This window comes from Nibrella saemangeumensis (genome assembly GCF_039541915.1).
Taxonomy (GTDB): domain Bacteria; phylum Bacteroidota; class Bacteroidia; order Cytophagales; family Spirosomataceae; genus Nibrella; species Nibrella saemangeumensis.
This window is the reverse complement of record NZ_BAABHD010000081.1, coordinates 171745-229415: the sequence shown is the minus strand read 5'-3', so window position 1 is coordinate 229415 and position 57671 is coordinate 171745. Positions and strand designations below refer to the sequence as shown.

General features: G+C 54.2%; 45 protein-coding genes (2 of these 45 only partly in view). 24 read left to right on the top strand and 21 right to left on the bottom strand.

Annotated features, from left to right (window positions below):
• Positions 1 to 1189: the 3' portion of an RtcB family protein gene (locus ABD949_RS25040; RefSeq protein ID WP_345248186.1), read on the top strand. 218 nt of this gene lie to the left of the window's left edge; the window shows 1189 of its 1407 coding nt (coding positions 219-1407); its start codon lies beyond the left edge, outside the window; the stop codon is at positions 1187 to 1189.
• Positions 1190 to 1208: 19 nt separating this feature from the next.
• Here the strand turns inward: ABD949_RS25040 and ABD949_RS25035 are convergent, their stop codons facing one another.
• Together ABD949_RS25035 and ABD949_RS25030 are read right to left on the bottom strand one after the other, a co-directional pair.
• Positions 1209 to 1409, bottom strand: coding sequence for a hypothetical protein (locus ABD949_RS25035; RefSeq protein ID WP_345248184.1), 201 nt, complete (start codon positions 1407 to 1409; stop codon positions 1209 to 1211).
• 78 nt (positions 1410 to 1487) lie between these two features.
• Complete coding sequence (locus tag ABD949_RS25030; RefSeq protein WP_345248182.1) at positions 1488 to 1760, bottom strand: hypothetical protein; 273 nt, start codon at positions 1758 to 1760, stop codon at positions 1488 to 1490.
• A 142-nt stretch (positions 1761 to 1902) separates the two neighbouring features.
• On the opposite strand from ABD949_RS25030, the gene ABD949_RS25025 reads away from it, so the two are divergent.
• The gene (locus tag ABD949_RS25025; RefSeq protein WP_345248180.1) at positions 1903 to 2745 is read left to right on the top strand and encodes a DUF2911 domain-containing protein; all 843 of its coding nucleotides are present in this window, start codon (positions 1903 to 1905) and stop codon (positions 2743 to 2745) included.
• 109 nt (positions 2746 to 2854) lie between these two features.
• Here ABD949_RS25025 and ABD949_RS25020 read toward each other — a convergent pair whose 3' ends face one another.
• Entirely contained in the window at positions 2855 to 3754 is a 900-nt protein-coding gene (locus ABD949_RS25020) for a diacylglycerol/lipid kinase family protein (RefSeq protein ID WP_345248178.1), read from the bottom strand.
• 68 nt (positions 3755 to 3822) lie between these two features.
• Between ABD949_RS25020 and ABD949_RS25015 the strand changes: the two genes are divergently transcribed.
• Both ABD949_RS25015 and gnd read left to right on the top strand, forming a co-directional pair.
• Complete coding sequence (locus ABD949_RS25015) at positions 3823 to 4950, top strand: App1 family protein phosphatidate phosphatase (protein WP_345248176.1); 1128 nt, start codon at positions 3823 to 3825, stop codon at positions 4948 to 4950.
• A 57-nt stretch (positions 4951 to 5007) separates the two neighbouring features.
• Positions 5008 to 5910 carry a phosphogluconate dehydrogenase (NAD(+)-dependent, decarboxylating) gene (gene gnd / locus ABD949_RS25010; protein ID WP_345248174.1) on the top strand — a complete coding sequence of 301 codons (903 nt, stop codon included), beginning with the start codon at positions 5008 to 5010 and terminating at the stop codon, positions 5908 to 5910.
• A 33-nt stretch (positions 5911 to 5943) separates the two neighbouring features.
• On the opposite strand, the gene ABD949_RS25005 is transcribed toward gnd, so the two are convergent.
• Complete coding sequence (locus tag ABD949_RS25005; RefSeq protein WP_345248172.1) at positions 5944 to 6963, bottom strand: nucleoside hydrolase; 1020 nt, start codon at positions 6961 to 6963, stop codon at positions 5944 to 5946.
• Positions 6964 to 7071: 108 nt separating this feature from the next.
• On the opposite strand from ABD949_RS25005, the gene ABD949_RS25000 reads away from it, so the two are divergent.
• Both ABD949_RS25000 and ABD949_RS24995 read left to right on the top strand, forming a co-directional pair.
• Positions 7072 to 7935 carry a glycoside hydrolase family 16 protein gene (locus ABD949_RS25000; RefSeq protein ID WP_345248170.1) on the top strand — a complete coding sequence of 288 codons (864 nt, stop codon included), beginning with the start codon at positions 7072 to 7074 and terminating at the stop codon, positions 7933 to 7935.
• 148 nt (positions 7936 to 8083) lie between these two features.
• The gene (locus tag ABD949_RS24995; protein WP_345248168.1) at positions 8084 to 8710 is read left to right on the top strand and encodes a DedA family protein; all 627 of its coding nucleotides are present in this window, start codon (positions 8084 to 8086) and stop codon (positions 8708 to 8710) included.
• Between the two features lie 24 nt (positions 8711 to 8734).
• On the opposite strand, the gene ABD949_RS24990 is transcribed toward ABD949_RS24995, so the two are convergent.
• The 3 genes from ABD949_RS24990 to ABD949_RS24980 form a co-directional block, all read right to left on the bottom strand.
• Complete coding sequence (locus ABD949_RS24990) at positions 8735 to 10486, bottom strand: MGH1-like glycoside hydrolase domain-containing protein (RefSeq protein WP_345248166.1); 1752 nt, start codon at positions 10484 to 10486, stop codon at positions 8735 to 8737.
• Between the two features lie 516 nt (positions 10487 to 11002).
• On the bottom strand, positions 11003 to 12634 hold the full coding sequence (locus ABD949_RS24985; RefSeq protein ID WP_345248164.1) for an ABC-F family ATP-binding cassette domain-containing protein: 1632 nt from the start codon (positions 12632 to 12634) through the stop codon (positions 11003 to 11005).
• A gap of 243 nt (positions 12635 to 12877) precedes the next feature.
• Positions 12878 to 13720 (bottom strand): C40 family peptidase, encoded by an 843-nt coding sequence (locus tag ABD949_RS24980; RefSeq protein WP_345248162.1) that lies wholly within the window; start codon positions 13718 to 13720, stop codon positions 12878 to 12880.
• A 442-nt stretch (positions 13721 to 14162) separates the two neighbouring features.
• On the opposite strand from ABD949_RS24980, the gene ABD949_RS24975 reads away from it, so the two are divergent.
• On the top strand, positions 14163 to 16700 hold the full coding sequence (locus ABD949_RS24975; protein ID WP_345248160.1) for a glycoside hydrolase family 95 protein: 2538 nt from the start codon (positions 14163 to 14165) through the stop codon (positions 16698 to 16700).
• Positions 16701 to 16925: 225 nt separating this feature from the next.
• Positions 16926 to 17456 (top strand): Rad52/Rad22 family DNA repair protein, encoded by a 531-nt coding sequence (locus tag ABD949_RS24970; RefSeq protein WP_345248158.1) that lies wholly within the window; start codon positions 16926 to 16928, stop codon positions 17454 to 17456.
• 78 nt (positions 17457 to 17534) lie between these two features.
• Here ABD949_RS24970 and ABD949_RS24965 read toward each other — a convergent pair whose 3' ends face one another.
• On the bottom strand, positions 17535 to 18548 hold the full coding sequence (locus tag ABD949_RS24965; protein WP_345248156.1) for a fatty acid desaturase: 1014 nt from the start codon (positions 18546 to 18548) through the stop codon (positions 17535 to 17537).
• A 262-nt stretch (positions 18549 to 18810) separates the two neighbouring features.
• Here ABD949_RS24965 and ABD949_RS24960 point away from each other — a divergent pair, with 262 nt between their 5' ends.
• On the top strand, positions 18811 to 19398 hold the full coding sequence (locus tag ABD949_RS24960) for a phosphatase PAP2-related protein (protein WP_345248154.1): 588 nt from the start codon (positions 18811 to 18813) through the stop codon (positions 19396 to 19398).
• A 3-nt stretch (positions 19399 to 19401) separates the two neighbouring features.
• Here the strand turns inward: ABD949_RS24960 and ABD949_RS24955 are convergent, their stop codons facing one another.
• Positions 19402 to 20448 carry a BamA/TamA family outer membrane protein gene (locus ABD949_RS24955; RefSeq protein ID WP_345248152.1) on the bottom strand — a complete coding sequence of 349 codons (1047 nt, stop codon included), beginning with the start codon at positions 20446 to 20448 and terminating at the stop codon, positions 19402 to 19404.
• Positions 20449 to 20801: 353 nt separating this feature from the next.
• On the opposite strand from ABD949_RS24955, the gene ABD949_RS24950 reads away from it, so the two are divergent.
• Positions 20802 to 21617 (top strand): phytanoyl-CoA dioxygenase family protein, encoded by an 816-nt coding sequence (locus tag ABD949_RS24950; protein WP_345248150.1) that lies wholly within the window; start codon positions 20802 to 20804, stop codon positions 21615 to 21617.
• A gap of 91 nt (positions 21618 to 21708) precedes the next feature.
• The gene (locus ABD949_RS24945) at positions 21709 to 22482 is read left to right on the top strand and encodes an SDR family NAD(P)-dependent oxidoreductase (protein WP_345248147.1); all 774 of its coding nucleotides are present in this window, start codon (positions 21709 to 21711) and stop codon (positions 22480 to 22482) included.
• Positions 22483 to 22494: 12 nt separating this feature from the next.
• Here the strand turns inward: ABD949_RS24945 and ABD949_RS24940 are convergent, their stop codons facing one another.
• Positions 22495 to 24354, bottom strand: coding sequence for a PAS domain-containing sensor histidine kinase (locus ABD949_RS24940; RefSeq protein ID WP_345248145.1), 1860 nt, complete (start codon positions 24352 to 24354; stop codon positions 22495 to 22497).
• Positions 24355 to 24651: 297 nt separating this feature from the next.
• Here ABD949_RS24940 and ABD949_RS24935 point away from each other — a divergent pair, with 297 nt between their 5' ends.
• The 6 genes from ABD949_RS24935 (at position 24652) to rhaM (ending at position 32475) form a co-directional block, all read left to right on the top strand.
• Positions 24652 to 24873, top strand: a complete 222-nt coding sequence (locus ABD949_RS24935; RefSeq protein ID WP_345248143.1) for a hypothetical protein — start codon at positions 24652 to 24654, stop codon at positions 24871 to 24873.
• Positions 24874 to 25128: 255 nt separating this feature from the next.
• Entirely contained in the window at positions 25129 to 25848 is a 720-nt protein-coding gene (locus ABD949_RS24930; protein ID WP_345248141.1) for a hypothetical protein, read from the top strand.
• A 2-nt stretch (positions 25849 to 25850) separates the two neighbouring features.
• On the top strand, positions 25851 to 28613 hold the full coding sequence (locus ABD949_RS24925) for a TonB-dependent receptor (protein WP_345248139.1): 2763 nt from the start codon (positions 25851 to 25853) through the stop codon (positions 28611 to 28613).
• A gap of 10 nt (positions 28614 to 28623) precedes the next feature.
• A complete protein-coding gene (locus ABD949_RS24920) occupies positions 28624 to 29745 on the top strand; it encodes a DUF4249 domain-containing protein (RefSeq protein ID WP_345248137.1) in 1122 nt (373 codons plus the stop codon).
• Positions 29742 to 32150: a hypothetical protein gene (locus ABD949_RS24915; RefSeq protein ID WP_345248135.1), complete on the top strand. Its 2409-nt coding sequence runs from the start codon at positions 29742 to 29744 to the stop codon at positions 32148 to 32150. Before ABD949_RS24920 ends, ABD949_RS24915 begins: the two co-directional genes overlap by 4 nt.
• Before the next feature lie 10 nt (positions 32151 to 32160).
• A complete protein-coding gene (gene rhaM, locus ABD949_RS24910) occupies positions 32161 to 32475 on the top strand; it encodes an L-rhamnose mutarotase (RefSeq protein WP_345248133.1) in 315 nt (104 codons plus the stop codon).
• Between the two features lie 71 nt (positions 32476 to 32546).
• Here the strand turns inward: rhaM and ABD949_RS24905 are convergent, their stop codons facing one another.
• The 7 genes from ABD949_RS24905 to ABD949_RS24875 all read right to left on the bottom strand — a co-directional run bounded on the left by ABD949_RS24905 (position 32547) and on the right by ABD949_RS24875 (position 41733).
• Positions 32547 to 33668, bottom strand: a complete 1122-nt coding sequence (locus ABD949_RS24905) for a hypothetical protein (RefSeq protein WP_345248131.1) — start codon at positions 33666 to 33668, stop codon at positions 32547 to 32549.
• Between the two features lie 153 nt (positions 33669 to 33821).
• Positions 33822 to 36242 (bottom strand): putative Ig domain-containing protein, encoded by a 2421-nt coding sequence (locus ABD949_RS24900; protein WP_345248129.1) that lies wholly within the window; start codon positions 36240 to 36242, stop codon positions 33822 to 33824.
• Positions 36243 to 36278: 36 nt separating this feature from the next.
• A complete protein-coding gene (locus ABD949_RS24895; protein WP_345248127.1) occupies positions 36279 to 36821 on the bottom strand; it encodes a hypothetical protein in 543 nt (180 codons plus the stop codon).
• Between the two features lie 246 nt (positions 36822 to 37067).
• Positions 37068 to 37598 carry a hypothetical protein gene (locus ABD949_RS24890; protein ID WP_345248125.1) on the bottom strand — a complete coding sequence of 177 codons (531 nt, stop codon included), beginning with the start codon at positions 37596 to 37598 and terminating at the stop codon, positions 37068 to 37070.
• Between the two features lie 224 nt (positions 37599 to 37822).
• A complete protein-coding gene (locus tag ABD949_RS24885) occupies positions 37823 to 40270 on the bottom strand; it encodes an outer membrane beta-barrel protein (protein ID WP_345248123.1) in 2448 nt (815 codons plus the stop codon).
• Between the two features lie 26 nt (positions 40271 to 40296).
• The gene (locus ABD949_RS24880) at positions 40297 to 40899 is read right to left on the bottom strand and encodes a nuclear transport factor 2-like protein (RefSeq protein ID WP_345248121.1); all 603 of its coding nucleotides are present in this window, start codon (positions 40897 to 40899) and stop codon (positions 40297 to 40299) included.
• Positions 40900 to 41184: 285 nt separating this feature from the next.
• Positions 41185 to 41733 carry a cupin domain-containing protein gene (locus ABD949_RS24875; RefSeq protein WP_345248119.1) on the bottom strand — a complete coding sequence of 183 codons (549 nt, stop codon included), beginning with the start codon at positions 41731 to 41733 and terminating at the stop codon, positions 41185 to 41187.
• A 488-nt stretch (positions 41734 to 42221) separates the two neighbouring features.
• Here ABD949_RS24875 and ABD949_RS24870 point away from each other — a divergent pair, with 488 nt between their 5' ends.
• The 4 genes from ABD949_RS24870 to ABD949_RS24855 all read left to right on the top strand — a co-directional run bounded on the left by ABD949_RS24870 (position 42222) and on the right by ABD949_RS24855 (position 46736).
• Entirely contained in the window at positions 42222 to 44252 is a 2031-nt protein-coding gene (locus ABD949_RS24870; protein WP_345248117.1) for a sensor histidine kinase, read from the top strand.
• A complete protein-coding gene (locus ABD949_RS24865) occupies positions 44249 to 45094 on the top strand; it encodes a 7TM diverse intracellular signaling domain-containing protein (protein WP_345248115.1) in 846 nt (281 codons plus the stop codon). The genes ABD949_RS24870 and ABD949_RS24865 overlap by 4 nt, the downstream gene beginning before the upstream one ends.
• Positions 45095 to 45228: 134 nt before the next feature.
• Positions 45229 to 45984 carry a sensor histidine kinase gene (locus ABD949_RS24860; RefSeq protein WP_345248113.1) on the top strand — a complete coding sequence of 252 codons (756 nt, stop codon included), beginning with the start codon at positions 45229 to 45231 and terminating at the stop codon, positions 45982 to 45984.
• Positions 45981 to 46736, top strand: a complete 756-nt coding sequence (locus ABD949_RS24855; protein WP_345248111.1) for a LytR/AlgR family response regulator transcription factor — start codon at positions 45981 to 45983, stop codon at positions 46734 to 46736. The genes ABD949_RS24860 and ABD949_RS24855 overlap by 4 nt, the downstream gene beginning before the upstream one ends.
• A gap of 91 nt (positions 46737 to 46827) precedes the next feature.
• Here the strand turns inward: ABD949_RS24855 and ABD949_RS24850 are convergent, their stop codons facing one another.
• From ABD949_RS24850 to ABD949_RS24835, 4 genes are all read right to left on the bottom strand, one after another.
• Complete coding sequence (locus tag ABD949_RS24850) at positions 46828 to 47478, bottom strand: phosphoribosylanthranilate isomerase (RefSeq protein ID WP_345248109.1); 651 nt, start codon at positions 47476 to 47478, stop codon at positions 46828 to 46830.
• 74 nt (positions 47479 to 47552) lie between these two features.
• On the bottom strand, positions 47553 to 48959 hold the full coding sequence (locus tag ABD949_RS24845; protein ID WP_345248107.1) for a pyridoxal phosphate-dependent decarboxylase family protein: 1407 nt from the start codon (positions 48957 to 48959) through the stop codon (positions 47553 to 47555).
• A 32-nt stretch (positions 48960 to 48991) separates the two neighbouring features.
• Positions 48992 to 49531: a DinB family protein gene (locus tag ABD949_RS24840; protein ID WP_345248105.1), complete on the bottom strand. Its 540-nt coding sequence runs from the start codon at positions 49529 to 49531 to the stop codon at positions 48992 to 48994.
• A gap of 124 nt (positions 49532 to 49655) precedes the next feature.
• On the bottom strand, positions 49656 to 52319 hold the full coding sequence (locus ABD949_RS24835; protein WP_345248103.1) for a PAS domain-containing protein: 2664 nt from the start codon (positions 52317 to 52319) through the stop codon (positions 49656 to 49658).
• Between the two features lie 427 nt (positions 52320 to 52746).
• Between ABD949_RS24835 and ABD949_RS24830 the strand changes: the two genes are divergently transcribed.
• From ABD949_RS24830 to ABD949_RS24820, 3 genes are all read left to right on the top strand, one after another.
• Positions 52747 to 55713, top strand: coding sequence for a hybrid sensor histidine kinase/response regulator transcription factor (locus ABD949_RS24830; protein WP_345248101.1), 2967 nt, complete (start codon positions 52747 to 52749; stop codon positions 55711 to 55713).
• Between the two features lie 327 nt (positions 55714 to 56040).
• On the top strand, positions 56041 to 56892 hold the full coding sequence (locus ABD949_RS24825) for a hypothetical protein (protein WP_345248099.1): 852 nt from the start codon (positions 56041 to 56043) through the stop codon (positions 56890 to 56892).
• Positions 56893 to 57084: 192 nt separating this feature from the next.
• Positions 57085 to 57671 carry the start of a DUF418 domain-containing protein gene (locus tag ABD949_RS24820; RefSeq protein ID WP_345248097.1) on the top strand. 775 nt of this gene lie beyond the right edge of the window, so the window shows 587 of its 1362 coding nt (coding positions 1-587); its start codon is at positions 57085 to 57087; the stop codon falls past the right edge of the window.

The window sequence follows — 57671 nt, the reverse complement described above, 5'->3', positions numbered from 1 at the left end:
AAAGGCTGGTCCTGACGAGATACCATTAAGCGAAGCGCGAAAAGAGTATACGGTCTTCGGGGCCGACCATATTGAGACGGGAGCCATCAACCAGATGGAAATAGCCATGCGGCTACCCGTGACGGCCGCCGGAGCCCTGATGCCCGACGCCCACCAGGGCTATGGCTTACCCATCGGCGGGGTGCTGGCGGCCGAGAACGCTGTTATTCCGTATGGGGTAGGGGTGGATATCGGCTGTCGCATGTGCCTTACCATTTACGACCTGCCGGAGCATATGCTCTACAGCGAAACCAATAAGCTGAAAAACATTCTTCAGCGGGAGACGCTGTTCGGAGCCGGGCGGGAGTTTCCCAAGCCAATGGACGATGAGGTGCTAAGCCGCAGGGAGTTTAAAGAGCTTCCGCTGCTGCGCGGTTTGCACGATAAAGCCGTACGCCAGATTGGTTCGTCGGGTTCGGGCAATCACTTTGTGGAGTTTGGTATCGTCGAAATTACCGACGAAAAAAATGAGTTCGACGTACCACCCGGCAGGTACCTGGCCTTACTGTCGCATTCCGGTTCACGGGGGTTGGGCGCCAGTATTGCCGACCATTTTACCAAAGTAGCTATGTACCGCACTCCGCTGCCCCGCGAAGCGAAACACCTGGCCTGGCTCGATATGGATTCGGCCGACGGGCAGGAGTACTGGACCTGCATGAACCTGGCCGGCGACTATGCCTCCGCCTGCCACCATCAGATACACCGCAAGGTAGGCCGGGCGCTCGGGGAGACGCCATTGGCGCTGGTCGAGAATCACCACAATTTTGCCTGGAAGGAAACGCACGAAGGGCGAGAACTCATCGTTCACCGCAAAGGCGCTACCCCGGCGGGTAAGGGGGTTCTGGGGATCATTCCGGGTTCCATGACTCATCCCGGCTTTATTGTACGGGGCAGGGGTGAGCCGACATCGCTCGACTCGGCCTCGCACGGTGCTGGTAGACGCATGTCAAGGTCTGCCGCCAAAAACAGCATCACCTGGAACCAGGTCAACGACGTCTTGAAACAAAACGGCATCACTCTTATGGGCGGTGGCCTCGACGAAGCCCCTATGGTGTACAAAGACATCAACCAGGTCATGGCCTTTCAGCGCGACCTGGTCGACATTGTCGGTACGTTCATCCCCAAAATCGTGCGTATGGACGATAAGTGAGTGAAGCATTTGGCGGCTATCAATCCTCAGTATGCCGGCCTGGGTCACGTATGCGGCTCTGTGCTTCCAGTTCATCGGTGCTGCTGAGGTTGAGCAGGTCTTCCCGATCTATATAGTCGGTGGCATCGTCTTCTTCGGTCTGGCGCTCCGGGTTCTGTTGGGTCTTCGGGCCCTGGTCAGTCAGATCTGAATTATTGGGATCATCTGTGGAGTTGGTCATCGCTTTCTTTTTTGTAAAGAAATCAAGCCGGGTTTACTGAAATGCCCGGCTTGATTTCATCTGGTCCAACATCAACTATTAATGACCTCCCCCATAAGCGGGTTTGTCGAGGTCGGCTTTGCCGTCGCGGTTGCGGTTTGGGTTCATTTCCCGGACATTTTCGCCCAGGTCGTCGCCGGTCATGTATTTGTCCTCCAGTTCATCGGCTGGGAGTTCCTGAATATCCTCATCGGGAAGTTCAGAACCCGGTAGGTCAGCCCCTGACCGATTACCTAATCCTGCGGGTGAAATGGCCTGCTTGGCCCGGATGATGTCTTCTTTAGAGGGGTCTTCCTTTTCCTGATCTGCCATAACGTTGTTGGTTTTGTTCTTTCTCTATAAACCAGAATAAGCTGTTTTGTTCTCTCCCGGAATTGGAAATTGCCCGTTGAATGCCGAATTTTGGCCAACAAATTCATCATCATTCATCAGTACACGAACCATCTATTCACCCATGAAAAAACTCGTATTGAGTGCAGCTTTAGCGCTTTCGCTGGTGTCGTTGAGCCAGGCACAGATTGCTACCCCCGCTGCCAGTCCGGCGGCTACCGTAGCGCAAACGGTTGGTTTGGCCAAGGTAACGGTCGATTACAGCCGCCCGGCCTTAAAGGGCCGTAAAATGTTTAGTGACCAGGTACCGTATGGCAAAGTCTGGCGGACGGGTGCCAACATGATCACCAAACTGACTGTCTCCGACGAGGTAATGATCAACAACCAGAAACTGGCTGCCGGCAGTTACGGGATCTATACCATTCCGAATGCCAACGAATGGACCATCATCCTGAACAAGGATGCCAATGCCTTTGGGGCTTTTGCCTATAAGCAGGAAAACGATGTGATGCGCTTTACGGTGAAGCCGGTGCGACTGGCCACGCCCGCTGAATTTTTTACCATTGACTTCACCGACTTCACACCTACCACGGCTAATCTGGCGATGCGGTGGGAGAACACGCAGGTGAGCATTCCGGTGAAACACGACCCGGACGCCCGGATTATGGCCCAGATTCAGGAGCAAACCGCCAAACCCGACGCCAACATGGGCATATACTTTGCGGCAGCCGATTATTACTACCAGACCAACCGCGACATGAAACAGGCGCTGGAGTGGGCCAACAAGGTAGTCGACAAAGACAAGCAGTACTGGACCTATTATCTGCGGGCCAAGATTGCCGCCAAAATGGGCGATTGCAAAGCCGCCCGCACCGACGCCCAGCAGGGCCTCGCCCTGGCCCAGAAAGCCGGCGATGACGCTTATATAAAAAACCACCAGCAGATTCTGTCGGATTGTAAAATGTAGTGTTTTGTCACTTAGTTGTATTTGTCATCCGACATAGGGGGGGCGCATTGGTTGCTGACACGGGAGATCCCTCGGCACCGGCCGTCCTCCTTTGTCGGATGACAAAAAATCATTCACCCTTCTTCTCCTGCGGCAGCATCACTTTCAAGCCTCCCGGCATAATGCGGGCTTCCAGCCGTTTGATGCGGCCCCGGTATTCGCCGTCAATCTGAAAATAAGCCCGTTTCCGGGTTTCGATAATCAGGGCTTTTGCCTGGAGGACTTCAATTTTTTTCGGGTCGAAGGGCCGATACCGCCAGAACATCTTCAGGAACTCGAACCAGGAAAACTGGCGGATAATCACCACCTCAAAATAGCCGTCGGATACGTCGCCATCGGGGTTAATGATCGCACCGGTCCCGTACATCCGGGCGTTGGCCAGCGCCACCATAAAAGCTTCCCGGCGCAGCACGCCTTTTGTGGTTGATATTTCTACGGTCATGGGTCGCTTGTTCAGCAGCACCCGCAAGACTCCCCGCGCATAGCCCAGTTTGCCCCGCCAGTTGTTTTCGTGGTAGTATTTGACCAGTTGAGCGTTCAGGCCAATGTCGCTCAGGTGCAGGCAGAGGTCTTTGTCGTTGACGCAGATCAGGTCAACCGGCTGAACGCGGCCGTTGACGATCACATCCAGCGCCTGCTCGGGATCGGCCGGCAGGTCGAGGTCACGGGCCATGCCGTTGGCCGAGCCGGCCGGCAAAATGCCCAACGGAATATTTTTACTGAGCAGTTGCTCCGCTACCATTTTCACGGTACCATCGCCCCCCACGGCGACCACCCGGTCAGGCTTATACGCGTCGATTTCCTTTGTCAGGCGCTCTTCATCATCCTCACCGTTCAGGATGAGCAGATTCAGCTCGTGGGGTTTGTCAGCACAATAGGTTTTAATCGATTCTTCCCAGGTTTCTTTAGACTGGCCACCCGACACCGGGTTTATCGCAAATAATAGTTTTAACTTCCGGGAGTCCTGCATGTTATCAGGTAAAAATACCAGATGATAAGTTGATCAAACCAGATGGCTTTATAAAGAGTAAACAAAGAATGAGCCGGAAAGATACGTGGAAGCAGAAAATCTTAGGCTGGTTGCGCCTGACCGACCAGCCCGAAGTAAAGGTATACCGGGGTTACGGACATGTCGACAAGCTGGTTGTACATGGTCATGTGTTTAGTTTGAGCCCCCTGCCCCGGAAAAAGTACAGGAACAATGTGCTGACGAATACCCTGGCATTGCTGCGGCTATTTATCGTACGGCCCCTGTCTAACGCTACTGTGCGGGTATGCTGGGTAGGACAGGATATTCAGGGGCAGACCGATAAAGAAGGCTACTTTCATCTGGAGTGGGACCCCGAAACACCGATGAACCCCGGGTGGCACGCCATTACGGTGGAGCTGCTGGCGGAAAATACCCCTTACGCCGACGGTCGGAAATGGCTGAACAAACCGCCCGACCAGTGGTCGTCCGACGCGGTCATCGCCCGTTGCACCGGCGCGGTGTACGTGCCGCACCCGACGCAATATGGCTGTATCTCCGACATCGACGATACCTTTCTGATTTCGCATTCGGCCACGAAGCTGAAGCGCCTGCAGGTGCTGCTCACGGAGAATGCCCACAGCCGCGACCCGTTTGAAGGCGTGGTGGAGCATTACCGGATGCTGGCGCACGCGGGCACGGTGGTACAGGCTCCCAACCCTTTCTTTTACGTATCGAGCAGTGAGTGGAATCTGTACGACTATATCCTGGACTTTTCGGAGAAGAACGACTTACCCTCCGGCATATACCTGCTCAACCAGCTGAAGCGGTTCAGCCAGATTCTGAAAACGGGGCAGAACAAACACGCGACCAAGTTTACCCGTATCGCCCGGATTCTGCTCTCGTACCCCGGTCTTAAGTTTGTGCTGCTCGGCGACGATACGCAGGAGGATCCCAATATCTACGCGTCTATTGTGTCGCACTTTCCGGATCAGATCTTATGCGTATACATCCGGCAGGTGAAAGAAGCGCATATCGAGCGGACCAGGGGATATATGGCGCAGGTCGAAGCCGCCGGCGTGGCCGTGTGTTACTTTAAGCACAGCCGCGAGGCTATGGAGCATTCCCGGAGAATCGGGCTGGCCGATGAGATTGTTACCTCCAATGCGGCCGTCTTAAGCCCCCTGCGTGCTGATTAGTCGAAATTTTCCAATTACTTTGCCCTGGAAAATCAGACTAATCCCCATCATCGTATTATGCACATCGGATTCATAGGCCTGGGTAAAATGGGCTTTAACCTCGTTCTTAACCTGCTGCGGCATAAGCATGAGGTAGTTGGTTACGACATCAACGAAACCTTAGTCAACGAGATCAAAGCCGAAGGGGCGCAGGGCGTCAATTCGCTGGAAGCCCTCTACCAGGCGCTGCCGGCACCCCGCATTCTGTGGCTGATGATTCCTGCCGGTCCGCTCGTGGATAAAGTAATTGAGCAGCTTCTGCCCTTTGTACAGGCCGGCGACATTATTATCGACGGGGGGAACTCCCATTACCAGGACTCCATCCGGCGGTACCAGCAACTGAAAGAACTGGGCGTCGGCTTTATCGACTGCGGTACCAGTGGTGGTACCAGCGGAGCGTTAGAGGGTGCTTGCACCATGATTGGGGGTGACCGGGAAGTAGTAGAGAGAGTCGAGCCGGTCTTTCAGCAGATATCGGTCGAAAACGGGTACCTGCATACGGGTCCGGCGGGTAGCGGGCATTTTACCAAAATGGTCCATAACGGTGTCGAGTACGGCATGATGCAGTCCATTGCCGAAGGCTTTGAGGTGCTGGAGAAAAGCCCGTTCCCCATTGATTTCGAAGCCGTCGCCAAACTCTGGAACCACGGTTCGGTGGTGCGCAGCTGGCTGATGGAACTGACTCAGAACGCCTTCTCCAAGGATCCTAAACTGGAAAGCATCAAAGGAATTATGCGCTCGTCGGGCGAAGGCAAGTGGACTCTCGAAACGGCGCTGGACCTGGGCGTACCGACACCCGTGATTGCGCTTTCGCTGCTGATGCGCTACCGGTCGCTGCAGGACGATACCTTCTCCGGCAAAGTGGTGGCCGCGCTGCGCAACGAGTTCGGCGGCCACGCGGTCGAAAAGAAAGAAGACTAAGCAGCCTTTAGACGGAGCCCCACCGAAGGACGCTTATTTGTTCCACAGTTCCAGCTTGGCAAAGAAATCGGCGAACATCAGATTTATGTCCAGGCGCGTATACACCCGGATTGGCCGCCCGGTGTGGTTGTACTCGTAAGCGCCCTGCGGGTTAATGCTGGGGGCCGACTTGATTACGTAATCACTGGAAGAGGGGTCAGCTTCAAAGGAAGACTGCAGGGCGGTGAGTAACACCAGCGGGCTGTCGCCCATGATATACGTCTCACCAATATTGACAAACCGCTGTATTCGGGTCATCAGGCCCTCCAGCACGCCGGTCAGATAGCTGCCCGTTTTGCCCTGCGGCTTCACCCTGAGCAGTAGTTGTGAGTAAGGCAGTACCGCCTGCCGGTAGGCGTTGCGGGGCACCTGCCAGATCGGAATCGCCGATCGGTTAAAAACCACTCGTGCGGCTGGTATATCAATGTTGAGGTTGTATTCAGGGTTTGAATAATTGGGCGGTGGCAGGGCCAGATCGCTGTATTCGGATCCACCAATCCAAACCAGGGTAAGCTTATTGCTGATCTGGGGTGATGTCAGCAAGGCCGATGCTATTTCGGTAAGTCCGGCCCCACACAGAATATACAGGGGTAATCGGGTATCGGTACGCGAGGCTTCTTTAATGATAAACTCAACGGCTGCGCTTTTTACGGGAGTGCTGTCGTTTGGCATGGCCGTGTTGGATCCGGCTAACACCGGAATGTTGTCCGGTATGCCCATGACCTGCAGCAGTTCCCTCGCTTTCTTAGCTGCGTTGTCGGCCTGTGTTTTAGAGTTATCAAAGCCATCACCTACTTTGAGGTGCGAGCCAATAATTGCCCTGATGTCGACCGAAGGTGATAACAGCAGGTGAGCCAACTGAAACAAACCATCTGGATCGCCACTGAAATCATTGTCGACAATGACCCGCATTCTGGGTATCACGGTACTGCCACCGATTCTTTTTTGGCCGAAGGTGGCAACAGGATGTATCAGCAGGAACAGTCCACACAGCAGGCATACGTATTTTACCATAGTCAGGAAGCTCTTTTTTTCGGTAATCAAAAGACAAAGCGCCTGGAAATATAAGGCGAACCGGCAAATTATTGGTTAGAAGGCCGGGGTTTCTGCCCTTTGTAGCGTATGAAGACCTCGCTGACCCTGTTTTGTGGCTTACTTTTTGGCAATCTATTCCAATTCTGCGTTGCGCAGACTCGGCCGGTCACCAGCGCAACCACTTCCCCTAAGACAGACTGGAAGCTGGTCTGGGCCGATGAATTTGATACCGATGGCCCGCCTGACCCGACGAAATGGGTGTTTGAAAAGGGTTTTGTCCGCAACCGCGAACTACAGTGGTACCAGCCCGACAATGCCCGCTGCGAAAACGGCATGCTTATTATCGAAGGCTGGCGCGAACAGCGTCCGAACCCCAACTACCAGCCCGGTAGCGACAACTGGAAGACCAGCCGCCCCACCATTGACTACACGGCCGCCAGCTTACAGACCCGTGGTTTGCACAGCTGGCTGTATGGCCGGTTCGAGATGCGCGGGCGTATCGACACCCGACCCGGCCTGTGGCCGGCTTTCTGGACACTGGGCGTAGCTGGGGAGTGGCCGTCCAACGGGGAGATTGACATCATGGAGTATTACCGCGACATGCTGCTGGCTAACGTGGCCTGGGGTACCGCCCGGCGCTACAAAGCCGAATGGCGCACCACCAAAACGCCAATCGAATCCTTCAACGACCCCAACTGGTCGAAACAGTTTCACGTGTGGCGCATGGACTGGGACGAAACCGCCATCCGGCTGTACGTCGACGATCGACTCCTGAATACTGTGTTGCTGAGTGAAACCATCAACCAGGATGGCACTGGCATCAACCCCTTCCGCCAGCCGCACTACATCCTGCTAAACCTCGCCATCGGTGGCGACAATGGGGGTGATCCGGCCGCGACAACCTTCCCCAGCCGGTATGAAGTGGACTACGTGCGGGTGTATCAGCGCTGATGACCAGGGTAGTAATTGGCTGATCCGGTGGAACATTCAGGCCTGTCAAACGTTATACTAGGGTAGACCAACGGTAGAACTGCGTAGGTGAATAATCAGGGTGATTGTGGTGGTACGCAGGTACCTGATCGGTTTATGGCGGAGGGGTATGTATGAGGTGTTAAGTCCATTATTTATTCTGTCGGCCTTTGAAGTCTGGCTTCAGCAGTACGGCTACGTGGCGGTGCTGATTGGTTCCGTGCTGGAAGGAGAAACCGCCTTGCTCTCGGCCGCGTTTGCCGCCAACCGGGGGTATCTGTCCCTGCCGTTTGTGATTGGGGCGGCTTTTGTGGGCAGCACCCTGACCAGTTACACCTACTTCTGGCTGGGCCGATCTGCTGGTCAGCGCTGGCTGGCCAAACGACCCGCTTTACTGCGACGAGCCGAGCGGGTACACCGGCTGATCGAGCGCAATCCATCCGGCATTCTGGTTGTTTATCATTTCATGTACGGGTTGCGGGCTCTGATCCCGCTGGTCTACGGCATGAGTAAGGTTAGTTCCGGCCGCTACCTGTTGCTGGCATCCGTGAGCACTACGTTATGGGCGGTGGGTATTGGTATGGCCGGGTATCATTTCGGGGAAGTCGTCACGCAGCATTTTGAGGTTATTAAAAAACATGCAGGCTTTATCCTGCTGGGGTTAGTGGTCGTGGCTCTGCTGATTGGGCTCTCTATCCGGTATAAACTGCTGACCTGGCTAAAAAGCCGGTTTTCGGTACGCAGTGTTCAGCCGTAGTGAGAAGGCGTTTTGGCGGCTTTGTCAGGGAGCGGTTTTCTTTGGACTCTCTACCTTACCCTGTTCCAGAAAGGACATAAAGCCCATCAGGGCACCCCAGTGATAAAAGGAATCGCTGCGGTTCAGGGCTTCATTGGGCAGTCGTCCCACACCTGATGCGTGAAAATTCTCCGGTACGCTCCGACTTTCCCGCCAATTTTTTAGCAGCAGTTGATTTGATTTTTCGACCAGTTGTTTTCTTGCCTCCGGCAAATCGTAGTTTCTCAGCCCCATATAAACCAGAAAGTTCAGCGGTGCCCAAATGCGCCCGCGCCAGTAGTTCTGCTCGCTGAATGCCGGGTCATTGCGGGCCACCGAGGGTAACACCCATTCGCCCCAGAATTCAGCAGGATTCAGCAGGTGCTCAGTCACCATACGCCGGGCCTGTTCAGGAGTAGCTACCCCGGCCAGCATGGGGTAAAACAAGGTGGGTGATAAGCGGTCGCTAAACTGCCCGGTGTCTGTACGGCGATTCAGAAATATCCCCTTTTCTTCCTGCCATAACGTTTGTAGTGCCTTACTATAGCTATCGGCCCGTTGCTTCAGTTCAGTGGCTTCGCCGGGTCGGTCCAGCACCTGGGCCAGTTCCGCCAGGGCCTTACAGTCAGCAATGTACAGGCTGTTCAGGCCTACATCAGCCAGTTGAAGCTGATTGGTTTTTGGGTTAAACGGTACCCCATCGTACATGGGCGAGTTATCCAGCCCTGACTCATAAGCGGCTCCCTGCCAGCTATGGGCGGCCCCGTCGGGCGGGACATTGTCAGACCCCCAGCAAAGTAGTCCGCCGGTATCGCGGTGCGTGGGCCACCAACGGTTCCAGCGCAGAAGCCGATCGAATGTCAACTCCAGCAGCCAGCGGTCGTGGTATTGGTGGTACAGGGCCAGAATCATCAGGCTTCCTACTGGCGGCTGCGACCGGTCAGGTGACCCTAATCCGCCACCCGCTACGTAATTGGGCACCATACCGAAACGGTCGATGCCTTTGGTTGCTTCCACCGCGTTGGCATAGGCCAGCGGCCGATTGTCGAGGCCGGCCATATACGCCGAAAGGTACGTATCCCAGTCAAAGAGCACGTATTGTCCGCCGAAGAAGGTATTCCAGAAACGGCTGACGGGGGCCACAACCCCGCGTAAGTCAGGGTCGTAAATCATATTCCAGGCCAGGGCACTCTGTTGAACGAGGTACGTTTCGGTTAGCGTACCGTGCCGGGCCAGCGTTTTCTCAAAGGCGAGCCGCTCCTGACGCACGATCCGCCGGATATCGTCGAGCGATCGGGGTGTACCCACCGAAAGGCCGATCACTTTATCGAACAGAACGCTCAGGTGTTTGCCCGTCAGCGGCAGGGCTTCTGCCAGCGTCGGGGCGGTGCTTTGTACCAAGAACCGGTGGGTACCTGCCTGAGCCAGTAAGCCGTTTTTCTGCGCACTTACGCTTCCTGGCCTATTCCAGAGCATACCTGCTTCCACAATCAGAGAAGGCGGACGAGCCGGTAGCTTCAGGGGGGTAATCAGTACGACAAGACCCGTACCATCGTGGGCACTCTCTACCCGGAACTGGGTGCCTTCCCACGTGACGGTGCATTCGGTATAGCGTCCATCATAGGCGTGATAGCCTGCCACCACCGTTTCGGATCGCGGTTCTTTCGGTGAGAGGTATGCTTCCTGCAGGAAGCGATGGCCAGTTATTCCATTGCTTTTTACCCCAATATTCACCGCCAGCCCTTGAGGCAGTAGCACATGACTCAGTATACTGCGGGTATTCCACGTGTTCCAGCCCGAAGCCAAATTATTCTGTAGCTGGCGGTACAACTGGTCTGGGGTGCTCGTTTGTGCCCGAATCTCTTGGCCACAGAACATTAGCAATAAAAAGAGGATTCGGAGGTGATGCATGACCAGCGGTAAAACAGACTATATTGGTAAAGACAAGCTATACTAAAAGTACCCTAGGTGTACGCGCTGACTTTTTATGAAAGGGTAGTCTGAAGATTATGTCGTGTTTATGATCTGCCGGTTCCAACGCAGAAGGGGTGGCCTATTGGTTCGACGGGAGATGTGTCGTCGCAAACGTGAAGAATGGATATAGGGGCAAAAGCTGTCAACAATACATCTTAAAGCCAGCCGAAGCGTTTGACCTTACTGCCAGTCAGTACTTTGCACGCTCCATAATGGTATTGCCCATAATAAAAAGTGAGCAGATAACATGTAAATGTACAGTTTATCTGCTCACTTTTATTGGTATTAAGTCGAATCGTCTTACGCCACAGCCGAGTACAACTCCTCCCGCTGGGCTTTTACGCGCTCGTCGGTGAGGTAGTCGTCGTAGGTCATCAGTTTGTCGAGGGTGCCCACCGGGGTGATTTCGATGATGCGGTTGGCAACGGTCTGCACAAACTGGTGGTCATGGCTGGTGAACAGCACCGGACCTTTGAAGTCAATCAGGCCGTTGTTCAGGGCCGTGATGGATTCGAGGTCAAGGTGGTTGGTCGGCTCGTCCAGCATGACCACGTTGGCACCCGACAGCATCATCTTCGACAGCATACACCGGACTTTTTCTCCTCCCGACAGTACCGATGATTTCTTCAGCGACTCTTCTCCGGAGAAAAGCATCCGGCCCAGGAAGCCGCGGATAAAGCTTTCGTCTTTTTCCGCCGAGAACTGCCGCAGCCAGTCTACCAGGTTCAGGTCGTTCTGGAAGTATTTGTCGCGGCCGTTGTCGTTCGGGAAGTACGCCGGGGTGATGGTAATACCCCACTTAAAGCTGCCCGAATCGGCTTTGCGCTCACCAGCTAATATATCGAACAGGGCGGTTACGGCCAGACCATCGCGGCTGTAGAAGAATACCTTGTCGTTCCGGTTGATGGTAAACGACAGGTTCTCGAACAACCGGGTACCGTCTTCGGCGGTGTAGGTCAGGTTCTCGACCGTCAGAATCTGGTCGCCCGGCTCGCGCTCCGATTTGAAGTTGACGTACGGGTACTTCCGCGACGACGGCTGAATATCGTCAATCGTTAGTTTCTCCAGTAATTTCTGGCGGCTGGTGGCCTGCTTCGACTTGGAAGCGTTAGCCGAGAAGCGCCGGATAAACTCTTCGAGTTCTTTCCGCTTGTCTTCCACGCGCTTGTTCTGATCCTGCCGCTGCTTCAGGGCCAGCTGGCTCGACTCGTACCAGAAACTATAGTTACCCGCGTACATTTTCACCTTGCTGAAGTCGATGTCGACAACATGCGTACACACCTGGTCGAGGAAGTGCCGGTCGTGCGAGACCACAATCACGGTATTCTTGAAGTTGGCCAGGAAGTTCTCCAGCCAGATGCTCGATTCGACATCCAGGTTGTTGGTTGGTTCGTCCAGCAGCAGAATGTCGGGGTTACCAAACAGCGCCTGCGCCAGCAATACCCTGACTTTTTCGGAACCGTTCAGGTCGGCCATCTGCGCCTGGTGCAGGTCTTCCTTGATGCCCAGACCGCTCAGCAACGAGGCTGCGTCGGACTCGGCATCCCAGCCGTTCATCTCGGCAAACTCCGATTCCAACTCGGCGGCCCGGTTACCATCCGCTTCCGTAAAGTCAGCCTTCAGGTAGATGGCGTCTTTTTCCTGCATAATCTCCCACAGGCGCTCATTGCCCATGATTACCGTTTGCAGGACCGGATACTCGTCAAAAGCAAACTGGTTCTGCGTCAGCACCGACATCCGTTCGCCGGGAGAGATGCTGACCAAACCCGTCTGCGGCTCGATTTCGCCCGACAGGATTTTCAGAAAGGTTGACTTACCGGCTCCGTTGGCACCGATAACGCCGTAGCAGTTGCCAGGGGTAAATTTGATATTAACGTCGTCGAACAATACCCGCTTACCGTAGCGGAGAGAGACGTTGGATACACTGATCATTAGGTTCTTCCTTGAAATTCAGCCGCAAAGATACGGATTTTTGGGGAGAAAAGCAGGCTGCGTTTTTCATGAGTGTAGGGCAGATTGCCGTCCTGGTCAATGTTAGGCAATACCCCCCGCCCTAAAGGGTGCCCGCTGGCGCATTCATTCGCTTTTGGTGGGCCAATGTCGCGCCAGCGGGTACCTTTTAGGGCGGGGGGTGAAGGGTAGATTAGTAAGCAAGCGGCAATCTGTCCTTCACATTCACTTCCCGCCAGTATAGCGGATGATACGCGCCCATTTCTCCGGTTTATAATCGGTTGTACGAACCACCGTGCCGGAGTACGGTGCTTCAATGAGTTTGTTGTTACCCGAGTAGATACCCACGTGGGAATAGTGACCACTCTTCTGCTGGCGGATCAGCAGATCGCCGGGTTGGGGTGTGCCGGTTACGGTCACAAAATCAGGGCTATTGACCAGGCCGCTCACGGCGTTAGCGCCAGACCCGCGTTTGTAGGTCAGCCCCAGGTTACGCAGCACCAGATTGACCAGGCCCGAGCAGTCGAGCCGGCCGGTATCCGTTTTGGGGTTATAGGTGCCGGCGCCCAGTGGTCCGTATTGGACACCGAGGTAGCGGTAAGCCAGCACGGCAATTTGTTCGCCCGTGTTGAGCTTGCCGACTGCAATCGGCGTCGGGGTTGTTTTAGGCAACACAAACCGAAGCAGCGGGTAGACCAGGTTGTCTTTCACCCGAATCAATTCCGCATAATCCCGGGGAGACAGTGTACTCTGTAGTTGCTGCCGGTTCTCGGCCCTGAGTTTAATGCCCTTCAGGCGGGCGCGTATAGCCTCTCCTTTCCGCTGGCCAAAAATCAGGTGCGTCAGCGGCTCTTTATTGGGCGGATTGTAGTAGTCGTTGTAATCGGCGGCCAGGTTTTTCTGGTCGATGATCTGGCTGAGCAGCAGTTTCAGTTCAGCATCCGTCGCCAGACCGCCAAACTGCTGCTTTAGTTGCGCCTGGTATTTATTGAAAAATGCCTGCGCAGTCGTCTGGGCTTCAGCCCGACCAGCGATCGCCAAGAGAAATACAAAGACAAGAGTTCGCATATGATATAAACGCACACGCAGGCGGTTTCATTCCCCATAGGGTCTGTAGGATAAATTATGAATGCCCGCCAACAGCCTTACTATTGCCTTTTTGTCGAGGTAAACGATGTCTTTTTAGTTGACAGTAAGCGAGATAGATTTGTACGTTTACGGCTGTTATTCAGTATATTACAATCGAAGTAGAAGTCCGGCTTACCCTGGTGATTATACCCTGATCAATAATTATTGTTAAAAATCATGGATTTAACATGGGGTAATATTAGTGTAGCCTGTCTTTCTAAGATAGAGTATCTAAGTTCACAGGCCTACCACAATGCCCGAAACCGATCATGACCTGAACCCTATAAAGCCGCTACGTCTTTTCCGCAATCGGAAGCCGGAACGGCCATAGACAGTGAGTACCTGATCGGGCCGGCATTGGCGGTTGGTACCCGCTATAATCATGGATTTCCTGAAACGCCTTTACCCAATCTTGTGCCTGGCTCTACTTTTGCCGTCTATCTGCCCGGCTCAGAAAAAGCCTATGCGGCTCTGGTTCGACCGGCCTGCGTATCAACCCGCCGTGTTTAGCTATGGTGCACCGGAGTTCCAACGGACCTTTCATTTCGAGAAGCGGGGCTGGGTGGAGGCCCTGCCGGTAGGAAACGGTCGGATGGGCGCAATGGTGTTTGGCGGTGTATTGCGTGAGCGGATTCAGCTGAACGAAGAAACCATCTGGGACGGCTACCGGCGCAACAGCGACAATCCTGGTGCCGTAACCGCCCTGCCTGAGGTTCAACGGCTGATGTTTGCGGGGAAAATCGACGAGGCTGAGCAACTGGCGACTAAGACGCTACTCGGTCAGCCGCTGAGGATTGAGCCCTACCAGCCCCTGGGTGACCTGTTTATCGAGCAACTCAACCCGTCGGGCGATACAACGTACCAGAGCTACCGGCGGTGGCTCAGTCTGGATTCAGCCGTGGCGGTAACCCACTTTACACACCAGGGTAAAACCTACCGGCGGGAGGTGTTTGCCTCCCATCCCGCTCAGGTCGTTGTGGTCTGGCTGACCTGCACTCAGCCCCGTTCCGTTAATGTCCGTATCCGGCTCCAGCGCGAACAGGACGCAACCACCTCCGTGTCTGCCACCGACCCGCACCGGCTGCTCCTGCGCGGACGTATCGCCCGGCTTGATGAAACAACTGGTCAACCCGTCGGGATGCGTTTTGCGTCCGATTTGAAGGCGGTTACCCCCAACGGCCAAATTTCAGTAGATACCACCGGGCTGATGACGGTAACGAACGCCGATGAACTCACGCTCTACCTGGCAGCCGCCACCGACTACCGGCAACCCAACCCCGAAAAACGGTCAGCCGAGACGTTGCAGAAAGCAGTCGACCAGCCCATTAAGGTACTATGGCAGAACCACCTGACCGACTACCGCTCGCTTTATGACCGGGTCAAACTAAGCCTCTCCCCAGATGCCGACCCACTGGAGCTGCCGCAGGATGCCCGGCTAAACCGGCTCAAAACCAAGTTAATAGACGACCCGTACCTTTCGGCCTTACTCTTTCAATATGGCAGGTACCTGCTCATTGCTTCTTCCCGGCGGGGCGATTTACCCGCCAATCTGCAGGGTATCTGGAATCAGACCATGCGCCCGCCCTGGAGCTCGGATTATCATACCAACATTAATCTGCAGATGAATTACATGGCCGCCGAGGCCGCCAACCTGGCCGAATGCCACGAGCCACTGTTTGACCTGATCGATTCCCTGGCTGTTCACGGACGGCACACGGCCCGCAGTATGTACGGAGCCAGGGGGTGGGTCGTGCATCACCTGACAGATGTATTCTGGCGGACCTCACCCGTGGATGGTGTGGTGGGCGTGTGGCCCATGGGAAGCGGCTGGCTGGCTCATCATCTGTACGAACACTACCAGTTTTCGGGCGACAAAGAATTCCTTAGAAAACGGGCTTTCCCGCTCATGAAAGGAGCCGCCGAGTTTTACCTGGATTTCCTGAAACCCATTCCAGCGGGGCTGCCGATGGCCGGAAAGCTGGTTACTAACCCATCCCACTCGCCCGAAAACGCGTTTGAAAAAGCAGATGGTACGCAATACCAGTTTACCCACGGGGCCACGATGGACATGCAGATTTGCCGGGAGCTATTCACCAACTGCCTCCGGGCTATTGACGAGTTAAGTGAGCCGGGGAAGCCATTTGAGGCACCGTTTAAACGCCAACTGCAAACCGTAATGGCCCAACTGGCTCCTGTGCAAATCAGCCGGCGAACCGGTGGGGTGCAGGAATGGATTGAGGACTATAAGGAACCCGAGTTGGGTCACCGGCATATATCGCACCTCTACGGCCTGTTTCCGGCCGACCAGATCACCGTTCACACTCCCGCTTTATATGCAGCTGCCCGTAAGACGCTCGAACGCCGATTGACGGGTAATCCAAACGCCAAAGTCGAGGAAGCCGGCAATCGGTACAAAAGCTACGGAAGTTACCTGAACGGAGAGAGTTTTGGCGGCTGGCAGAGCGTCTGGATCAGTATGATGTGGCTTCGGCTGGGGGAGGCTCAGGAGGCCTACAAGCATCATCAGTACCATCTGAAGTACGGGTTTTCTCCCAATTTTTTTGGGGCTGCCTATCAGTTGGATGGTACCTTCGGCTCAACGGCCGTGCTGACCGAAATGCTCTTACAAAGTCATACAGGTGTTGTTAACGTATTGCCGGCTTTACCCCAAAACTGGTCTGCGGGTTTTGTAACCGGGTTACGGGCAAGGGGAGGGTTTGAGGTAGATATCCAGTGGAAGGACAACAAACTTAAAACCGGAAAAATAAGGTCAACGAACGGGGCAATCTGTCGCTTGTTGACGAAAAACCCAGTAACTGTTTTGAAGGACGGTAAGCCGGTAAAGCTGTCAAAAGAAAAAGGGAATGTCCTTGTTTTCGCTACGCAAAAAGGCGGGGTGTATACCGTATTGGGTCGGTAACCGGGTGTCGGACACATCCGATACCACGCCCTTTATTTTCAAACCTGGCGCAAGAAAAGGGCAATGAAAAGGAAATATTTTTTTGCCTGGCCAACTGTCCAGGTTTACCAGTGTTCAGAGCCTGACAACCAATGTCAGGATCATCCTGCTGGCCGGGACAATTGTGTGACGAATCGTGGTTTTTTGCGTCAAAAAGCTTATTTTGCGCCGATAAACAACGAATACATGGAGAGTATAACAACAACAGATTCTTACAAATTAGATAAGCTCCTGGCCCCCCTGCAACCGTCGGAGATCGAGTGGCGGATTGCCAGCACCACCAAGGATAACAGCAAACTCATTGTGGTTCCGTACATTACTAACCGCAGTGTGATGCAGCGGTTCGACGAGCAGTTTGGCTGGGACCGGTGGCGCAACGAAATCAAGGAAATCGACGGCGGCTTCCTCTGTACCATTACGGTGATTTTGCCGGGTGGCGAGGTGGTCAGCAAAATGGACGGTGCCAACCGGACCGATATAGAGCCGGTTAAGGGCGGTATCAGCGACGCCATGAAACGGGCGGCCGTGCAGTTCGGGCTGGGCCGTGAATTATATGATTACCCAAAGGTGATGGTCGAGCGCTCCGGCGATGCCGCGCAGGGTAAATACATCCCCGATTGGGCCTTTGGCCTGCTGGACCGGCTTGTAACAGCCGCCGGGCAAGGCTCGCTGGATCGGGAAGTATACGTGCTGCGGGAGTCGCAGGTAAAGAAGTAACAGTCATTCAGTGATATAAAGCAAAAGGGGAGCGTCATCACGTTCCCCCTTTTGCTTTATGTATGTGTGTTGTGCGTGCTAGGCTTCCTGCTTCTGCAGCAGCATGACATCCGGCGTTGAAGGATCAGTCATGGCAACGGAACCGCGCTCTTTGCGGACGATTCGCGAGAACAGGCTGATTTCCTGATCGAACAGGAATCGGAACAGCAGCCGGGTGTACGACCGGTGGGCCAGCAGCGGCTCGTAAAACTCCGGGGCCATCGCTTTCAGCTTCGGCAGGTTATTCCACGGAATCGACGGCATATCGTGGTGCTCGTTGTGGAAGCCTACGTTGAGGTTGACACTGTTTAACTGACCGTAGTAGCTGTAGGTCTCCTGGTGCGGGTCCAGCGTCAGGTAGTGCTCCTGAATCCAGCGGGCCCCCAGCGGGTGCAGACTCACCGAGAACCAGAAGCTCAGGAACAGATACGCCAGCGCGGGCCAGCCGAAGAAGTAAACAATCGCCCCGTCGAAGGCCAGTTGGGCTACCATGTTGCTGATCACGTATTTGTCGAGCACGGCAGCTTCGCGGCACCGGATGGTGCGGATACCCTGAAACAGCGGGAACAGCAGCAGCCAGATGGCTTTGCCGATGGAGTAGTTGCGGATCAGCCGGGCTTCGTACCAGTCGGGCAGGTCGGCATCCAGTTCGTGAACGCCCTGAAAGACGTGATGCTTCAGGTGAAAGTTCTTAAACGAAATGGCCGACGGAATTACGGATGGGAAGTTGGCGATGATGCCAGCCGCTACGTTTTGCCACAGCTTTTTGAAGATCAGGTTGTGCGCGGCCTCGTGAATGGTCACAAACAGCGTATGGGAGAAAAAGGCCCCGACCACGTAGGCCGCACCCAGTACCCAGTACCAGGCCGCATCTTTCACCAGATAGGCAATACCGATCTGGGACGCCACACAAACCAGAATGATCAGGAACGTAGCCGGATTTTTGCCGATGAGTTTTTTGACTTCCGGATGTGACTTAATGATTTTCCGGGTACGAATGCGGTGCGGCTCGGTGCCGCTAACTACGGTAAAATTATTGGGCTTATGGCTCATATTGTGTCGCGATTGCAGGTGTTGGGCTATGGAACAACAACGAAACTGCTTTAGCGGTTTTAGCCGATAAAAATAGGCTTTTTTAGCCGTATTACAATAACCAGCCTGCACAATTGGTACCATCGTATCATCATCTTTTACGCCGGGCTGGAACTGAAAAGCCGGATTGCACGGTTTCCCTCAGACACCGATAAGATTGTTTGTAAAAGCTTTGGATACGCATTTCGTAAGAACAGATTGGCAAAGGGCCTGGCAGTCGGCCGTGTTTCGTAAAAAACTGATCGTGGGTGTGGTACTGCTGGTGCTGGTGTTGATCGCCTTACCCTTCTTTTTCCAGTATATTCAGAACCGGCGGGGCGCATTACTGAACGATTGGGTACTGAATTACCTGCCCGCTTACGATGTGTCTATCCCGATATTCGCCATCATCTGGGGCATTGCCGGCCTGACGGTCTTCCGGGCTTTTCGTAATCCGGCTATGCTGCTTACGCTGTTGTGGTCATACGTACTGGTCACCCTCACGCGCATGATTACCATTACCACTGTGGCGCTTGACCCCCCGGCCGACCTCATCGAACTGGTTGATCCGATCAGTAACTCCTTTTATGGTGCCGAGTTTGTTACGCGCGATCTGTTCTTTTCAGGGCATACTTCCACAGTATTTCTGATGTACCTGTGCCTGCGGAAAAGGAATGATAAGGCCCTGGCGCTGATCGGCACCATACTCGTCGGAATAATGCTGCTGGTGCAGCATGTACACTATACCGTTGACGTACTGGCGGCCCCGCTGGGCACCTACATCGTCTACCTGCTGGGCAAAAAGATTGCCGGCTACCAACCGAATGAGTAGCCTTCAGAACGCTTCGCCCAACTGGAAATAAAAGCCCCGGGAGGTACCCTGACCAATACCATAATCGACGCGGATGTTCAGGCGCTCGGTTTTGTTGAGTGCAAAGCGCAGCCCACCGCCGTACGAATACTTTACGTTGTGAAGATTTAGTTCGTCTAACCGGCCGGCTACATTGCCGGCATTGGCAAAAACAACCGCACCCAGCCGCCAGAACAGGGGCACGCGATATTCGCTTTGAAATACCAGCTGATTTTTGTCGCGGTACCGGCCGTCGTAGTAGCCGCGCATGTTGGTGGCTCCGCCCAGCGAGGCCAGACTCCGCAACGGCACCTCACCGGCCGTAAAGTATCCATACGCTTGCAACGCCAGCACCTGCCGCCGGTGGAGGGGAATGAATTTGCGCAGATCGAGCACAACGTTGGTGTACCGGAAATCGGAGCCAAGCGCTGGCAAAAAGTTGTTAAACGAAATCTGCATCAGCGTACCCCGGTCGGAGGCAAACGCATTGTTGCGGGTATCATACGTGAGACTGGCTCCCAACCCCGAAACCGCATAGCTGTACCGGCCCGTAACATCCTGCCGGTCAAACAGCCCGCCGGCCAGGTAGTCGATTTTGAGCAGCCGCTGGTACTCGTATAGCAGACCGGCAAAGAGTTTTCCGACCAGCCGCCGTTGCAGGTGCAGGTAGATGTAATACTGCCGGAAAATATAGTTCTCCTCGTTGCTGTCGGGTGTCAGTTTTCCCAATCCCCAGAATTTATCAGGAAAATAACTATACGATAACTGGTGGTTCAGAATGTACCGCTCGCCGGGAAAGTAAGTGGCTCCGTTGAGGACGGAGATAAACTGCCGCCGGACCGAGTAGAGGGCCAGCGCCTGGAGGTTCGACGTACGGGCGGCCGTATCTGCTTTGCTGAGACGAAAGGTAAACGATCCCGCCAAGCCAAACGACCAGTCCGTTTCGATGGAACGCAGGGCCAGGGGCAGAATCAGGGCGCTGCGGGTGGAACGGGTGGTATCTGCCTGTGCCTGGGTAGTCTGGCTATTCACTAAGAAAATGGTCAGCAGGTAAAAACAACAGAAGCGGAATTTCGGCAAGGTTACAGGCTTATTTTTAGGGGTTTGAGTGTAGTAACAGGTTGATAACCGGTCAGTTGTTATATTTTCAGGTTTGCTGTGCCGGCTTTTCACTGCGTAAGGCGCTGCAATAATAAGAGAACAACCGCCAACTATGAAAAAACAATTACCAGATGTCCGCCGTATTAATATCTCATTAATCTAATCTTAATCTAAGGGTAATAATTTGGTTGAGTAGTTTTGCTTTTATTAATTAGCGCTTTTATCGGCATATTTTCATTGCCGTTTTTCCTTGTAACCACAGACACCACTATAAAAGTATTCCAATGAGAAAACTGGACTGTCCGGATTTTCAACTAGGTGCCAAACTGACCGACGAGCAAAAGGCCTTTTTTGATAAGCATGGCATTATTATCTTCAGAAATTTCATCCACCCGGACACGGTCCGGTTATTTATTGAAGAGATCACCCGCATTGAAAAGCAGTGGCTGGATGAAGGGCGGGAAAAGGTGAATGGCGTGCCTCTGAAGTTTGGAAAAGACGAAGAGGGGAATAAAATCATTCAGCGGCTGTGTTTCCTGTCAATGCACAGCCCGGCCATGCACGAATTCCTGCAGGACCCGCGTCTGCAATCGGTTGTGGAGTTTTTGCAGCCTTACGAAGGACGCATTGCCGAGAACGAAAAAGACGGTCTGGTGCTGAACCATTACGTCAGAACGCACAACAGTGGGTTCTCGCAGATGGGCTGGCATACGGATAGCCCGCGGGATATTTTCCTGGGCCAGAAGATCATGCCGATGCTGAATGTGGGTATCCACCTGGACACTACGCCGTTTGATAACGGTGGCCTGCGCGTGATTCCCGGCACCCATAAGCAGGGCATGCTCAAACTGCTGTTTGGTAAGAAGTATTTCATTGACAATGATCCGGACCCCCGCGAAATCGGGTTCGATATCAACGCCGGTGATCTGACCGTACACGACGGTCGTTTATGGCACCGCGTTCAGCAGTCTCCGCATTTTGGGGAAGCGAGCCGCCGGCGGGTGATGTATGTTCCGGTGGTAACGGGTAAATTCATGCCGAAGCACGAAAACAGCAAGACGCCACTGTATCACCGTTTCCTGCAGAAAGTGCATAAATAATCGGTCTCCGGTATACCGGAACGCCGGTCCCCTGTATATTCACGAGGCCAACATGCGTTGGCCTCTTTTTGTATCCAAACCTGATTTAACCATGTCATATGCCCTCATTACCGGTGCCAGCAAAGGAATCGGTAAAGCGATTGCCGAAGAACTGGCCCGGCGCAATTTCAATGTCCTGCTGGTGGCCCGCTCCGAGTCTTTGCTACAAACGGTGGCCCAAAGCCTGACCAGCAAATACCGTATCCAGGCCGAATACCTGGCGCTCGATCTGGCCAGTCCGCAGGCCGCCCAACAGATCTTCGACTGGTGCCGGTCCCGGCAATACACCATTCAGGTGCTGGTCAATAACGCGGGCTATGGGCTGAGCGGCTCGTTTGAAAAATATACAGTGGCGGAAAACACCGACATGATGCACGTGAACATGCTGACGCCGGTGCAGCTTACGCAATTGTTTCTGCCGCAACTCCGGCAGCAGTCCCGCGCTTATATTCTGAACATTGCCAGCTCGGCGGCTTACCAGGCGGTGCCCCTGCTAAGCCTGTACGCAGCCACCAAGGCCTTTATGCTGACCTTCAGCCGGGGGCTGCGGCAGGAACTGGCTGGCAGTGCCGTTTCGGTCACCTGTATCAGTCCCGGTTCTACGGACACCGATTTTGTGCAGCGCGCCAATATCGGCGAGAAAGGCAGGAAAGCCGCCCAAAAGGTAAACATGACGGCGGAAGCCGTGGCCGCCGTTTCGGTTGAAAGTATGCTGGCCGGCCGGGCCGAAGTGATTCCGGGGCTGATCAACAAACTGGGTGCCTTTATGGTCTGGCTGATGCCGAAAGGGCTGGTTGAGCGGACAGCGATGCAGATTTATCGATAGCGTTACCACCGGCTAAACAGGCAGGTACACCGTGAAGGTGCTGCCCTGACCCGGTTGACTTTGTACGGTAATCATGCCGCCATGCGACTCCGCTACGTGCTTGCATACCGCCAGGCCAATGCCGGTACCTGAATACTGGTGGCGACCGTGCAGGCGCTGAAACGGCTGAAAAATGCGGTCTCTGTACTGTTCGTCGAAACCGATGCCATGGTCGGTTACCTCAATGGCCACCCAGCGTTTACCCGGCTGGTCGTTTAGCAGGGGGGGCAGTTGTGAGCCGGCGGCTTCCCGAACACCCACGCTTACCTCGGCCGGCTGACCTGGTTTATGGAACTTGATCGCGTTGCTGATCAGGTTCTGAAAGAGCTGCTGCAACCGCAGCGAACTACCGTATACCTCTGGCAACGGACCAATCTCGATCCGGGCCTGATTTTCATGAATACCCACTTCCAGGTCAGTCAGCACATCGCTGATGACCTGATCCAGCGAAACGGTTTCGAAATCGACCGGCTGGGTGGTTAGCCGGGAGAAGGTGAGCAGGTCCCGCACCAGCAGTTGCATCCGGCGGGCGGCATCCTGCACCCGGCGGAGCAGGTCCTGTCCGGCTTCGTTGAGAAACTCGGCGTGGTGTTGCATCAGCAGGTCGCCAAAGGCCTGGATCTTCCGCAGCGGCTCCTGCAGGTCGTGGGAGGCTACATAGGCAAACTGCTCCAGGTTGTAGTTCGACTGACTGAGCTGATTCACCGAAGCTTCCAGCTGGTGCTGGGTGCGTTTGAGGTCGGTAATCTCCATAAACGACAGCACCAGCCCATCGCCTTTTTTCACCACCGATACCGTGAACCACCGGTCGCCGTTACGGCCCGGAAAATGCTGTTCAAACTGTTGCGACTGTCCGGTTTCTACCGCATCCACGTATCGACTGAAAGCTTCTGTATTGAGCAGGTGCGGGTGTTGCGTTAGCATCCGGTGGCCAACGATGTCTGATGCCGGACGGCCCGATACCCGGATGAAGGTGTTGTTGGCGAGCCGGCAGACAAAGTCAATGATGGTGCCGCTCTCGTCGCGGATGCTGTCGATGGCAATGATGGCGGTCAGCGATGCATCCAGTACGCTGTTCAGCAGGAGGGCATATTGTGCCTCCCGCTGGGCGGTGTGCTGGGCGCTGGTTACCTCTTCGTAGGTAGCCACCAGGTATTCGTGCATGCGCTCCAGCGATACTTCGTACCAACGCTGGTGCTGGTCCAGGTACTGGAGTTTGCGGACGGGTACCCCCGTTTCCAGAACGGATATATACTTATTGAACAGGTCATCTCCTACAGCATCGGAATAGCGTTCTGTTACGGTGCGGTTCAAAATGTCGTCTGGCGATTGCAGCGTCATTCCGGCAAGCGCCGGGTTGCAGTAAGTCGCTATAAAGTCTGTGATCGTCCCGTGTTCGTCACGAATGCCTTTGTACACCACTACGCCTTTGCGCGTGGTGTCCAGAATTTCCTCCAGCCACTGTGCCTTCTGTCGGTAGCGGGTAACATCCCAGCATAATAACTGGATTTCGGTGTCGGAGACCCGGGTCGCCACGATATCAAACCAGCGGTTGCCGCTGGCGAAGGGCAGGTACAGGTCGAATTGCCGGTCTTCGCCGGTGGTGATTACCTCCTGAAGCCGGGCTTGCACCGGAGCCAATCCAAAACCCGGAAGCAGATCGGAAAGCGGCCGTTCAGCCGCATCGTCCGGTAAGCCGAATACGCTGATAGCGGCTGGACTGGCCGACTGAAGGCGAAAAGTTTCCAGGTGCCCGTCCGGCGTAAATACGGGTACTATACCGAGTAACGGATAGGGAGACGAACTGACTCCCAAACGGGATACGTTGAGCAATGATTACGCTATTTATCTACCTGCTCTGCTGATTATGGCAAGCAGTAAGAACTATACCTATCTAATACGACGGTTAAATCTAAATAGTGTACAACTGAAAAAGGAGAAATAGCCCTAAAATTTATCCAGTGCGGCTTATCGGAGAAGACCTGAAGGTTATTTTCCGGTTTTCCGTTCTTTCGCACTATAGACCCTGACGCCCACTATGAAACAGTTGCTGATCTGTATCGGCCTACTTATCCTAACGCCCCGGCCTCACCGGCTGCCGTTACGGTTAAAGGCATATCAGCGCTTGCTGTGCTGGTGCAACACTACCGCATCGACCAGGATCATAGCAATTTTTACACCGTGTGGCAGCAGATAGGTTCGCCCCAGCAGCCCACGCCCGGGCAGGTAGCAATCATGGAAAAAGCCGGCCAGCTTCAGATGCTGGGAAAACCGATAAAAATGAAAGTGGTAAACGGAGCGGCTCAACTTCAAACAAACCTGCCCCGGCAGGGTGTCTCGCTGTATAACTGACCTAGTGACAACAGTCCCCAAACGCCCGACCCCGGTTGCTTCCTGCTGGCGGGCACTGAAGTCTATAAAATGAAATAACAGAGCGCATCTAACTGGCTAACCGGTTACGAACTGACACGGCAGAAAAATAAAGGATATGTCATAAAATGCATAAATTACCCGCTGGTGGCGCAACGGCTTGTTCAAAATTGAGTAGGGATGGTTACAACCCTTGCTTTTGAATTTGGGTCTTTGTGTGTGTTACCTGGGTAATTTATGCGTTTTCTATCCCTACTCTTCCTGCTGGTCAGTACCCACGGCGTTTTTGCTCAGTTGGCTGATACTGCGCTATTCTTTACAGGGGACGCTCAGCGGCACGCCATTGCCCGCTATGAGCAGGCCAACCGCCGGCAGTCCCATCTGTACGACGGCAACGAGTACATCAACCACGATCCCCGGATCAAAATCCATCCATTCTTTCCCGTTGACAGTATGCTGGTCGGCCAAGTGGTGTACGACGGTGTCCATTACCAGTCGGTACCGATGCTGTACGACGTGGTGCGGGACGAGATAGTGGTCAAGCCCGCTGAGGGAGCCTACCTGATCCGGTTGCATGCCAATAAAGTCGATTCGTTTTCGCTGGCATCCCGGCAGTTTGTCCGGCTGGTGGGCGACAGCCTGTCCGGTATCCGGCCGGGTTTTTACGAGCTGCTCCACCAGGGTAAGCTGAAGGCGCTGGTGAAGCGGGCAAAATATATCAAAGAAGACGTGTCGCAGGGTTTTTATCAGGCAAACTACCTGGTTAACGATCGCTATTTTGTGGTGAGGGATGGTGTGTATCACGAGGTGAACTCAAAAAAGGCCCTGCTTAACCTGTTTGCCGATCAGAAAAAAGCCTTACGGAAATACCTGCGAACAAACCAGCTCCGGTTTAAACAACAGCGGGAACAGGCCATTACGGGCCTTGTGCGCGAATATGAATCTTTAACCCGCTGACTATGCCTCTTTTTTACCGGATCAGTTTTATTCTTCTTATCCTTAGCGGCTTTATGCCCCCTGTAGTCGGGCAGGACACTACGGAACCGCTGCTCAGCGGAGAGTTCAATAACGAACGCTTTACGTCTTTTGTCCGCACCGTCGAGGCCAATACCCCATACCGGTTTTTCTTTAACCCGGGCGAGGTCGACAGCCTGCGGGTGACGCTGCGGGCCGACCGGCAGCCGTTGCCTGCGTTACTGAAACAGATTTTTGCGAATACCTCGTTCGCCTACGCCATTGATAGTCGCCGGCGGGTGTACGTGACGCTGGATGCGCCTATCCGTACCGAACTGCCCATTGGCTTTTTCCAGCGGGGTGTCGATGCGGGGAATGATTCGCTGCTGGCCCTGACGGGTAATCGCCGGAAGCAGATAGAGCCCGAAGACAAACTCTATGAAGTTGGCCGCCCCACGAATCCGATCCGGTCCGGCCGGGCCACGATCGCGGGGCATGTCCGCAACGTAGCCTCGGGTGAACCCATCGTCGGGGCGGCCGTGTACATTGATAATCCGCGGATCGGAACCACCACCGATCAGTTTGGCTACTACTCCATGACGCTGCCCCGTGGCCGCCATGACCTGAAAATTCGCAGCATCGGCCTGAAAGATACCCGTCGGCGTATGGTTCTGTACAATGACGGCAAGCTGGACATCGAGCTGGAAGACGACGTGATCCCGTTGAAGGAGGTAGTAATATCGGCCGAGAAAGATGTCAACGTGGCTGGTCTGCAAATGGGTCAGCAGCGGGTCGATATCCGCACCATCAAACAGATTCCCTCCGCCATGGGTGAAGCCGACCTGCTTCGGGTGGTGATGACCCTGCCGGGTGTGAAAACGGTAGGGGAGAGCGCTACCGGCCTCAACGTCCGGGGCGGAGCCACTGACCAGAACCTGATCCTGTACAACGATGCCGTCATTTACAATCCCTCGCACCTGTTCGGCTTTTTCTCGGCCTTCAACCCGGACATGATCAAAAGCGTGGAGCTATACAAAAGCGGAATTCCGGCGCGGTACGGCGGTCGTCTGTCGTCGGTGCTGGAGGTGCTGACCCGCGATGGTAACAAAAAGAAGTTTGCCGGTTCGGGTGGTATCGGGCTGCTCACCGGCCGGCTGACGCTGGAAGGGCCGTTGATCAAAGACAAAACCTCATTCATTATCGGAGGCCGGTCTACGTACTCCAACTGGCTGCTGAAGCAACTGCGCAATGAAACCTTCCGCAACAGCCGGGCGTCGTTCTACGACCTGAACCTGCACATCACCCACGACATCAACGAGAAGAACACCCTTTACCTGACCGGCTACCTGAGTCAGGACCAGTTCCGGCTCGGCAGCGATACCACCTTTAACTACCAGAACCGCAATGCGACGCTGAAGTGGAAGCATATTTTCAACAACAAGCTGTACGGCGTATTCACCGGCGGCTACAGTGGGTATCAGTACAGCGTGACCAGTGACGCCAACCCGGTCAACGCCTACCAACTGGATTTTGCCGTTCACCAGTCGAACCTGAAGGCCGATTTTAACTACTTTCCAAGCGCGCAGCATACCCTGGACTTCGGCGTCAGCACCACGCACTACCGGTTGCTGCCGGGTAACTTCCGGCCGCTGGGTAGCGAGTCGCTGATTTTGCCGGACATAGTCCAGGCGGAGCAGGGGCTGGAGAGTGCCGTGTACATTGGCGATAAGTTCGACATCAGCCCCAGGCTGGCGATCAATGTGGGGCTGCGGTATTCGCTGTACAATTACCTGGGGCCGAAAACGGTATACACCTACGCCCCCGGCCTGCCGATCCGGGTTGCCAACATCACCGATACGCTGACGTATGGACAGAACCAGAACATCAGCACCTACCACGGCCCGGAGTATCGCTTTTCGGCCCGCTACGCGCTGACGTCGGAGACCTCAGTGAAGGTGAGTTTCAACCGGATGCGGCAGTACATCCAGATGCTATCTAATACCACGGCAATCTCACCCACCGACATCTGGAAGCTGAGCGATTCGCACCTGAAACCGCAGGTGGGTGATCAGTTTTCGCTGGGCGTGTACAGGAACTTTAAGAACAACACCATTGAAACGTCGGTGGAGGGTTATTACAAAACCCTCCAGAACCAGCTGGATTTCCGCAGTGGAGCTAACCTGATTCTCAACCAGCATATCGAAACCGATGTGGTGCAGGCCGAGGGCGTTGCCTACGGGGTTGAATTATTGCTCAAGAAGCTAACGGGCAAACTCAACGGCTGGGTAAGCTACACCTACGCCCGGACGCTGCTGCGGGTGCAGAACCCCATTGCGTCAGAGACAATCAACCAGGGTAAATTCTACCCCAGCAACTACGATAAGCCGCACGATTTTACGCTGATCAGCAACTACAAACTCAGCCGTCGCTTCAGTCTGTCGTTTAATTTTACCTACAGCACCGGCCGGCCCATTACGCTGCCGCTGGCCAAGTACACGCTCGGCAACGCCCAGCGGCTGGTGTATTCCGAGCGGAATCAGTACCGCATCCCCGACTATTACCGGGCCGACTTTGCCATGAATATTGAAGGCAGTCACATCATCCGGAAGCTGGCGCATAGTTCGTGGACCATCGCCATTTACAACCTGACCGGTCGCCGGAATGCCTACTCCGTTTATTTTAAATCGGAAAACGGGGTCATCCGGGGTTATCAGCTTTCCATTTTCGGACAGCCGATTCCGTCCGTTACGTACAACTTTAAATTCTGACCACACCGATATGCCTGTAAAAAACTGGAAGAAGATAGTGGGCTGGTTAGCCATTCTGGGCCTGGGTGGCTGCGTCGATCCCTATCAGCCGACCGAAATCACGGCCCCCAACAATTACCTGGTGGTCGATGGTTTCCTGAACAGCAAACCGGGTACCATATCCAGCATCAGGCTGTCGCGTACGCAGAATCTGTCGGACAAGAACACCCCGGCGGCCGAAACCCGGGCCGTGGTGACGGTTGAAACCGAAGGTCGGGCTACCTATTCTTTCCGGGAGTCGGGCGTGGGCGTGTATACGCTGGCGGATCTGGTACCCCAGCCCGGTCAGCAATACCGGCTGCGTATCAAGACCTCCCGGGGTGTCGAGTACCTGTCGGACTTTACCCCGGTTGTGCCGACCCCGCCAATCGATAGTGTGAGCTGGCAACCCAAAAGCGACGGGTTACAGATCTACGTCAATACCCACGATCCGCGAAATAACACCCGCTACTACCGCTGGGAGTTCGATGAGACCTGGGAGTATAGCACGCCGTACAATTCGGTGCTGGAATTAAAGAGTGGAAAGCTGGTCAATCGCGAAGAAAGTATTTACCGTTGCTGGGCCAGTGAGAGTTCCAAAAATATTCAGTTGGCCTCTTCGGCCCGGCTGAGCCAGGATGTGATCCGCCTTTTTCCGCTGCATTCTATTCCTGACATCTCCTGGAAGCTGGTCGCCCGGTACAGCATTCTGGTTCGTCAGTACGCGCTGAGTCAGGATGCCTATGCATATTGGGAACAACTCGCCAAAATGACGCAGAACATCGGCTCGCTGTTCGATCCCCAGCCGTTCCTGCTGACGGGCAACATTCACTGCGTCACCAACCCCGATGAGCCGGTGCTGGGCTACTTCAGTGTAGGCTCGGTTGAAACCAAACGCATCTTTATCCGGCGCAGTGAATTGCCCAACTGGGGTGTTAACTCCGGCTACGGCTTCTGCGTCATCGATACGGCGACCAGTATAACCGATCTGGTGCAAAGGGCACTGGTGCCGATCAACACCCTCGAAACAGGTGGTATCCTGGCTTCGGATACTTATTGCGTCGACTGCCGGCAGCGCGGCACCAACAAAAAACCAGACTTTTGGGGCGAATGAGACAGGCGGAGAATTATCAGACACTGTTGTGCGGGCTGACGGTAGCCGTTCTGGTGCTGCTTAGTGTCACCGCAGGGTATGCCCAGCCGGCCGACGCCCTCCGTGAGGTGGTGCAGCGGTTTGATCAGCACCGGCGGCAGGCCTTACAGGAAAAAGTTTTTGTGCACACCGATCAGTCGGTATACCTCACCGGTGAGACCATGTGGTTTAAGGTATACTGTGTGGAAGGGGCCACCCACCAGCCGCTGGATATGAGCAAGGTAAGCTATCTGGAAGTACTGGATATGGACCGGAAGCCGGTGCTGCAAACGAAGCTTCAGATGACCGCCGGGAGCGGCAACGGAGCCCTGCCATTGCCGACTTCGCTCAATTCTGGTAATTACCTGCTCCGGGCGTATACCAACTGGATGAAGAACTACAGTGCCGACTTCTTTTTTGAGAAAGCCATCACCATCATCAACCCCTTCAAACGGCTGGGGTTGCCCTACCTGCCGGCTCAGCCGGAATACGATGCGCAATTTTTTCCGGAAGGGGGAAATCTGGTGAGCGGATTACCGGGTAAGGTAGCATTTCGGGTGACGAATGCCGCCGGGCAGGGTATCGATTTCCAGGGCTGGCTGCTTACTGCGCAAAACGATACCGTCGCCCGCTTTCGGCCGCATAAATTTGGGATGGGGTATTTTCAGTTTACCCCGGCTGGTGGCACAACCTACCGGGCCGTTATCCGCGATGCCGATAACCGCACGCTGACCCGGCCCCTGCCGGCCGTCTCTGAGCAGGGCTATACCATGCGGGTAGAGGAGGGAACCGGCAACCAGCTGACCGTAATGGTAAATACCAACCTGGCCGATGCCGGGGCGGTGCATTTGCTGGCGCATACCCGGCAGGTAATTAAGCTAGCGGAGACCCGGACGCTCGGGCGGGAGACTAGCTTTCTGCTGGACAAAAAGGCGCTGGGCGAAGGGATTACCCACCTTACCCTGTTTGACCGCAACCGCCGGCCGGTCGGTGAGCGGCTTTATTTCAAACGTCCGGAACAACCCCTCACCATTCAGCTTAATACGGATCAGGCGCAGTACGCGGCCCGGACCAAAGTGAACCTGTCGGTGGACGTACCGGCATCGGCTGCCCGAAGCGCCGATTTGTCGGTGGCTGTGTACCGAATCGATTCGCTGCCGTCGCAGGCGTCGGCGAATGTGCTCAGCTACCTATGGCTCACCTCCGACCTGCGGGGCACCATTGAATCGCCCGATTATTACCTGCAACCCGAAAGCGCGGAGGTCCGGGAGGCCACGGATAACCTAATGCTGACGCACGGCTGGCGCCGGTTCAAATGGGACGAGGTACTGGCGCAGCCGCGTCTGGCCTTTCCATTCGTGCCCGAATACAACGGCCACCTGGTTCGGGGCCGGTTAGTTAACCCGGTAACCCAGGCGCCGGTTGCCCGAAAAGTGGTGTACCTGTCGGTTCCCGGTAAGCTCCTGCGCCTGTATACCGCCCGGAGTGATTCGGCCGGACAGGTGCTGTTTGAAATGAAGGACTTTTACGAATCGCAACGGGTGCTGGCCCAGCCCAATCCGGCCGACAGCAGCCTGCGCCTGACCATCGACAGCCCGTTTGCTGAAAGTTTGTCCGGCAAACGGTTGCCGGCGTTCGACCTGAATGCCCAGGCCACGCAGACACTGCTCGACCGCAGCGTAGTCATGCAGGTGCAAAACCGCTACTGGGCCGAACGCATGATGGGTTACCGGTATCCGACTATCGACAGCACGGCATTCTACGGTACCCCCACAGAGCGTTACCGGCTGGACGACTACACGCGTTTTCCGGCCATGGAAGAGGTGCTGCGGGAATACGTCCGGGGGGTGATGCCCCGCAAGCGGCAGGGCTCGTTCCGGCTGGTTATACCCAACTCGCCATACCGCGACTTTTTTGAAGACCAGGGGCTGGTTATGATCGATGGTGTGCCGGTATTCGATATAGATAAACTGATGGCGTTCAGCCCACTGAAGATCCGGCAGATGGATGTTATTACCAACCGCTATTTTGTCAACTCCAATTTTTTCAACGGGGTATTCAGCCTGATGACCTACAAAGGCGATCTGGCCGGGTATCCGCTGCCTTCGTATGTGGTGCAACTGCCATACGATGGTCTGCAGGTACCACGGGAATACTATACCCCCCGCTACGAGACCCAGAGCCAGCTCGCCAGCCGCATACCCGACGGCCGGACGCTGCTGTACTGGAACCCGTCGGTCAAGCCGAACGCCCAGGGGAAAGCCGCCCTTCAGTTCTACACCTCTGATCAGGAAGGTACCTATAGGGTGGAGGTAAACGGACTGACCCGCGACGGACAGGCCGGCAGCCAGGGCACGCAGTTTCTGGTAAAAAGTATGATTAAATAACCGCCCTATTATGCAGGAAATTGCCTTTACCATGCAACTGAAACCCGGCGTTGAAGCGGAATACCAACGCCGGCACGACGAAATCTGGCCGGAACTGTCGCAGGCGCTACGCGAGGCTGGCATCCGCGACTACTCCATTTACCTCGACCGGGCCAGCGGCACCCTGTTCGCCGTGCAGAAACGCACCGACGACCATACCGCCGACAGACTGCCCGGCACCGAAATTATGTACCGCTGGTGGGCCTATATGGCTGACCTGATGGACACCAATGCCGACTCTTCGCCGGTGGTAAAGCCGCTGGAGCGGGTGTTTCATATGGAGTAGCGGTTGGCCACGTAGCGAGGCCGAAAGAGCCCCAATGCAGATCGTTCCTGCTTCAGCGTATCGGGTGGGCATTACCGATTGTCGCGTACCCACAGCGCTCCACCTTTAACGAAAGCAATCTTTTTGTGGTCGGGTGAGAAGGCAACCGCCGTAACATCGGAATTGAAAGCAGCGTTGCAGCAGGTGCCGGTAAATATCACTTTGGTTTGCTGCGTAACCAGGTCGTAGGTAATGAGCTTTCCCTGCGATGAATAGGCTGGCGTATTCGGATCTTTAGACGCCATCCAGAGCGCCATCCAGGTACTATTGGCTGAGGCCCAGGGCGTGTCAATCACATCCGTAAACGATTTTAGAGTCCTACCCGAGGTGAGGTCATAAAACTGCACCGTGTTTTGGTTTGACCATTCGCTGACCGGAACCGCCGAATAGCCGAACAGGCCCTGAGGCTGCCAGACGACATTGGCTTTACCCGGTCCAACAAAGGCATCGACGAGGCTGGTCTGGGGGAGAGACCGGCTGCACTGACAGCCAAAATCGTAGGTGACCGAACCGGCGATGGTTTGCCTGGAGCCGGATTGTTTCCGGACGGCCGTATGCAGCAGCATCTGGTTGTCGTCCGGCGAAAATGCCTGGAGAATGTCAGCGGTTGAAAACGCTTGCGTGCTACCGGACTGAAGGTCGATGACCAGCAGCTTGGGTTGAAATTGCGGAGGAATAAGCCGACTGATACCTAGTTTACGTCCACCGAGAACAAAAGGACCGTATCCGTCATAACCAAGCGCCGGTATTTCCGCCAGATTTTCCCGGAGCGTACTGGTTCGGTTGGTCGTCAGGTCGAGCGCAAACAGGCTTTGCTGGGCCGGTGCCGAACCGTTGGCGGGCTTTACGGCAATGTAAAAAATGGTATTGGGCACCTGCTGCGTATAAAACATGTACATGGGCCGGTTGTCGGTGGCAAACGAGATATACCGAATTGCCTGGGTGCTTGCATTGACTTTTTTTAGGCTTCCTTCGCACCGGTCGTCCAACAGGATATTGTCGTTGTCGAGCCAGTAAAATTTGTTTACACTACAGGTCTTGTACAGCAGGGTACCGGGTTTTTCCTCCTTCGGCGTCGGCAGCTCTATCCGGAAATCACAGGAAAGCAGAAAAACGGTTGCGAAAAACAGGCAGTGGTATGCACAGGTTCTCATAATTCGCGGACTTAAATAGCCTTCAGAAATAGCGAAATAACGGAAAGATCAGAACCTCAACGTGCTTCTTCGGGTACGTACCGGAAGCGCCGGAGGGTTGGGGTTCTGGTTAATACAGGCAGGTCCTATGAGGAACACGACCATTCCCCTGCCTTACTGCGCTTTGATGATCTTCACCGTCTTTGCCTGGCTACCGGTGCGCACCTGTAGCAGCAGAATTTCTGCCGGCGAGGAGTTAATGGATACGCTCCGTCTTTCTACCGCAGCTGCCCGCTCAATACGCTGACTGCCCACCATCCGCCCCCGCGTATCACTAACCTGTAGCTGCACGGCCTGGCCGGTAACTCCCGTGATCTCCACCTCCACCGCCGGGCCCTGAACCGGGTTGCCCAGTACGCGCACCTGCAATCCCCCGGTGGCCGGTTCCGCCCCCAGGCGGGTTGCAGAGCCACCACAATAAGCCCGGAAGTTAAACGTCCGCGTAACTGTTATTCCATTCTGGCGAGCCATCAGCGTCAGCAGAAAACTGTTGGCGTCCTGGCGTACTTCGGCGTCGACCGTATGGTGGGGGCTGGTACTCCAGGACGTAACACCCGGTGCCTGATACTCGATGGGGCTGCCGTCACCGCCCGTTGTGCGGAAGGTAATCTGGCCGGTCTGGCAATTATAGATCGGTTCGATAAGCTGTAGGGCATTCGGGTTGCCCGGCGTGGTGATGGCAAAAAGCATAGGAGCACTAATAACCCCTCCCGCAACATCAATGACATAGATGGTTGCGGTGTTGGCGCCGGCAAAGAAGGGCGTACCGCTGATAAGACCGGTAACCAGATTCAGATTCAGTCCGGCTGGTAAGCCCGTGGCAAAGTAGCGCAGCGATTGCCCCTCAGGGTCACTGAATGTACCCGCCGGAATTTGGTAGCTGAAAACCTGCCCCACGATACCCCGCTGGTCGGGCAGCGGGCCGAAGTAGGTAGGGGCCTGATTGGTACCCGTACAGAAGCCCCTGAAATCGAACGTGCGGGTAATGACCCGGCCGTTCTGCCGGGCCATGAGCGTTACGGTCCGGCTGTTGGGGTCTTTGCGAACTTCGTAGTCGAGCACCTGGTAGGGATTGGTGGTCCAGGAGGTAATACCCGGTGCCTGGTATTCGACGGGGCTGCCGTCACCGCCGGTCGTGCGGAAGGTTATGGTACCGGATTGGCAGTCATACATCGGGGCCAGGAGCTGCAGGGGCGGTGTTCCTTCTGTAAGATGAACCACCCAAATGTCACCTCCTCCCCGGCTACTACTGATGTCGCCGTTGGTTGAATTGGAAAAGCCTGCCAGCAGATAGCCCGTTGGCGTTTCCAGCATATCACGGACATCTTCAGCATTGGTGCCGCCGAGAGATTTTTGCCAGATGAGCGTTCCGGTACCACTCAACCTGGCAACCCACAGGTCTGATCCACCGCGAAAGCCGCTGACATCGCCATCGTTCGAAGAGCTTCCGCCACCGACAAGTATGGTTCCATCCCTCAATGGCGTCAGCGCAAACGCTATCTCACTGCCTGTGCCGCCCAAGGTTTTCTGCCAGATCAGGTTGCCGGCACTGTTGAGCCTGACTACCCAGAAATCATTGTCGGCGCGCAGACCAGTTACGTCGCCGTTATTGGAAGCGGTTCCCCCCGCTACCACGAAATCACCATTTGGCAGCGCGCGTACCGCATTCGCTACGTCAAAGCTGCTCCCTCCCAGGGTTCTCTGCCAGATCAGGTTACCGGAATGATCAAGCCTGAATACCCAGAAATCGTTTCCCCCACGGTTCCCGCTTACGTCGCCGTTTGTAGACATACTGGCACCGGCCACAACGAAGCCGCCATCCATCGTAGCGGTTATAGAATGGGCAACATCATAAGCTGTACCGCCGAATGTCTTTTGCCAGATCAGATTGCCGGCCTCGTTGAGCTTCACCACCCATACGTCGGCCCCACCGTGGTTACCACTCACATCACCATCATTGGAGTCAGTCTGTCCGGTTACCACAAAACCGCCATCGCCCGTTGCTATGATGTCCGTAGCAAACTCAGCCTGGATTCCACCTAAGGTTTTTTGCCAGACAAGAGTCCCGGAGCTGTTTAGCTTTACCACCCAAATATCACTGGAATTACCATGCAGGCCCGTTACATCGCCATCGTTGGAAGAGGTTACCCCTGCTACTACGAAGCCTCCGTCGGCGGTAGCCGTTATGGCTGCGGCTCCGTCGCTTTTACTACCACCCAGGGATCGTTGCCAGACTATACTGCCAGCCGCATTGAAATTGACGACCCAAAAATCCTGGCTACCGTGGTTACCACTCACATCACCATCGTTGGAGAAGCTGAACCCGGCCAGTATATAACCACCGTCGGCGGATGGCGCTATGGCGTAGGAGTACTCATAGTTACTGCCGCCAAACGTCTTTTGCCAGTTAACTACCTGTGCCGGTGAAGCTATAGCGAAGCAAATCCATATGATAAGCATCAGCGGCAGCCGGATTGTGCGGCCACCGGCGTACCCTGCCGGTACATAAAAGATTGAGCATAGATCTCGTTTCATAGCATGTACGTGTTTAAAAGTTGACAAATACAAAGTTTATTGCTGCAATTGTCCCTGACGGCCTATCAGGAAATGCTCGACACGCAGTTGCCGGAGCACCCGTTTGGGCAGGTATTTTTCCTGTTCGTACTGCTCCAGGATTAACTCTTCCCGTTTTTTTGTGTTGCGGGCGACGGATCTGCTGCCGATCGATGCAAGAGTAAGGATGCCAACTCCGGCCACAATTGCGCCACCTGCGCCGGAATTCGGGTTGGCGGAAGCGTAGGTTTGCGAAGAGGAAAACGCCCTGCCCACACCGCTGGAAATGGCACTATTCGTAGCCCCCGCCATTAATAGCATCGTTACCGCCAGGCCTGCCCCACCCAATGCCAGAGTTATTGTGCCCCCAGCCCGGTTTTGTTTGAACAATGTTTGTACAGCCCGGACGGTATCCGCCTGCGTAAATAAAACTTTATTGACCTGAGGGTGATTAACTGAGTCGGCTACCGGTGGAAGTGAAGGAAGGGCCTGTCCGTGTCCCATGGTACAGATGCTCAACCCCAGGGCCAGCCATAGAAACGGTCTGCTACTGATTTTCATGAATGATGTCGTTTTTGTTTCGGAACCCAAAGAATTCGGCAGAAACCTGGCTATAAAAGCCTGAAGGAAAACTGCCTTCGGCTACACTGGTAAATTTGGGGTAGATATCAGAATGAGGTGGGCTGGATTTGGGGAATGGCGGTATCTGTTTGAGCAACGACCATTGTCATTTGAGCAACGGCAAACCTACTCTGTAAAGGAGGAGGGGGAAGGCTCGTGGAAATTCCCGGTTCCGTGATCGTTCAGTCAAAAAAGGTAAGAGAGCGTGCTTTGATGGGTGGTGGCTGGTTCGGCTGCGTCAAGCAGTTGCCGCAGGTACCGGGTGGCAATGCCCGCTTCGATACCAAACCCAATGGCGATCAACAGATAAACCAACGACACCAGTTCGAGCGGCAGGAGAGACGCAGAATTTATATGGCCGGTTGCCATAAGCTGGAATAAGGATGTAAGGGCAAATATGCCTACCAGTATTAGCCCCAGGATGGTAAGTACCAGGGCAACCGGGCTCAGCGACATTGTTACCTGGATTTGCAGTCGATTCTGATGCGTATAAAGCTGACCGGTTATGGAAGGCATAAACACACTGCGGTATCGGCTGACGCGGGAAATCTGAAATTCGTACTCCCAAACAATACCCTGAAAATGCTCCGGCTCCTGGTTATGGCCGGCCATTAACTCGCCGGACCGAAGTACGCTGGCTCTGATCCGGCGCAGGGCGTCTTCTCTCGTCAGCGGAGAATCAATCGTAAACGATTTGGAAGGAATGAGCGGAAACATAGGTTACAGGCCGTTAAATGAGACATGCGTGCTTGTCTCTGTTGGTCGTTTATTCAACCATCCGGGCAAACAACGTTTTTGGTAAAATGTGCCTGACGCGCCTGCCCGGTGGTATCAAAGTTGACAGCCTGTTCACTAAAATGCCTGACCTATTTGCTTAAAGGCCGTAGCGGATTGACGAATGGCGGTGGTCAGTTTAGCAACGGTGGTCACCAGGTCGTTCATTAATTGGTGCGATTAATTTCGTCTTCGGAGGCTGTGCGCCGTTGCCGTTCGCCTTTGACCTGCTGATTGCCGAAGGTATAAGTCAGGTTGAGCATGACGATGCGGGTATCAAACTGAAGGCGGCCTGTTTGGGTATTGCCGTTGGCGTTTATTTTGCTCCAGAACCGGTTGGTATGCAGCAGATCCTGACCGCTCAGTTTCAGTTTCAGCGCTGAACCAACGGCTTTCTGAATGCCGGCATCCAGTGAGCCCATCCAATCCATCTGCCAGATGCCGTTGACGGCGGGCGTATTGACCCAGCCGTTCACTTCGGCCGTCCAGCCATGACCCAGCGTCAGGGCGTTGTTGGCGTTGAGTCGCCCGGCAACATTCGTGATGTTTAATGTCGTACCCTCATAATTGTAGAGAAAGCGGTTATAGAAGCCCAGCCAGTTGGTTTGCAGTTGCCATCCTTTCATCACGGTCAGGGGTACCCCCACCGTAAGCGTATAGCCCTGCGACAGACCCAGGTTTTCGGTCGTGACAAAGATCTTGTTGCCTTCTGTTGCGTAGATGGTAAAGAACATCAGATCGGTGGTCCGGTTGAATCCCAACGAGGCAAATACATTGTTCTTCAGGCTATACCGGGCTTCCATCGCGTGGGTAAACTGAGGTCTCAGGTAGGGGTTTCCCTGCGAATACGCAAACGGATCAACGTAGCCCCGCGCCGGATTCAGGTTCTGGTAATTTGGGCGGTCGATGCGGTAGCTGTACGACAGCGCCAGGGTCTGGCCTTTGGGAAGCTGTTGCGACAGAAACAGGCTGGGGAACCACTTCAGGTAGTTTCGCTCGACTACCTGGTTCAGCGTTATTGAATTACCAATCGCGTGCGTGTGCTCCGCCCGCAGTCCGGCCTGCACATCCAGTTTTGGGTTTAGCTTACCCGAAACACTCGCATACGCTGCGTTGATCCGTTCGGTGTACTGAAACTGGTTCGACTGGGCGGGATCAACAGGCAAGCGGCCGGCCTGTCCCTGGGCCAGTGTTCCCAGTCTGACGCGCAGGTCATTGTCGGTTTTCACGGAAGCGGTTTTCAGCCCCGCTTCCAGTTTCCAGCTACCCGATAACGGACGGCTGTAGTCGGCTTTGGCGGTGCGGATGCGAATGGTGGTGGGCTGGGTAAGAAGCAGTCCCCCGGCGGGCAGGACCGGATCTTCGGAAAATACGGTCGATTCGGTTAACAGTTGATTGTCGTAAGCCCGCTGGAAATACCCCATATCAAAATCAGCCGTAAGCTGGCCTTTCTTTTCACCAAACGAATGCTGAATGTTCAGGTTGCCGACATGATTGAGGCTGTTGATATTGTAGGTTTTAACGGTATGTGTTTTCAGATAGACCGGACCGCCTTCGGTGCGCCGGAAGGTAGCATCGGCCGGACCAACCTCCCGGTGGTCATTCCAAAGCCCTGTCCAGACCAGGCCAATGGTGGTCTGCTTCGTAGGGGAGAAGTCCAGACCCGCTTTGGCGTTCTGCCCCAGATCCCGGAAAGCCAGCAGTGTAGTCTGGTGGACCAGATTGCGCCGGCCTGGGTTGTCGGCCGTAGGATCCTGCTGGTTGCGGATGTTCAGAAAATCCCAGTAGTTGCCGCCCCGGTTCAGGCTGTAGTCCCCAAAGAGGTTTAGCGTTTGCGTGCGGTGGTTCAGTTGCAGACTGCCGCGCTCCCGGTCGTACCGGCCGGTGCCACCCGCTACAGATAGGGTGCCATTAGTGCCCAGGTTACTGTTCTTTTTAAGCCGGATGTTAATGATGCCGGAGTTACCCGCTGCATCGTACTTTGCCGAGGGATTGGTGATCAGCTCGATCTGGTCGATGTTGTCGCTGGACATCCCCCGCAGCTGCCCAATCAAATCCTGAGCGGAGTAATACGTCTGTTTGCCGTTGATCTGGACAATAACGCCGTCTTTGCCACGTAGCTGAAGCCGGTCGTTCTGGTAATCGACCGTGACGCCCGGCGCTTTTTCGAGGACTTCAAGGGCGGTGCTGCCGCTGGCGACGATGCTGTTAGCCACGTTGACAACCATACGGTCGATCTGCTGCTCCACAAAGGGGCGTTTGGCCGTAACGGCTACTTCGCTGAGTTGTTTGGCTTCGGGTTCCAGCAGCAGCAGGGGCGCTTTTAGGTCCGTTTGTCCGTCGGTGACGGTGACCGGCGGCACAAAACCCCGCTTGTAACCGAGCATCGACGCCGATACGACATAATTACCTTGCTTTACCTGATCGATGGTATAGCTCCCGGACACATCGGATACGGCTCCTTTAACCAGTGAAGAGTCTTTGCTGTTGAGCAGCATCACGTTAACAAATGGCAGCGGTTTGCCGTCGGTATTCTGCACCTGTCCGCGTATAGACTGGCTGAACACCGACCCGGAAATAAGGAGAAAGAGGAAGGTTGTAGTAGTGGGTTTCATAAATGAATCGGTTAAAAGAGAGGCAGTTACCGCTTCTGGCTTACTTCGCGCTGGGTCGCGTAGATCGGGAAGCCCAGGTCATAAAAAAGCTGGTCGTTGCCGTAACTGACGTACGTACGCTGAATCTTGTCGTTGACAATGTGCGCCAACTCATAGTAAGGCATCTGTATTACCTTGCCGCCCTGGCGATTATCCTGCGCCGACCAGATTACCTTCATGAAAACCCACTGGCCCTGCCGGTTCCCTTTGTCGATGGTAGTGACCTTGCTGGTTTCAATGGTAATCTGCTGATTGGTGAACAGGTCCTTCGTACGGTTCCACTGCCCAATCAGGTTGTCGGTTTCCAGATACTGCTCAAAGCCGGGATGGTAGACACGGAAACCCTCGGCAAGGGGCTGTCGGGCGGCTTCATAATTACCTTTTACCAGGTTAGTCAGAAAGTCGCTCACCATCGAAATCGCATCCTTCGCCGGCTGGCTGTTCAGAGAAGCGTGTGGGTATGTCCTTGTAACAGATGGCAGGGCAGTCAGGGTAGGATTGGCTGATAGGCTGGCCGAGGGCAGGTCCTGGCCAAATGCCGTAGTATTATAGAGCAACAGAACAGAGAGGAAGGATACAATCGCTTTCATAATTGCTTGATTTTAAAGAGGATTGCACACACTTGGGACTAAAGAAAGTTAATGGATTTAAGTGCTTGCCTGTCAGTATTTTGAGTAACCGGTAGTCGTAAAATGATTACAAACCTGATGGGTAAATCTGGTTACAAGGCAGCCTGTTTTTGAGTCAAAGCCGACCAAACGGTTAGTCAGAAATGGACGACTCCTGGAAACAACCTGTTTGGTTGCCGTCATAATCAAGGCCGGACCAGCGCTGGCGAACACCGTTGATCGGCTGATTGCCGAAGGTGTCTTTTCTTAAGGCTTGGCCTTACCGTATCTGGCTATATGTTCCGGCATTCGCTCGTAAAATACCTCGTGATTATAGCGGGCATCCAGCGCCTTAAAACGGGCAAGGCTTTCGGGGGCAAACGGGTCGGCACCTTCGTTGTACAGGTCCTGTCCTAATTGCGCAAGCTCTTCCAGGTAGTGCGCGAAATCCTGCGAACTGGGGTACATATCAATGAACCTGGCGGGAGAACCGTGGCCATTCCAGAACGTATGCACCACTCCCCGAGGCCGGAAGTGCCAGCCCCCGGCCGGGACTTCGCGGGGTTGGTCGCCTTCTAGTACCGTGATGGTGCCCTCCAGCACATACATGATTTCGTCAAGTTCATGATGGATATGGGGTGGTGGACCAAACTGAAACGGAGCCATGTGAACCTCCACGCAGGAGAATTGCCCATACGTCTGGGCGTGCTGGAGTTTTACACCCACTGGCATACCCAGCACATTGAGCATAGGAGCGTTGTGGGCGTTCTGACCGGGGGCGGTGTATGCCGGCGCGAAGGTGACGTCGTTTGTCATCGGATAACCAGGTTTAGCGTTTTTAGAAGTTTGCATGGTCTGCTGTTGAGCAGTGGGTCAAACATACCTGTTCGTAAACCTGTCCGAAACCGCCCATCGATAAGTGTGGCTGTTCACTGTGTGAGTGGTCGGTTTTTTGAGCCGGTGCCTATCGCGGCTAATCAACGGCCGTTGGATAATTCTACTCAATAAAATAGCTGCTCACTCAAAATTCTGACACTCTACACGGATAAAGTAGAGCGCAATAGTCATGCCCAGTACATTTGGTTTTACTGCTGCTGGGTTCTTCTGTTTTGCCGAATAATAAATCGGCTGTAAACCTTCTTCTTGAACTAAGTAGCTTTATATCAATGTCGCTGGCAGGTTGTTTGGTCTCAGGCAACGGAGATAAAGTAAAGGCACCAACTTAGTCAGGTAACTAAGCATCCGATGGTAGAGGATTGGACTGGCGAAGCGGTTGGCCAAAGGCGGTATAATAGAAAAAAGTTATGAAGAAGTGCTACAGCTTCGTTTGGCTCTGTTTGTGTACGGTTACCCTATGTTGGGGCCAGTCCTCTGTTGAGATTGAAATAAAGAAACTGCCCGATCAGGGCATTCTGCTGGATAAAGGTTGGAAATGGCAGGCGGGTGATAATACAGATTGGGCAAAGCCGGAGTTTGATGATAGTGCGTGGGAGGCCATTGACCCGACACGGGACATTTTTGACTTGCCGCAACTGGATAAGCAAACCGGACGTATCAGTTGGTTCAGGTTGCGGTTTCAGGTTCGGCCCGATTCTGCCCTCCACCAGCAATTGGTGATGCAAATACAACAATCCGGTGCTTCAGAAATATATCTGAACGGCCGGTTGATTCACCGCATCGGCAAGTTGAGCGCAAACCCCTCGGAGATTAAAGCGTTTACACCGCACGATATGCCAATTTCATTCCCGGTGAGTTGGGGCAAACAGCAGGTGTTAGCCGTGCGCTATGCGCTTCAGCCCGGCATTCGATATGGACAGCACTTTGGGAGGCTCAACTCTGGCCTGACCATTCGTGTGAATACATTGGCTCAAGCAATTCCTGCTTATAGCCAATATCAGGTATCGCAACGCCGACATAATGTGTATATCGGCGCGTTTGGCGTAATGGCCGTTCTCTTTCTGGCTTTTTTTCTGTTTTTCCCCACTCGTCCCGAAGCGCTCTATTTCGGTCTCATGGCGGCTTGTAGTGCGGGTTCATGGGTTGGCTTTAATTATCTTAGTTTACCCATCGCCGTTGCAGAATTGTTTTGGTATAACAACGCAGTGCTGATTATGCAGGCCATTAGCTACATATTTCAGCTTCAGGCAATTTACTCCACATTACATCAAAAGCGAGGTTGGGTATACTGGGGTTTAATCGGATTTGGACTATTTTCTATTTTCATATCGGCATTTGTTTATCCCTGGGGCTGGTTTTTTTACGGTTTCGGACTCACCACGCTGGCCAATCTGGAAGTTACAAGAGTAGCTTTTCTGGCTACCCGCCAACGTCGCCCTGGTGTATGGATTGTCTTACTGGGAGGGTGTTTCTATGCGCTTTGCTGGCTTTTATTCTGTCTGGCGTTTGCTAATATCTATACGCTTCCCGTTTCTATTGACTTTTTTACGCTTGCTTTTCTCAGCATACCCGTATCGTATGCTATCTACTTTGGCTATGATTTTGGTAGAACCAATCGCTCGCTTCGGCAAAAAATAAGCGAAGTCGAAACGCTTTCGAAGGAAAAGCAACAGATTCTCAGCCAGCAAAATGAACGATTAGAACAGCAACTTGCGAACCGAACACGCGAGATTGAGGCCCAAAGTCGCCTGCTCGAACAGCAGCACATCCGCCAGATCGAAACCGAGTTTGAACGCAAACTGGCCGATACTGAGATGGTCGCCCTGCGGGCGCAGATGAACCCCCACTTCATCTTCAACAGCCTCAACTCCATCAAGCTCTATACCATACAGAATGACTCCGAACAGGCCTCCGACTTCCTCACCAAGTTTTCCCGGCTAATTCGGCTGGTGCTGGAGAACTCCCGCTCCGAGCTGGTTAGTCTGCGCAACGAACTGGAAGCCTTACAGCTATACATCGAACTGGAGGCCATGCGCTTCAAGGAGAAGCTGCGCTACCAGATCAGTGTCTCGCCCGAAATTGACCTGCAATACCTTCGTATTCCGCCCCTGCTGTTGCAGCCCTACGTGGAAAACGCCATCTGGCATGGATTGATGCACAAGCCCGAAGGCGGTACCGTCACTATTGAGGTTCAGCAACCACAGGATAATCTGCTGCACATCGAGATCACCGATGATGGAGTAGGACGGCAGCGGGCAACTGAACTGAAGAGTAAGTCGGCCGGTAAGCACAAGTCATTTGGTATGCAGGTGACGGCCGACCGCATCCGGATGATTAACCAGCTCTACAACATGCAGACGCAAGCTCAGATTGAGGACCTGGTTGACAGCTACGGCGAAGCGTGCGGAACACGGGTAACCTTGACGATTCCGGTATGAAGACGTCGCGAAATCATTGGTTAGTTATTCTCCTGCTGGTGGTAGTTAGTCCGCTGCCGGCATGGGGGCAGGCTCCTAACAAACTTTACAGTCAGGTTGATTTACATCGGAACGATCGACTAGCTAAAGATTCGTCGGTAAGAAGCCGACCACCAGGTCAGACCTTAACTCATACGACCCCAATCGGCATAAAAGAAGGACAGCCTTTACATCAACAATTAAGTCGATTGCAGGTGCCTGATCAGACACCAACCAATACGCTGGTATTGGCTTTCTTCAGCGCCGTATTTGGGGCATTATTGTTTACCGGATTGTTTAGCGCAACTCAGTATCTGCTCAATCGGCAAGCACCTTATGGCTGGTACGCTGTCTATCTGACAATGACGTCAATCTGGCTGTTGCATGCAATGAGTATATGGTCTGAAGAAATTACCAGGGTACCAAATATACCAATCTTCTTAAGTCTGCTTGTCATGCTGGATTATAGCATACTGGCATCCTACATCCGCTTTGTTAGCTATCTCCTCGAAGTTCCTCAGCAACAACCCCGTTTCGAACGTTGGTTAGGTTACTTCTATGTATACATTGCCTTATCTGTGCTGGCTTCGGTAACTGAATTGTTCGGTGTGCATTCGTTACAACTATACATGGCAACTAACTTCATAAGCTATGGAGGATTACTACTTTTTATGTTTGGAGTCATACGTAGTAAGCATGTTCTCAAACGATATGCTCTTACGGCTACTATACTATTAGTGAGTGGTGATTGGGTTGCGTTTTTAGCCGGTTATACTAAGCTGACAACAAATAATCACCTAAGTCAAATGCCACTGTTTTTATAGCTGTTAGCAGATTATTAGAAATATTATGTTTTTCGCTGGCTTTAGGACGACGTTTCCAACTAAATACGGAAGAAAAAATTCAGGCTCAGCAGCAATTGATTCAGCAGTTGGAGGAAAACCAACAACTGCAACAAATGCATGCATTTGACCTTCAACGTCAACTGGCTCAACGCGAAATGGAGGTACTGACGACTGCCCATGAACTGGAAGAGCAACGGGTCAGTCAGCTTCGCTCGGATTTTGAGCGACGTGTTGCAGAGGCCGAGATGACCGGGCTCCGTTCGCAGATGAATCCACATTTTATCTTCAACTGTCTTAACTCGATTAAACTCTACGCTATTGAAAACGACTCCGAGAAGGCATCAGATTACTTGACCAAGTTCTCTCGACTTATCCGCCTGGTGCTGGAAAATTCCCGTTCCGAGCGGGTAACCCTCCGCAACGAGTTAGATATGCTACAGCTATACGCCGATATGGAGACCATGCGCTTTAAGCAAAAGCTGTCATTTTTTGTAGAAGTTGAACCGGACGTTGATGTGGGTTTTGTCGAGATTCCGCCCCTGCTGTTGCAGCCCTACGTGGAAAACGCCATCTGGCATGGACTGATGCACAAGCCCGAAGGCGGTACCGTTCGCGTACGGGCCAGCCAGTCGCAGGAAAACCTACTTCAACTAACTATCACCGACGATGGGGTAGGCCGCACCAGAGCCGCCGAACTGAAAAGTAAATCCGCCAGCCACCGCAAGTCGTTCGGCATGAAAATGACCTCCGAGCGTATCGCTTTAGTCAACCAGTTGTACCAGACTCACACCCAGGTAGAAATTCAGGACCTTGTTGATACAGATGGCCTGCCCGCCGGAACGGAAGTGATTATTCAGATACCGATATGAAAGCCCTCATTATTGATGACGAGCCCGACAACGTCCGGTTGCTGGCGCTGCAACTGAACCGGCACTGCCCGCAGGTGGAGGTAGTTGGGCAGTTTACCGATAGTACCGAAGGACTACGAGCCATTCAGGTCCTGCGGCCGGCATTGGTGTTTCTCGACATAGAAATGCCTATAATGAACGGTTTTCAACTGCTCGAACGGGTGGGGGAGGTTAACTTCCACATCGTTTTTGTGACGGCTTATGACCAGTACGCCGTGCGGGCCTTCCGGTTCAGTGCGCTGGATTACCTGCTCAAGCCCATCGATACCGTTGATCTCATTGCCACCGTGCGCCGGGCCGAGACAACTGCCCGCATCAGTCCTCAACAGCTGGAACTGATGCGGCAGTATCATCCCCTGGGGACGACCGCTTCAAGCCCTGCCACCAAAGGGCGTATTGCCCTTCCTCACGCCAGCGGCATGGTGTTTGTTGATACCAAACAGATTGTTTACTGCGAAGCCGACAGTAATTACACCCGCTTTCACCTCGAAAGCGGGGAGCAGTATATGGTCGCCAAAACGCTCGGCGATGTGCAGGAAGTCTTTGAAACCCGCAATTTTCTGCGGGTACACCGGCAGTACATGGTCAATCTGGAACACATTCAGAAACTGGTGAAGGGAGAGGGAACCTACCTCATCCTCAGCAACGGCACCAGCATTCCCGTAGCCCGCCAGCAGAAAGAGCGGCTGATGGAGCGGTTTGGCTGGGTGTAGTTTAATGAATGATTAAGTGATAGAATGATTGAATGATAGGCTTAACTTCCGCTATTCAATCATTCTATCATTCAGTCATTCTATCACTCTTTCACCCCCAAACCGCTCTGAAAAAGGCTTCCAGCTTCACCGGGTCCAGCTGGCCGTCGGTGCGGACGCTGCTGCACAGGTCGAGCCCGAAGGGGTTAACCTGGTCGAGGGCTTCTTTGACGTTGCCGGCGTTTAGGCCTCCGGCCAGAAAGACGGGTATGCTGGCCTGATGCACAATTTGCCGGCTAAGTTTCCAGTTATGGACCCGCCCGGTACCGCCGAGTTCTTTTACCGCCAGTTTAGGGTTGCCGCTGTCGAGCAGCAGGGCGTCTACCTGCTCCGAAAGCTCCAGGGCTTCGTCGACCGAGCGTTCGTCGATGACGTGGATGACCTGCACCAGTTTAATGGCCGGCAGCGCTTCGCGTATTTTCCGGTATTCGCGGTCGGTCAGTTCGTCTACAATCTGGATGGTATTGGTCAGCACCTGGCGCTGGTGGGCAATGATGGCGTCGGCGGTGGTTTCGCTGGTGAGCAGGAAGGTGGCTACCGGCGGGGGCACGGTTTGGGCGATGTCGCGGATCAGGTCGTCGGCGATGGGGCCGGGGCCGCTGGGCATTTTAGCGACAAGTCCCAGCGCTGATGCGCCATGCTCCACGGCGGTTTTCGCTTCCTGGATGGAGCTGATGCAGCAGATTTTGATTCTTGGTTTCATGATTGGTTAACTGGTTCATTGGTTAATTAGTTGACTGGGAATTGTCGGTGATGAGCTACCATTCACCCGATTAACTAATCACCCAATGAACCAATTAACGAAAGTAACGCGTCCAGGTCGGCCATTGTCGTCATCGGGTTCATGAGCGATACGCGAAGGTATACCTGACCGTGAAGGGTAGTCTGTACGATGTAGAACCGGCCGTCGTGCAGCAGTTGCTGACGAATGGTAGTGTTGATCTGGTTTAGCTCAGAAACCGGCGCACCAATGTAACGGAAGCAGACAATGTTGCTTTGCGGTTCCACGGCCAGTTCCAGGTTTGGGTGCTGCCGGACGCGGGCGGCAAACTGCCCGGCAAGTTCATGCAGCGTGTCAACGTTTTCGGCAAAAATCGTTTCACCATACGCTTTCAGAATTGTGTAGATTTTAACGCTCATCATCAGCTTGGTACACTCGAAGGTGCGCTTGCCGGAGTTGAACCAGTCGTCGGCATCGCTGGACCAGAGGTACTGCGCCTGCTGATGGAAGGTGCGGAACGAGTCTTCGTTCCGGCGGAAGATAAGGGAGGTCGCCAGGGCGGGCGTCATCAGCATCTTGTGCCAGTCGATGGTTACCGAGTCGGCGCGGTCGATACCGCTAACCAGGGGTTTATACCGCTCCGAAAATACTACCGCTCCGCCATGGGCACCGTCGACGTGCAACCATAGATCGTGTTTCTCACAGAAATCGGCAATGGCTTCAATATGGTCATACGCCCCGGTGGAGGTAGAGCAGGCGCTGGCCACTACGGCAATGACCCTCAGGCCGTCGGCGGCAGCTTGCTGGTAATAGGCGTCCAGCAGGTCGGTGCGCATCTGGAACTGCTCATTGACAGGGAGTTTGATAATGCCCGCATCGCCGAATCCCATAATGCGGGCGGCCCGGTCAATGCAGTAGTGTGCTTCGGAGGCTACCATCACGGCCAGGCGTTCCTGCGATCCGTGCTGCCATACATCGCCGGGGGCTTTGGCCGCCCGGGCCGCCAGCAGGGCTGTCAGGTTGGCCAGCGTGCCACCCGAGGTCAGGAGTCCGGATGCGTTTTCATCAAAACCAATACGCCGGGCCAGCAACTCCGAGATAATTCGTTCCAGCGGATTGGAGACCAGCCCCATTTCGTAGACCGCCATGCCGTTGTTGAGTACTCCTGACAACAGACCGGCCGTAGCCGCCAGCGGCAGCGGGGGCGATACCTGATGCCCCATGTAACGCGGGTGGTGCAGGTGCGTAGACTGATCAATGACTTTCCGGAAGAAGTCAGAAACATCGCCTGATCCCTGCGCAAAATCGTCACGCCAGAAGGCGAGGTTCTCGTCGGGCGAGCGGTAGGGAATAACGGTAGCCAGTTGCCGGCTTTGGGCCTGTTGCAGGTAATCGGCCAATTGGTCGACCAGGTGGTGGGCCTGCGTGCGGAACGCGTCGGCGGAGTAGGCTTCCTGTAGCATAACGGTGTGGTTTTGTCAGAACCACAAAGATACTACGAGACTACCTTACTTAATCGCTCCTGCGTCGGCTTCAGGTGGTGGTACAGGTGCAGGATGGTGAAAAACAGGATCTCGCGCACGGTCATTTTACCCAGCACCAGGTGGGGGATCTGGTACGTATCCAGCTCCTCCTCCGACCAGCCTTCCAGGTTGGCCGCCAGCGCCTGATGCGCCATGGTAAACCGATCCGTAATGGTTTGCCGGTCGGCCTCCAGATCAGCAGCTCGGGGCGCTACCTGGTCGGGCGCTTTTCGGGGCGTCGTCGAAACCGCCAGATAGGCCTTCTGTATTTCGTCAAATGACTTTGATGGTCGTTCAGCCTGTCCCCACTGGGTAAACACCTCGCGCGGACCGGGCAGAACCTTGTTCAGGCCCCGAATGACCAGAAACAGGTGCTGCAGGGTTTCGGCCACCGACCATTTGCCCTGATCCAGCGGCCCAAAAAAACGCTCGTCCGACACCGGATCAATAGTTGAGTGTACCTCATCAATAGCCCGATGGATGGCGGCCTGAATGTCTTGTTTTATTTGCATGTCTTTCGTGGTTCAGCTGGGAAGTCGGAGCGGTTTTATTGTTTCAGGTTTCAGCGGGGCCGCCCGGCGGTTTAAAGCGACATGGAACCTCAAACATAAAACCTGGAACTTGAAACAATAAAACCTATTTCGGCAAATATATCCGAAAAACCGAACCTTCGCCAGGGCGGCTGGTGGCGGTGATGTACCCTTTGTGATGGTCCATTACTTTTTTGCAGATGGGCAGGCCGATCCCGGTACCACCGTACAGGTTTTTCCCGTGCAGCCGCTGGAAGAGCTGGAAAATGCGGTTGGCATACTTTTCGTCGAAACCGATGCCGTTGTCGGTCAGGCTGATCTCCCAGAACAGCTCCTGCTGACCGGTAGCCGGCTTGCCGGGAATAGCCAGATGAGTTATTGGCCGGGCCGTTATACTAATAACCGGGGGACGGTTGGGATGGCCAAACTTCAGGCTGTTGCTGATCAGGTTCTGGAACAACTGCCGGAGTTGGACCGGATCGCCCATGACGTCGGGTAGCGGCTCAAGGGTGAGGCTGGCCTGCTTATCCTGAATGGTCATTTCCAGGTCGACGGCTACCTCTTCAACCAGCCGGTTCAGGGATACCAGCCGGAAAGGTTGCTGCTGGGTTGAGATTCGGGAGTAGGTCAGCAGATCCTGAATCAGGTTCTGCATACGGTGGGCCGCTTTCTGCATCCGGTTAACGAGGTCACCGGCCTGCTCCGGCATTTCGTACCGGTACTGGTTATGCAGCACATCGCCGAAGGACTGGATTTTCCGCAGCGGCTCCTGCAGGTCGTGCGAGGCTACGTAGGCAAACTCCTGAAGATTTTCGTTGGAACGCTTTAGCTCCTGATTACTCCGCTCAAGTTCGCGCTGATACCGGCGGATATCGGTAACGTCGTTAGCGCCCACAATCACCCCGTCGCCGAAGCGGCTGATCGACAGGTCGACGGCCAGGCTGTGTTCCGGGTATTCCAGGATAGACCGGTAGGGCTCGCCGGTCTCGATCACCCGTACGCAGTGATGAAACATACCCCGCTCTTTGGTGGCTGGGTACAGGTCTGTCAACCGCATTCCGCGAAGCTGCTCTTCCGGAATCGGGAAAAACTGCGGAGCGGTCTTGTTGAACAGGACAACCTGAAAATCCTTGATCTGACCGCCGGCATCCCGCACTGCATCGTACACGATGATGCTGTTCAGGGCACCATCCAGCACGCCCTGAAGCAGTTGCGCCTGATTCTGATGGGCCAGTTGCAGGTGTTTAGAGGTAGTTACGTCCAGAAAGGTGACGGCCAGTTCGTCATCCTGGTACTTCACCGATATATCGAACCAGCGGTCTGCCTGTTCATTGTGCCACTTAAACCGCTCCGACTGCTTTTTATGCACAACGGATACGTACCGGTCAAATAACCCAAGCTCCTGGTGGAACGGCATAACCGAAAGCAGGTATTTGCCCGTAATGGTTTCTTTCGGTATCCCCGTAGCCGATGCCGTTGCCTCGTTGGTGAGCGTAACAATAAAATCAATTACCTGGCCTGCCTCATTCCGCACCGGCTTCAGCATCGAAATCCCCGTGAGCGATGCGTCCAGTACGTTCTGCAGCCGGGCGGCTGTCTGTTCGTACTTGATGGCGGTTGTTTTCAGGGCCGTAACGTCGGAGATGGACGCGACCACACCGTCGCCAAACTTCTGCACCGAATTGTCGAGCCAAACCTGGGCCTGGCCAAAGTAATTTTCCGCCCGAAGCGGAATACCCGTTTCAACGACCCGGGCATAGTGGTCGAAGATGCCATTGTGTTTACCGGCCGGATCAATGGTCAGCATTGACAGGGTCAGGAGTTGCTGCCGGGAGAGGCCAGTCAGTTCCAGGCATTTGTCATTGCAAAAGGTCGTCTGGAAATCAATAATGGTACCGTTGGTATCCCGCACCGCCTGGCAAAGCATGATGCCGCTCTGCACCGTATTCATCACCTTGCTTAGCAGGCGATGCTGCTCCTCACGGGCAAATTCAGCCTGTTTGCGGTGGGTAATATCTTTAATGCTTAACGAGAGCAGATCGTCGCCATAGGGGCTGGCCTGTACGTCATACCAGCGATTATTCCAGTTTACGTAACGTTCGGCGCGTAGTTCCCGGCCTGTCTCCAGTACCCCCAATAGTTGTTGAATAAACAACTGATACGCCTTGTCGGGCATCAGCATCAGCGCCGTACGGCCCATAATTTCCTCCCTAGAGAAGCCAACCAGCTGCACACCGGCCGCATTGATCAGCACCAGTTGGAGGTCAATCAGTCGTTGCTGTCTGTCGCGGATGCCCCTGCATAGCACAATACCGTGGGTGGTGCTGTTCAGGGCGTGGGTATACAGGTCGGCCTGCTGCTGCAGCCGGAGCTCATTGGTTTTTCGGTCGGTAATATCCAGGTACGACATCACCAGGCAATCGTCCAGCTTCACGGCCGAAATATCAAGCCACGTAGAAAGCGAACGACCCGGAAACAGGTGATTTACCTCAAACCGGGCCGACTGGCCGGTTTCGATGACGGTTCGGTACTGGTCAAAGACCGGGCTTTGGGTAGCGTCTGGAAATAAGGTAAGCAGCGTCTGGCCAACGAGCTGCCGGGCCGGAACGCCCAGGTCTGTTTCTGCCGCTTTGTTCAGGGATAGTAGGCGAAAATCTACCACAGCGTCCTGTTCATCACGCAGGCATTGGTAAACCATCACGCCGTTCAGCGAGCAGTCCAGCACACTCTGAAGCAGACTGGAGGGGATCGGTGAAGATGTCGCTGTCATAAAGGCCGAGACCAGTGTCTCCAGAGAAGACTTTTCAAGTTACGATTATGCTTAAATATAAGAGGATTTTACGGGAAATCCTCACTTGAGATAAACTGGTGTCGGATAACCGTTAGCAGGTACGGATATATACGTAAAAAGGCGCTGCCCGGATGATTCTACTTACAAAAAAGGTTGGACAGGGAGCCGAAACGTACCCACGAATTTTAGGTCGTCAGCACTACAAAAGGCCGGAAACGTAAAGGTACATTCGTCCATGACCGCAGTAACTACACGGCTTTTTAATTGGTACTTCGTTAGGTTTTGGTTAGTTTCAGCTTTCTTTGGCATAGGCCGGTGATATGGTTATTTACGATTGTATTACTTTGATTAACAATTAATTACTTTCTCTGCGGTGTCTGCCGGTGCCAGTTTGTGATAATCCATTATGAAGAAAGGCTTTACGGTTCTGCTCGTAAGTTTACTGCTTTGGCCGCTCTGTGCGCCGGCGCAAATAACCGTTGCTGACAGCCTGCGCAGGGTTTTGCGTCAGCATGCGCAGGCCGATACAACCCGCGTTCGCCTGCTCAATAATCTTAGCCGGAAACTGGATACGACCCGGGCCGCGGAGGCCTCGGCATTAAGCCAGGAAGCGTTACAGTTGGCCAGGCGGCTGGGCGACGTAACCGGCGAGGTAAATGGGCTGATGGTGCTGGCCGACTGGGCGGACAAACAGGGTGAATTCGACCGGGCTGTTGCCCATTACCAGACGGCACTGAGCCGGGCCATCTCCTCCCAAAGCAACAGACTACAGTATGCGGTACTTCGCGACATGAGTTGGTTATACCAGCATCATGATCAGTACGATGAAGCGCTGCGCCTGCTGAAACAGCAGAGCAAGCTGCTACAACCGTTGGGAGACAAGCGGTTGTATATCGAGAATTTAACCAAAACGGCCGGTGCTTATCTGTCGAAAGGTGACTATTCCCGGGCGCTGGCCCTGGCCAGCAGGGCGTCGACTATTGCTGAAGGCTTTGGCGATACGTTACTGATGATTCAGACACGATCCGAACTGGGGATACTGTACACCATGTTGAGAGACATTGACAAAGCTGTGGAGTACCAGCAGAAGGCTTATCAACTGGCCAGGCAGTCGCCCTACAAAAAGTGGGAGAGCATCGCGCTGAGCCGGATGGGAGAGGCCAGACTCGCGCAGGATAAGCCCAAAGAAGCCGCCAGTTTATTCAGAAAAGCCCTGGACGTGTTGGAGCCCCTGGAGAACGAAGTTGTTGCGGTGGCTATTTGCGAAGGCGATCTGGCCGACGCCTTAGACCGTTTGGGCAGGCATCAGGAGGCCTTAACATACGGTTACCGGGCCCTGGCGACGTTGAAGCCTACCAAAAATTTATCCACCAATTCCTGGATAGAAGCCATTCTGGCCCGAACGTATCTGCATATCAGCCGGCTCGATAGTGCAATCCTGCTGGGAAAGCGAAGCTTCGATATGGCCCGGCAAATTGGCCATAAAGAGTTCTGCCGGGACGCCAGTGCGTTGCTGGCGGAGGCTTATGCCAAACAGAACGACTACAAAACAGCGTACCAGTACCGAAATTTCCACCTGGCTTATAAAGACAGCCTGCTGAATGATGAGACCTCCCGCCGGGTGGCGGTGCTGGACAACGAGAGTAAACTCTCCCGGACGCGGGCCAGGCTCGCCCTGCTCGAAAAAGACAAACAGCTTCAGCAAGTTGACGCAAAACGAAAAGAGCTGATTCTCTGGTCTTTGCTGGCCGTGGTGCTGCTGACACTGGCCCTGGTGGTCCTGCTGGTCCGCAATAACCAGCACAAACAGCAGCAGGCCGATCAGCTCCTGGCTCTCGATGAGCTGAAAACCCGCTTCTTCTCCAACATCACCCACGAATTTCGGACACCCCTGTCGCTGATTATTTTGCCGACCGAGCAACTCCTGCGCGAAAAGAATCTGTCCGAAGCGGTACGCCGGGGATTGTCGGCCGTTGATCGCAACGCCCGGCAACTGCTGCGGCTCATCAACCAGTTGCTGGACCTCTCCAAACTGGAAGCCGGTAGTATGAGCACAGCCGGCCTGGCGGGTAATCCGGTAGAGTTTATCCGGCAGATGGTCGAGTTGTTCAGGCCGGCCGCCGAAGGTAAAGGCATCCAACTGGTCTTCACCGCCGACTCACTGGCCACGGATTGTCTGTTCGATGCTGATAAGTGGGAAAAAATCAGTTACAATCTGTTGTCGAACGCGCTGAAGTTTACGCCCGCCGGAGGCCGGATTCAGGTCAACGCGCTTCTGACTAATCCGCAGCAGCTTCATGTGCAGGTCATTGACACCGGCATTGGCATATCGGCCGACAAGCTGCCTCGTATCTTCGACCGCTTCTACCAGGTCGATCAAACCCGCACGCGTTCCTACGAAGGCAGCGGTATCGGACTGGCGCTGGTAAAGGAGTTGACTCAGCTGCTGAACGGGCAGATCACCGTAGCCAGCGAACCCGGGCACGGAACCCGGTTCGACCTGTATTTGCCGTTGCGGGCGGCCGAAGGCGGAGAGCAGCCGGTGTCGGTGCTGCAGGCGGTGCCGTCGCCACCCTTTCAGGTGGCCGATTCGCCCGAAGAGACAACTACGACCGGGTCTGCGGGTAAACCCGTTATTCTGGTAGTTGAAGATAATAATGAGTTACGGGAATTTATCGCCCAGGGGCTGGCGGAGACCTATCAGGTTCTGACTGCCGCTAACGGAAGCGAGGGCTGGCAACGTGTCCAGCTTGATCTGCCCGATATTGTTCTCAGCGATGTGATGATGCCCGATATGGATGGCTATGAGCTTTGCCGGTTGATTAAAGAATCGCCCGAAACCAGCCATATTGCCGTGGTGCTTTTAACGGCCCGGACTTCCTACGAAAGCCGCATAGAAGGCCTGTCGCAGGGGGCCGACGATTACCTGCCCAAGCCGTTCCATTTCGATGAACTGCTGCTGCGCATCCGTAACCTGCTCGACCGGCGGCAGAAGGTATGGGACTTCTATGCCCGGCAGTTATCCGACCCCGATGCCAGTGTGCTTCCGGAACTGGACGAAGACCCATTATTGAAAAAGCTCTCCGGCATTATCGACGAAAACCTGGAAAATACGGAATTTGGCGTAGAGGAACTGGCAACCGAAGCCGGCATCAGCCGTCGTACCCTGAACCGCAAACTGACCGCCCTGGCCGGCATATCGGCCAATGATTTTATCCGCCGGCACCGGCTGAAGCGGGCCGTTGAGTTGCTTCGAAGTGGCTCCGGCATTGCCGAGACGGCCTACCGGGTTGGTTTTGAAAACCCATCATACTTTACCTCTGTGTTCAAGGAGGTTTATAAAGTGACGCCCTCCGAGTTTGTGGCCCGGTAGGGAGCAGGCTGCGGACAGGCAGCAGCGTGAAGCTATCACAACAATTTACGGGAATTTGCTATCATCTAGTCCGTGGCTCACCTGATCGGATCTGCCAACCAGGCGCTGCCGTATATGCGGCAGGTAACGATCGGGTTGAGGGGCTTTCCGGAGGCAGGTAAGGCATGAGGAAAAACCGGTGTACTTACCGTTGGCTAAAAACGCCTGATTATCAGCGGGTGAGACGCTAACTTTTGCTACATTTAACAAAAGTTGGGCCCAGACCCGACGCCACACCTCCATACCGAAGTTTCTTTTTCCTCTGCCACTTTTTAACCAATTCTCTATATGAATGCACGTTTCTTTTTCCGCGCTGTATCTATATGGGCGCTGAGCCTGATGCTGGTAACGCTGAGTTACGCTCAGAACCCAGCTCCGCAACGACAATATTCTGAAGTCATGTACCACAAGCTAAAGCCCGGTCATACACTACAGGAGGCTTTGGCTATCGAGGATGAATGGAAGAAAATTCACCAGGTGCAGGTGGATAACGGACATTTGACCGGCTGGTATGTAATAACCAAAGCCATTACGTCGAACCCGAACCAAACAGCTTACGATTATATCACCATCAAGAACTTCTCTGATTTTGGGGTATTTGGAAATGGATACCCGCAAAGTCATTTAGAGAAGGTATTCGGGAGCAGTGCCAAAGATAAGTGGGAGGGTCTGGGTAAGCGCACCGAGGCAGTGAAGGAAAGCGTCAAAATGGAAATCTGGGAGGGTGTCGATGCCGCCTGGAATGAGAAGCAACTTCCGCCCGACAAATCATCCATCTGGGTAATTGATTGGATGCGGGTAAAAGACGGCAAATATGCTGAATACGTGGCGCTGGAGCAGGACATGAAAAAACTGCACCAGGAACGAATCAAAATGAACATTATAACCGGTTGGAATCTGTCCGCACTGAAGTACCCGGCCGGCAGCGAGAACGGATATGATTATGCTACCGTGAACTACTACGGCAGTACCAAAGAACTAGGCGATGGCCGGTACGCCGAAGCCTTCCAGAAAGCCATGCCGGGTCAGGACGCTAAAAAGCTGACCGACCGGATTTACCAAACCCGCGACCTGGTGCGGCAGGAGATATGCGTGCTGCGAAATTTTGCGGTGAAACAACCTTCCCTGGCCGCTAAATAGTCTTTATTGGTCCATATAATCCGTTCTGTCTCGGCACTGGTCACCGGGATGGAACGGATTATTTTTTAATAATGAACCGGCTACTACCTGGTACAACCGTTTACGAACTGGCAGATGGCAACGGGCTTCAGAATCCGCTAATTTTCTGTGCATAGCGAAACGCTTTCGTTGGTGTGCAAACCTGATCGATGCATGATAGCCCTATCGACGCCCACCCCTGTTGCTGAAAACGGGGCAGTCCGGCCTACCATTCAGGCTGAGCGTGTTACTACCATTGACATTCTCCGGGGCGTTGCCTTGCTGGGTATTCTGCTCATGAATATCGTACTGTTTGCGTTGCCGCCGGCGCTATTTCGGGAGCAGGTATTTGCGCATCCCGGCGATACGAACTATTGGGTATACCTGATTACCAATGTTCTGTTTGAGGGTAAGATGCGGGCCGTTTTCTCCCTGCTCTTCGGTGCCGGTGTCCTGCTCTTTACCTCCGGCAAAGAAGCTGCTTCGGAGGGCAGCATTGTCGTGGCCGACCTTTACTACCGGCGCATGTTGTGGCTAATTGTTTTTGGGCTGGTCGATGCGTTTTTGCTGCTCTGGTTCGGGGATATTCTGTACGGGTATGGGCTGGTCGGTTTGTTGCTGTTTGCGTTTCGCAACGCAGCGCCCCGGCGATTACTGCTCGGGGCCTTGCTGTGTTTTGCGTTCCACCTGTTTCTGAACTGGTGGGATTTTGCCGAAACCGGCGAAAAGCGGCAGAAATACCTGGCGGCTGTCGCGCTCGA

What these genes read in the sequence shown, in the direction of transcription:
- ABD949_RS25035 (WP_345248184.1), bottom strand. Translation starts at nt 1,409, where the DNA reads ATGACCAACTCCACAGATGATCCCAATAATTCAGATCTGACTGACCAG.
- ABD949_RS25030 (WP_345248182.1), bottom strand. Translation starts at nt 1,760, where the DNA reads ATGGCAGATCAGGAAAAGGAAGACCCCTCTAAAGAAGACATCATCCGG.
- ABD949_RS25025 (WP_345248180.1), top strand. Translation starts at nt 1,903, where the DNA reads ATGAAAAAACTCGTATTGAGTGCAGCTTTAGCGCTTTCGCTGGTGTCG.
- ABD949_RS25020 (WP_345248178.1), bottom strand. Translation starts at nt 3,754, where the DNA reads ATGCAGGACTCCCGGAAGTTAAAACTATTATTTGCGATAAACCCGGTG.
- ABD949_RS25015 (WP_345248176.1), top strand. Translation starts at nt 3,823, where the DNA reads ATGAGCCGGAAAGATACGTGGAAGCAGAAAATCTTAGGCTGGTTGCGC.
- gnd (WP_345248174.1), top strand. Translation starts at nt 5,008, where the DNA reads ATGCACATCGGATTCATAGGCCTGGGTAAAATGGGCTTTAACCTCGTT.
- ABD949_RS25005 (WP_345248172.1), bottom strand. Translation starts at nt 6,963, where the DNA reads ATGGTAAAATACGTATGCCTGCTGTGTGGACTGTTCCTGCTGATACAT.
- ABD949_RS25000 (WP_345248170.1), top strand. Translation starts at nt 7,072, where the DNA reads ATGAAGACCTCGCTGACCCTGTTTTGTGGCTTACTTTTTGGCAATCTA.
- ABD949_RS24995 (WP_345248168.1), top strand. Translation starts at nt 8,084, where the DNA reads ATGTATGAGGTGTTAAGTCCATTATTTATTCTGTCGGCCTTTGAAGTC.
- ABD949_RS24985 (WP_345248164.1), bottom strand. Translation starts at nt 12,634, where the DNA reads ATGATCAGTGTATCCAACGTCTCTCTCCGCTACGGTAAGCGGGTATTG.
- ABD949_RS24980 (WP_345248162.1), bottom strand. Translation starts at nt 13,720, where the DNA reads ATGCGAACTCTTGTCTTTGTATTTCTCTTGGCGATCGCTGGTCGGGCT.
- ABD949_RS24975 (WP_345248160.1), top strand. Translation starts at nt 14,163, where the DNA reads ATGGATTTCCTGAAACGCCTTTACCCAATCTTGTGCCTGGCTCTACTT.
- ABD949_RS24970 (WP_345248158.1), top strand. Translation starts at nt 16,926, where the DNA reads ATGGAGAGTATAACAACAACAGATTCTTACAAATTAGATAAGCTCCTG.
- ABD949_RS24965 (WP_345248156.1), bottom strand. Translation starts at nt 18,548, where the DNA reads ATGAGCCATAAGCCCAATAATTTTACCGTAGTTAGCGGCACCGAGCCG.
- ABD949_RS24950 (WP_345248150.1), top strand. Translation starts at nt 20,802, where the DNA reads ATGAGAAAACTGGACTGTCCGGATTTTCAACTAGGTGCCAAACTGACC.
- ABD949_RS24945 (WP_345248147.1), top strand. Translation starts at nt 21,709, where the DNA reads ATGTCATATGCCCTCATTACCGGTGCCAGCAAAGGAATCGGTAAAGCG.
- ABD949_RS24930 (WP_345248141.1), top strand. Translation starts at nt 25,129, where the DNA reads ATGCGTTTTCTATCCCTACTCTTCCTGCTGGTCAGTACCCACGGCGTT.
- ABD949_RS24925 (WP_345248139.1), top strand. Translation starts at nt 25,851, where the DNA reads ATGCCTCTTTTTTACCGGATCAGTTTTATTCTTCTTATCCTTAGCGGC.
- ABD949_RS24920 (WP_345248137.1), top strand. Translation starts at nt 28,624, where the DNA reads ATGCCTGTAAAAAACTGGAAGAAGATAGTGGGCTGGTTAGCCATTCTG.
- ABD949_RS24915 (WP_345248135.1), top strand. Translation starts at nt 29,742, where the DNA reads ATGAGACAGGCGGAGAATTATCAGACACTGTTGTGCGGGCTGACGGTA.
- rhaM (WP_345248133.1), top strand. Translation starts at nt 32,161, where the DNA reads ATGCAGGAAATTGCCTTTACCATGCAACTGAAACCCGGCGTTGAAGCG.
- ABD949_RS24905 (WP_345248131.1), bottom strand. Translation starts at nt 33,668, where the DNA reads ATGAGAACCTGTGCATACCACTGCCTGTTTTTCGCAACCGTTTTTCTG.
- ABD949_RS24900 (WP_345248129.1), bottom strand. Translation starts at nt 36,242, where the DNA reads ATGAAACGAGATCTATGCTCAATCTTTTATGTACCGGCAGGGTACGCC.
- ABD949_RS24895 (WP_345248127.1), bottom strand. Translation starts at nt 36,821, where the DNA reads ATGAAAATCAGTAGCAGACCGTTTCTATGGCTGGCCCTGGGGTTGAGC.
- ABD949_RS24890 (WP_345248125.1), bottom strand. Translation starts at nt 37,598, where the DNA reads ATGTTTCCGCTCATTCCTTCCAAATCGTTTACGATTGATTCTCCGCTG.
- ABD949_RS24885 (WP_345248123.1), bottom strand. Translation starts at nt 40,270, where the DNA reads ATGAAACCCACTACTACAACCTTCCTCTTTCTCCTTATTTCCGGGTCG.
- ABD949_RS24880 (WP_345248121.1), bottom strand. Translation starts at nt 40,899, where the DNA reads ATGAAAGCGATTGTATCCTTCCTCTCTGTTCTGTTGCTCTATAATACT.
- ABD949_RS24875 (WP_345248119.1), bottom strand. Translation starts at nt 41,733, where the DNA reads ATGACAAACGACGTCACCTTCGCGCCGGCATACACCGCCCCCGGTCAG.
- ABD949_RS24870 (WP_345248117.1), top strand. Translation starts at nt 42,222, where the DNA reads ATGAAGAAGTGCTACAGCTTCGTTTGGCTCTGTTTGTGTACGGTTACC.
- ABD949_RS24865 (WP_345248115.1), top strand. Translation starts at nt 44,249, where the DNA reads ATGAAGACGTCGCGAAATCATTGGTTAGTTATTCTCCTGCTGGTGGTA.
- ABD949_RS24860 (WP_345248113.1), top strand. Translation starts at nt 45,229, where the DNA reads ATGCATGCATTTGACCTTCAACGTCAACTGGCTCAACGCGAAATGGAG.
- ABD949_RS24855 (WP_345248111.1), top strand. Translation starts at nt 45,981, where the DNA reads ATGAAAGCCCTCATTATTGATGACGAGCCCGACAACGTCCGGTTGCTG.
- ABD949_RS24850 (WP_345248109.1), bottom strand. Translation starts at nt 47,478, where the DNA reads ATGAAACCAAGAATCAAAATCTGCTGCATCAGCTCCATCCAGGAAGCG.
- ABD949_RS24845 (WP_345248107.1), bottom strand. Translation starts at nt 48,959, where the DNA reads ATGCTACAGGAAGCCTACTCCGCCGACGCGTTCCGCACGCAGGCCCAC.
- ABD949_RS24840 (WP_345248105.1), bottom strand. Translation starts at nt 49,531, where the DNA reads ATGCAAATAAAACAAGACATTCAGGCCGCCATCCATCGGGCTATTGAT.
- ABD949_RS24835 (WP_345248103.1), bottom strand. Translation starts at nt 52,319, where the DNA reads ATGACAGCGACATCTTCACCGATCCCCTCCAGTCTGCTTCAGAGTGTG.
- ABD949_RS24830 (WP_345248101.1), top strand. Translation starts at nt 52,747, where the DNA reads ATGAAGAAAGGCTTTACGGTTCTGCTCGTAAGTTTACTGCTTTGGCCG.
- ABD949_RS24825 (WP_345248099.1), top strand. Translation starts at nt 56,041, where the DNA reads ATGAATGCACGTTTCTTTTTCCGCGCTGTATCTATATGGGCGCTGAGC.